At 70.9% G+C, this 55,580-nt stretch carries 53 protein-coding genes (1 of these 53 only partly in view); 24 read left to right on the top strand and 29 right to left on the bottom strand.

Annotated elements, in window-relative coordinates:
• Nucleotides 1–1,597, bottom strand: the 5' portion of a protein-coding gene (locus AB0K28_RS10080) for a glycoside hydrolase family 9 protein (RefSeq protein WP_364368020.1). The gene continues 1,157 nt to the left of window position 1, outside the view; the window shows 1,597 of its 2,754 coding nt (coding positions 1–1,597); it begins with the start codon at nt 1,595–1,597; its stop codon lies beyond the left edge, outside the window.
• Between the two features lie 29 nt (nt 1,598–1,626).
• Entirely contained in the window at nt 1,627–4,569 is a 2,943-nt protein-coding gene (locus tag AB0K28_RS10085; protein WP_364367490.1) for a glycoside hydrolase family 48 protein, read from the bottom strand.
• Between the two features lie 306 nt (nt 4,570–4,875).
• On the opposite strand from AB0K28_RS10085, the gene AB0K28_RS10090 reads away from it, so the two are divergent.
• Nucleotides 4,876–7,188 carry a glycoside hydrolase family 6 protein gene (locus AB0K28_RS10090; RefSeq protein ID WP_364367493.1) on the top strand — a complete coding sequence of 771 codons (2,313 nt, stop codon included), beginning with the start codon at nt 4,876–4,878 and terminating at the stop codon, nt 7,186–7,188.
• A 203-nt stretch (nt 7,189–7,391) separates the two neighbouring features.
• Here the strand turns inward: AB0K28_RS10090 and AB0K28_RS10095 are convergent, their stop codons facing one another.
• From AB0K28_RS10095 to AB0K28_RS10115, 5 genes are all read right to left on the bottom strand, one after another.
• The gene (locus tag AB0K28_RS10095) at nt 7,392–7,793 is read right to left on the bottom strand and encodes a DUF1992 domain-containing protein (protein WP_364367496.1); all 402 of its coding nucleotides are present in this window, start codon (nt 7,791–7,793) and stop codon (nt 7,392–7,394) included.
• 13 nt (nt 7,794–7,806) lie between these two features.
• Nucleotides 7,807–8,706, bottom strand: coding sequence for a dihydropteroate synthase (gene folP, locus AB0K28_RS10100; protein WP_364367499.1), 900 nt, complete (start codon nt 8,704–8,706; stop codon nt 7,807–7,809).
• Nucleotides 8,707–8,778: 72 nt separating this feature from the next.
• Nucleotides 8,779–9,252: an ATP-binding protein gene (locus AB0K28_RS10105; RefSeq protein WP_345392220.1), complete on the bottom strand. Its 474-nt coding sequence runs from the start codon at nt 9,250–9,252 to the stop codon at nt 8,779–8,781.
• Between the two features lie 93 nt (nt 9,253–9,345).
• Nucleotides 9,346–10,395: an NAD-dependent epimerase/dehydratase family protein gene (locus tag AB0K28_RS10110; RefSeq protein WP_364367502.1), complete on the bottom strand. Its 1,050-nt coding sequence runs from the start codon at nt 10,393–10,395 to the stop codon at nt 9,346–9,348.
• Between the two features lie 41 nt (nt 10,396–10,436).
• Entirely contained in the window at nt 10,437–11,618 is a 1,182-nt protein-coding gene (locus AB0K28_RS10115) for a zinc-dependent alcohol dehydrogenase (protein WP_345392226.1), read from the bottom strand.
• A gap of 96 nt (nt 11,619–11,714) precedes the next feature.
• On the opposite strand from AB0K28_RS10115, the gene AB0K28_RS10120 reads away from it, so the two are divergent.
• Complete coding sequence (locus AB0K28_RS10120) at nt 11,715–12,044, top strand: hypothetical protein (protein WP_345392229.1); 330 nt, start codon at nt 11,715–11,717, stop codon at nt 12,042–12,044.
• A gap of 7 nt (nt 12,045–12,051) precedes the next feature.
• On the opposite strand, the gene AB0K28_RS10125 is transcribed toward AB0K28_RS10120, so the two are convergent.
• Nucleotides 12,052–13,803, bottom strand: a complete 1,752-nt coding sequence (locus AB0K28_RS10125; RefSeq protein ID WP_364367507.1) for a 1-deoxy-D-xylulose-5-phosphate synthase — start codon at nt 13,801–13,803, stop codon at nt 12,052–12,054.
• A gap of 119 nt (nt 13,804–13,922) precedes the next feature.
• Here AB0K28_RS10125 and AB0K28_RS10130 point away from each other — a divergent pair, with 119 nt between their 5' ends.
• From AB0K28_RS10130 to AB0K28_RS10145, 4 genes are all read left to right on the top strand, one after another.
• Nucleotides 13,923–14,972 (top strand): polyprenyl synthetase family protein, encoded by a 1,050-nt coding sequence (locus AB0K28_RS10130; RefSeq protein WP_345392235.1) that lies wholly within the window; start codon nt 13,923–13,925, stop codon nt 14,970–14,972.
• Nucleotides 14,973–14,985: 13 nt separating this feature from the next.
• Entirely contained in the window at nt 14,986–15,927 is a 942-nt protein-coding gene (locus AB0K28_RS10135; RefSeq protein WP_345392238.1) for a 4-hydroxy-3-methylbut-2-enyl diphosphate reductase, read from the top strand.
• Between the two features lie 27 nt (nt 15,928–15,954).
• Nucleotides 15,955–17,376, top strand: a complete 1,422-nt coding sequence (locus tag AB0K28_RS10140) for a family 2B encapsulin nanocompartment shell protein (protein ID WP_364367511.1) — start codon at nt 15,955–15,957, stop codon at nt 17,374–17,376.
• 82 nt (nt 17,377–17,458) lie between these two features.
• On the top strand, nt 17,459–19,675 hold the full coding sequence (locus tag AB0K28_RS10145) for a terpene synthase family protein (RefSeq protein ID WP_364367514.1): 2,217 nt from the start codon (nt 17,459–17,461) through the stop codon (nt 19,673–19,675).
• Here AB0K28_RS10145 and AB0K28_RS10150 read toward each other — a convergent pair.
• A complete protein-coding gene (locus tag AB0K28_RS10150) occupies nt 19,650–20,009 on the bottom strand; it encodes an STAS domain-containing protein (protein ID WP_345392247.1) in 360 nt (119 codons plus the stop codon). The genes AB0K28_RS10145 and AB0K28_RS10150 overlap by 26 nt on opposite strands.
• A gap of 510 nt (nt 20,010–20,519) precedes the next feature.
• On the opposite strand from AB0K28_RS10150, the gene AB0K28_RS10155 reads away from it, so the two are divergent.
• Complete coding sequence (locus AB0K28_RS10155; RefSeq protein WP_364367518.1) at nt 20,520–21,017, top strand: C40 family peptidase; 498 nt, start codon at nt 20,520–20,522, stop codon at nt 21,015–21,017.
• A 219-nt stretch (nt 21,018–21,236) separates the two neighbouring features.
• Here AB0K28_RS10155 and AB0K28_RS10160 read toward each other — a convergent pair whose 3' ends face one another.
• From AB0K28_RS10160 to AB0K28_RS10170, 3 genes are all read right to left on the bottom strand, one after another.
• On the bottom strand, nt 21,237–21,539 hold the full coding sequence (locus tag AB0K28_RS10160) for a hypothetical protein (RefSeq protein ID WP_345392253.1): 303 nt from the start codon (nt 21,537–21,539) through the stop codon (nt 21,237–21,239).
• Between the two features lie 355 nt (nt 21,540–21,894).
• A complete protein-coding gene (locus AB0K28_RS10165; protein WP_345392256.1) occupies nt 21,895–22,197 on the bottom strand; it encodes a hypothetical protein in 303 nt (100 codons plus the stop codon).
• Between the two features lie 309 nt (nt 22,198–22,506).
• Complete coding sequence (locus AB0K28_RS10170; protein ID WP_345392259.1) at nt 22,507–22,809, bottom strand: hypothetical protein; 303 nt, start codon at nt 22,807–22,809, stop codon at nt 22,507–22,509.
• A gap of 446 nt (nt 22,810–23,255) precedes the next feature.
• On the opposite strand from AB0K28_RS10170, the gene AB0K28_RS10175 reads away from it, so the two are divergent.
• On the top strand, nt 23,256–24,620 hold the full coding sequence (locus AB0K28_RS10175) for an NERD domain-containing protein kinase family protein (protein WP_345392263.1): 1,365 nt from the start codon (nt 23,256–23,258) through the stop codon (nt 24,618–24,620).
• A 38-nt stretch (nt 24,621–24,658) separates the two neighbouring features.
• Here AB0K28_RS10175 and AB0K28_RS10180 read toward each other — a convergent pair whose 3' ends face one another.
• Nucleotides 24,659–27,322: a BTAD domain-containing putative transcriptional regulator gene (locus tag AB0K28_RS10180; protein ID WP_364367523.1), complete on the bottom strand. Its 2,664-nt coding sequence runs from the start codon at nt 27,320–27,322 to the stop codon at nt 24,659–24,661.
• A 112-nt stretch (nt 27,323–27,434) separates the two neighbouring features.
• Here AB0K28_RS10180 and AB0K28_RS10185 point away from each other — a divergent pair, with 112 nt between their 5' ends.
• The gene (locus AB0K28_RS10185) at nt 27,435–28,343 is read left to right on the top strand and encodes a M23 family metallopeptidase (RefSeq protein ID WP_364367526.1); all 909 of its coding nucleotides are present in this window, start codon (nt 27,435–27,437) and stop codon (nt 28,341–28,343) included.
• A gap of 46 nt (nt 28,344–28,389) precedes the next feature.
• Here the strand turns inward: AB0K28_RS10185 and AB0K28_RS10190 are convergent, their stop codons facing one another.
• Nucleotides 28,390–29,193, bottom strand: a complete 804-nt coding sequence (locus tag AB0K28_RS10190; RefSeq protein WP_345392269.1) for an FKBP-type peptidyl-prolyl cis-trans isomerase — start codon at nt 29,191–29,193, stop codon at nt 28,390–28,392.
• Nucleotides 29,194–29,288: 95 nt separating this feature from the next.
• Between AB0K28_RS10190 and AB0K28_RS10195 the strand changes: the two genes are divergently transcribed.
• Nucleotides 29,289–30,332, top strand: coding sequence for a DUF2293 domain-containing protein (locus AB0K28_RS10195; RefSeq protein ID WP_345392272.1), 1,044 nt, complete (start codon nt 29,289–29,291; stop codon nt 30,330–30,332).
• An 11-nt stretch (nt 30,333–30,343) separates the two neighbouring features.
• Nucleotides 30,344–30,715 (top strand): MmcQ/YjbR family DNA-binding protein, encoded by a 372-nt coding sequence (locus AB0K28_RS10200; protein ID WP_364367530.1) that lies wholly within the window; start codon nt 30,344–30,346, stop codon nt 30,713–30,715.
• Between the two features lie 86 nt (nt 30,716–30,801).
• On the opposite strand, the gene kynU is transcribed toward AB0K28_RS10200, so the two are convergent.
• Genes kynU through AB0K28_RS10225 form a run of 5 tightly spaced genes read right to left on the bottom strand, consistent with a single transcriptional unit; the run spans nt 30,802 to nt 35,777 of the window.
• Nucleotides 30,802–31,995, bottom strand: coding sequence for a kynureninase (gene kynU / locus AB0K28_RS10205; RefSeq protein WP_364367533.1), 1,194 nt, complete (start codon nt 31,993–31,995; stop codon nt 30,802–30,804).
• A 14-nt stretch (nt 31,996–32,009) separates the two neighbouring features.
• Nucleotides 32,010–33,131, bottom strand: a complete 1,122-nt coding sequence (locus AB0K28_RS10210; protein ID WP_364367536.1) for an ABC transporter substrate-binding protein — start codon at nt 33,129–33,131, stop codon at nt 32,010–32,012.
• An 18-nt stretch (nt 33,132–33,149) separates the two neighbouring features.
• On the bottom strand, nt 33,150–33,581 hold the full coding sequence (locus AB0K28_RS10215) for a RidA family protein (RefSeq protein WP_345392278.1): 432 nt from the start codon (nt 33,579–33,581) through the stop codon (nt 33,150–33,152).
• Complete coding sequence (locus AB0K28_RS10220) at nt 33,578–34,375, bottom strand: fumarylacetoacetate hydrolase family protein (protein WP_364367539.1); 798 nt, start codon at nt 34,373–34,375, stop codon at nt 33,578–33,580. Before AB0K28_RS10220 ends, AB0K28_RS10215 begins: the two co-directional genes overlap by 4 nt.
• Nucleotides 34,368–35,777 carry an aldehyde dehydrogenase family protein gene (locus tag AB0K28_RS10225; RefSeq protein ID WP_364367542.1) on the bottom strand — a complete coding sequence of 470 codons (1,410 nt, stop codon included), beginning with the start codon at nt 35,775–35,777 and terminating at the stop codon, nt 34,368–34,370. The genes AB0K28_RS10220 and AB0K28_RS10225 overlap by 8 nt, the downstream gene beginning before the upstream one ends.
• 119 nt (nt 35,778–35,896) lie before the next feature.
• Between AB0K28_RS10225 and AB0K28_RS10230 the strand changes: the two genes are divergently transcribed.
• The 4 genes from AB0K28_RS10230 to AB0K28_RS10245 all read left to right on the top strand — a co-directional run bounded on the left by AB0K28_RS10230 (nt 35,897) and on the right by AB0K28_RS10245 (nt 38,468).
• A complete protein-coding gene (locus AB0K28_RS10230; RefSeq protein WP_364367545.1) occupies nt 35,897–36,601 on the top strand; it encodes a dienelactone hydrolase family protein in 705 nt (234 codons plus the stop codon).
• A gap of 55 nt (nt 36,602–36,656) precedes the next feature.
• A complete protein-coding gene (locus AB0K28_RS10235; RefSeq protein ID WP_364367548.1) occupies nt 36,657–37,199 on the top strand; it encodes a VanZ family protein in 543 nt (180 codons plus the stop codon).
• Between the two features lie 152 nt (nt 37,200–37,351).
• Nucleotides 37,352–38,104, top strand: a complete 753-nt coding sequence (locus tag AB0K28_RS10240; protein ID WP_364367551.1) for a GntR family transcriptional regulator — start codon at nt 37,352–37,354, stop codon at nt 38,102–38,104.
• 121 nt (nt 38,105–38,225) lie between these two features.
• Entirely contained in the window at nt 38,226–38,468 is a 243-nt protein-coding gene (locus tag AB0K28_RS10245) for a hypothetical protein (protein ID WP_364367554.1), read from the top strand.
• A 159-nt stretch (nt 38,469–38,627) separates the two neighbouring features.
• Here the strand turns inward: AB0K28_RS10245 and AB0K28_RS10250 are convergent, their stop codons facing one another.
• Nucleotides 38,628–39,722 (bottom strand): hypothetical protein, encoded by a 1,095-nt coding sequence (locus tag AB0K28_RS10250; RefSeq protein WP_364367557.1) that lies wholly within the window; start codon nt 39,720–39,722, stop codon nt 38,628–38,630.
• A 138-nt stretch (nt 39,723–39,860) separates the two neighbouring features.
• Here AB0K28_RS10250 and AB0K28_RS10255 point away from each other — a divergent pair, with 138 nt between their 5' ends.
• Nucleotides 39,861–40,391: a gamma carbonic anhydrase family protein gene (locus AB0K28_RS10255; protein WP_364367560.1), complete on the top strand. Its 531-nt coding sequence runs from the start codon at nt 39,861–39,863 to the stop codon at nt 40,389–40,391.
• Here the strand turns inward: AB0K28_RS10255 and AB0K28_RS10260 are convergent.
• Entirely contained in the window at nt 40,363–41,265 is a 903-nt protein-coding gene (locus AB0K28_RS10260) for a hypothetical protein (RefSeq protein WP_364367563.1), read from the bottom strand. The two genes, AB0K28_RS10255 and AB0K28_RS10260, sit on opposite strands and share 29 nt — an antisense overlap.
• 53 nt (nt 41,266–41,318) lie before the next feature.
• On the opposite strand from AB0K28_RS10260, the gene AB0K28_RS10265 reads away from it, so the two are divergent.
• Together AB0K28_RS10265 and AB0K28_RS10270 are read left to right on the top strand one after the other, a co-directional pair.
• Nucleotides 41,319–42,647 carry a hypothetical protein gene (locus tag AB0K28_RS10265; protein ID WP_364367566.1) on the top strand — a complete coding sequence of 443 codons (1,329 nt, stop codon included), beginning with the start codon at nt 41,319–41,321 and terminating at the stop codon, nt 42,645–42,647.
• 214 nt (nt 42,648–42,861) lie between these two features.
• Nucleotides 42,862–43,023 carry a hypothetical protein gene (locus AB0K28_RS10270; protein WP_020540796.1) on the top strand — a complete coding sequence of 54 codons (162 nt, stop codon included), beginning with the start codon at nt 42,862–42,864 and terminating at the stop codon, nt 43,021–43,023.
• 195 nt (nt 43,024–43,218) lie between these two features.
• On the opposite strand, the gene AB0K28_RS10275 is transcribed toward AB0K28_RS10270, so the two are convergent.
• The 7 genes from AB0K28_RS10275 to AB0K28_RS10305 form a co-directional block, all read right to left on the bottom strand.
• Nucleotides 43,219–43,500 (bottom strand): metal-sensitive transcriptional regulator, encoded by a 282-nt coding sequence (locus AB0K28_RS10275; RefSeq protein WP_080044376.1) that lies wholly within the window; start codon nt 43,498–43,500, stop codon nt 43,219–43,221.
• Between the two features lie 38 nt (nt 43,501–43,538).
• Nucleotides 43,539–44,600, bottom strand: coding sequence for a glycosyltransferase (locus tag AB0K28_RS10280; protein WP_364367569.1), 1,062 nt, complete (start codon nt 44,598–44,600; stop codon nt 43,539–43,541).
• Nucleotides 44,597–45,400, bottom strand: coding sequence for a hypothetical protein (locus AB0K28_RS10285; RefSeq protein ID WP_345392305.1), 804 nt, complete (start codon nt 45,398–45,400; stop codon nt 44,597–44,599). The genes AB0K28_RS10280 and AB0K28_RS10285 overlap by 4 nt, the downstream gene beginning before the upstream one ends.
• Before the next feature lie 146 nt (nt 45,401–45,546).
• Nucleotides 45,547–47,652, bottom strand: coding sequence for a (Fe-S)-binding protein (locus AB0K28_RS10290; protein WP_364367572.1), 2,106 nt, complete (start codon nt 47,650–47,652; stop codon nt 45,547–45,549).
• 137 nt (nt 47,653–47,789) lie between these two features.
• Nucleotides 47,790–48,374 carry a TetR family transcriptional regulator gene (locus AB0K28_RS10295; protein WP_364367575.1) on the bottom strand — a complete coding sequence of 195 codons (585 nt, stop codon included), beginning with the start codon at nt 48,372–48,374 and terminating at the stop codon, nt 47,790–47,792.
• Nucleotides 48,375–48,402: 28 nt separating this feature from the next.
• Nucleotides 48,403–49,251, bottom strand: a complete 849-nt coding sequence (locus AB0K28_RS10300; RefSeq protein ID WP_364367578.1) for a class I SAM-dependent methyltransferase — start codon at nt 49,249–49,251, stop codon at nt 48,403–48,405.
• The gene (locus tag AB0K28_RS10305) at nt 49,248–50,057 is read right to left on the bottom strand and encodes a sugar phosphate isomerase/epimerase (protein WP_364367581.1); all 810 of its coding nucleotides are present in this window, start codon (nt 50,055–50,057) and stop codon (nt 49,248–49,250) included. Before AB0K28_RS10305 ends, AB0K28_RS10300 begins: the two co-directional genes overlap by 4 nt.
• Nucleotides 50,058–50,148: 91 nt before the next feature.
• Between AB0K28_RS10305 and AB0K28_RS10310 the strand changes: the two genes are divergently transcribed.
• The 6 genes from AB0K28_RS10310 (at nt 50,149) to AB0K28_RS10335 (ending at nt 54,824) form a co-directional block, all read left to right on the top strand.
• A complete protein-coding gene (locus AB0K28_RS10310) occupies nt 50,149–50,847 on the top strand; it encodes a class I SAM-dependent methyltransferase (RefSeq protein WP_345392311.1) in 699 nt (232 codons plus the stop codon).
• A 42-nt stretch (nt 50,848–50,889) separates the two neighbouring features.
• Nucleotides 50,890–51,258 carry a MerR family transcriptional regulator gene (locus AB0K28_RS10315; protein WP_355412580.1) on the top strand — a complete coding sequence of 123 codons (369 nt, stop codon included), beginning with the start codon at nt 50,890–50,892 and terminating at the stop codon, nt 51,256–51,258.
• Nucleotides 51,255–51,566: a thioredoxin gene (trxA, locus tag AB0K28_RS10320; RefSeq protein WP_364367585.1), complete on the top strand. Its 312-nt coding sequence runs from the start codon at nt 51,255–51,257 to the stop codon at nt 51,564–51,566. The genes AB0K28_RS10315 and trxA overlap by 4 nt, the downstream gene beginning before the upstream one ends.
• Before the next feature lie 45 nt (nt 51,567–51,611).
• Nucleotides 51,612–53,015 (top strand): DNA repair protein RadA, encoded by a 1,404-nt coding sequence (gene radA / locus AB0K28_RS10325; protein WP_364367588.1) that lies wholly within the window; start codon nt 51,612–51,614, stop codon nt 53,013–53,015.
• Nucleotides 53,016–53,055: 40 nt separating this feature from the next.
• Nucleotides 53,056–54,132 carry a DNA integrity scanning diadenylate cyclase DisA gene (disA, locus tag AB0K28_RS10330; RefSeq protein ID WP_345392320.1) on the top strand — a complete coding sequence of 359 codons (1,077 nt, stop codon included), beginning with the start codon at nt 53,056–53,058 and terminating at the stop codon, nt 54,130–54,132.
• Between the two features lie 131 nt (nt 54,133–54,263).
• Nucleotides 54,264–54,824: a dihydrofolate reductase family protein gene (locus tag AB0K28_RS10335; RefSeq protein WP_364367591.1), complete on the top strand. Its 561-nt coding sequence runs from the start codon at nt 54,264–54,266 to the stop codon at nt 54,822–54,824.
• Between the two features lie 7 nt (nt 54,825–54,831).
• On the opposite strand, the gene AB0K28_RS10340 is transcribed toward AB0K28_RS10335, so the two are convergent.
• Nucleotides 54,832–55,518 (bottom strand): hypothetical protein, encoded by a 687-nt coding sequence (locus AB0K28_RS10340; protein ID WP_364367594.1) that lies wholly within the window; start codon nt 55,516–55,518, stop codon nt 54,832–54,834.
• Between the last annotated feature and the right edge of the window lie 62 nt (nt 55,519–55,580).

Raw genomic sequence — 55,580 nt, forward strand, 5'->3', positions numbered from 1 at the left:
AGGCCGTCGTGTCGCCGTCGAGCGTGAAGTAGTAGCGGAACTTCCCGTCCGACAGCACCCGCGCCGGCCACGCCGACTGGTTGCGCACGATGGCCTTGATCTCGGTGAACGTCGAGCCGGAGGCGTTCACGCCGGCCTCGACGAAGATCTCGGGGCCGTCGGGGGTCTCCTCGGCGGGGAAGTTCGCCGCGGGCTCGCCGCCGTACTCCTTGTAGAGCCGGGCCACCGCGCTGGTGAAGCCGGCGTTGTAGTCGGTGGCGACCTCGTTCATCACGTAGTCGTCGCGCTTGTCGGTGTAGGCGTCGTTCGGGTCGGGCGGGCCGCCGACGAGGGCGCCGTACAGCGTGTGGCGGGTCTGCTCGGGATTGGTGAGCTGGTCGGTCCACGAGCCGTGCGCCGTACGGTGGTGCGGGTTCTTCGGCGGGTTGGCGCCGAAGCCGATCACGTACGAGGAGTTGCGCGGGTTGTCGCCGAGCGCGTAGTCGATCTGCCCCACCGCGAAGTCGTGGTAGCGGGCCTTGCGCGTGGCGTCGGTGATCGTGTCGCTGTGCACCAGCGCCGCGAACGCGGTGTTGGCCGCGTAGCGCAGCGAGCCCCACCGGTCGAGCACGGCCTGGCCGCCCGGCGAGTAGGGCACCTTCTGCCCGTTCACCCCGACCGTCCAGTAGTCGAGCCACCGGTTGGCGTCGTCCAGGTATTGCTGCTTGCCGGTCAGCTTGTGCAGCAGCACGTACGCCCCGTACGACTTGTCGTCCCAGGCGATCGTCCACTTGTACGACTTGGTGCTGGTCTGCGGCTCGGTGCCGAGGTTCGCGTAGCCGGCCTCGGCCTTGGCCAGGTAGGAGGCGTCGTTCGTGGCCCGGTAGAGCCAGATCGCGCCCCACACCAGCTCGTCGTTGTAGCCGCTCCACGAGTTGTAGAAGCTGGAGGCGTCGGTGATGCACTCGGTGTACTTCTTCCTGACCGTGTCGGCGAAGGAGTACAGCTGCTTGGCGTGCGTCACCAGCGTGTCGGCGTAGGAGGGGTTAGTCGGGCGGAAGACGATCGAGGAGGCCGCCATCGCCGCCGCCGTCTCCCCCGCGAGGTCCGACCCGCCGCACGACGCGTCGATCTTGTACGCCGGTCGGTTCATCGCCATCGCCTCGGCCGGCCCCCACCAGGCGTGGTCGGTGCCGCCGTTGCCGACCTGCCCGTAGAGCACGTTCGCCGACGGGTGGGCCTTGATGAAGTAGTCGTTGACGAACTTGAGGTTGTTGAGCAGGTGAGTGAGCTGGCCGGAGGAGGCGTAGGCGTCGCGGTACTCGACCGCTCCCCAGGCCAGCATGGTGGCGGAGAAGGCCATCGGGAAGCCGAACTTGACGTGGTCGCCCGCGTCGTACCAGCCGCCCGTCAGGTCCACCCCGACGTCGTCGCCGTCGTCCAGGCCCGAGTCGCCGCGCCAGGAGACGCGGTTCCAGTCGGGCAGCGCGCCCGACTGCTGGGCCTCGTAGAACCACAGCGACTTCTGCAGCGCCTCACCGTAGGCGAAGGCGGGCGCCGCCTGCGCGGTCTCAGCGGCGTGGGCCGCCGGCCCCGCCCCCAGAAGGGGCAGGACCAGCGACGCCGCAGCGATCAGTGCTGCTTTTCTCACGGGAAGAGCCGCCCGTACTCGGCGAGGGCGACGGCGACGTCCACCTGCGCCCAGAACCGGTGGTAGTTGAAGACGGGGGCGGGGCCGGTGCCGTCGAGGTACGCCTCGACCTTCGGCCAGTCCTGGTCGTCCTCGTAGAACGACCTGATCGACAGGAACGTGGAGTTCGAGTTGATCGGGTCGCCGTTCGGCATGGTGCCGCTCCAGCCCGGCGGGACGTAGACGGGGTCGTTCAGGCGCCGGTAGTCGGCCTTGGTCTCCGGCACCGAGACGCCCTTGTCGTCACGGTTCTCCCAGACGCCGTCGAGCAGCGCCTTGGCCGTGTCGCGCGCCTCGGCGTGGTTGGCCTTGGCCGCGTAGTACATGAGCACCTTGGCGTACGCGCCGACCACGCCGACGTCCTGCGTGTAGTCCTTGACGGTCACGTGCAGGCCGGGGTTGGCCGGCGGCATGCCGGTCGTCGCGTTGAAGTTGCCGGCCGGCTGGCCGGACCACTCCAGTGTGGAGGGCACCTCGTAGGTGCCGTCGGCGTTGACGGTGGTGTGGTCGAGTGCCCACGCCACCCACTTGTCGAGCAGCGCCTTGGCGTCGGTGTTGCCGGTGGCGTAGTAGAGCTGCGCCACGCGGTCCATCGTCCACGCCTGGAAGCCGAACCACTGGTTCGACGGCGGGTCGTGGTAGACGGGCTGCCAGTCGTAGGCCATGCCGTGGAACTTCGGCAGGTTCGACGGCGGCGTGCCGTAGCCGCCCTCCCAGCTGTTGGTCGCGCCACCCGCGATCGCGCCCTCATCCGACTGCAGCCAGGTGTAGAACTGCAGCTGCCGGGTGAGGCTGGTGCTCCAGTCGGTGGCGCCGGTGGCGCTCTTCGGCTTGAGCTCGTTGACGTTCGACAGCGCCCAGGCCGCGAACGGGTTCTGGTAGCCCGCGTGGTTGTGGCTGGAGCCGATGCGCCAGGCCCAACCGGCGTTGGCGTCGGTCGCGCCACCCCACGCGTAGTACCAGCTCAGCAGGTAGTTGGAGGCGTTCTTGCCGGTGCCGGCCGGGCACGAGGGGCTCGTGCAGCCGGGCTGCTTGAAGTACTTGTCGTACATCGCGTAGCGCAGGTAGTCGCCCATCTTGGCGGCCTTCGCCACGGTGGCGGAGATGTCGCCGGCCTTGTTCTGCTCCTTGGCCCAGGTCAGCGCCCAGTAGGCGGCCTGCACGGCGCGGGCGTCCGCGTCGGGGGCGTTGGTGTACTTCCACTGCTTGGCGTACGAGGCGTCCTTGGTGAACAGGTCCAGGAAGCCGTTCGGGCCGCCGTGCTCGAAGGTGTCGCAGGACGGCTGCGGGATCGTCTCGAAGACCGACTCCTCGGCGCCGCGCTGGTAGGTGTTGATGTAGGCGGGCTTGGTGGTGCCGTCGCCGCAGCGGCCGAAGCCGTAGGTGTTGTCGACGTCCAGCAGCCAGTGCATGCCGTAGACGTCGCGGGTGCCGTACGCGCTCTGCAGCTCGTTCGCGATCGGGTCGGTGCCGACGCTGACGCCGGTCTCCAGTTCCGTCGGGTACTGGGTGATGTCGTTGTGCTCCGACGCGTACGTGGCCGGCTTCGACGGGTCGTAGAAGGAGTTCGTCGGCTGGTCGGCCGTGGACGGGATGATGTACTTCTCCATCGACGCCCACGCGGTGTTGAACTTCGACCAGTCGCCGGTCACCCGCCCGTAGGCCGCCTCCAGCCACAGGTAGTAGCTGTAGGCCTCGGACGTGGTCTCGTGCCCGTGGTCGGGCGCCTCGACCATGAACGTCTCGATCGAGTGGTACGGCACGCCCTCGGGCGAGAAGTAGCCGTTGGCCGGGTCGTGGATCTCGTTGTAGAGCTCCACGAAGCGCTGCACGTACTCGTTGTCGCCGCCGACGTCGTCGTCCGCCTCGTTGGCGGTCACGTCGACGGCGGTGTAGCCGGTGGCGCTGACCCGGAAGACGGCCGAGCCGGCGGTCGTGTCGTCGTCGTCGGCCGCGCTGATCGTGAAGTTCTGCGCGGTGTTCCAGTTCGACGTGGTGAACGTCCTGGACGACGGCGAGACCGTGAGGTCGGCGTCACCGCTGGCGCGGGCGACGGAGACGGTCACGCTCGACGAGGGCGCCTGCGACAGCCGCACGCCGAAGGTCGCCTCGCCCGTCTCGGGCACGGACACCGTCGTCGGGCTGACGACCAGCGCGGGGCCGCTGTTGGGCGAGACCGTGATGCCGACCGGCGACGAGGTGGTCACCTGGCCGGAGTTGTCGGTGGCACGGGCGGTGATGGAGTAGCTGCCGGCCGCCACGTTCGCCCAGCTGTAGCTGTAGGGCGAGGAGGTGTCGGTGCCGAGCAGGGTGGAGCCCTGGTAGAAGTCGACCTTGGTGACCGTGCCGTCGGAGTCGGAGGCGGTCGCCGCGATCGGCACGGTGGCCGGGGCGGTGAACGTCTGGCCCGCGGTCGGCGAGGTCAGCGCGACGCTGGGCGCACTGCCCGTGCCGCCACAGGTCACGCCGTTCACGCTGAACGTCTCCGGGCTCGGGTTGCTGCCCGTCCAGGTGCCGTTGAAGCCGATGCTGGTGCTGGCGCCGGTGGCCAGGTTGCCGTTCCACGGCATGTTGGTGGCCGTGACGCGGGTGCCCGACTGGCTCCAGTTCGCGCCCCAGCCGCTCGGCGTGTAGCGCTGGCCGGTGGTCGGGAAGTCGAAGGCCAGCGTCCACGACGTGATGGGGTCGCCGGTGTTCTTCAACGTGATGTTCGCGGTGAAACCGCCCTGGCCCTGGCCGCTGGTCCACTGGTTGGCGGCGTACGTCACGTCGCACGCCACGGCCGCCTGGGCGGGGGCCGCCGTGATGGCCGAGGTCAGCCCGGCCGCGAGGACCAGGGAGGTGGCCACGGCGAGCCGCCTCGATAAGCGGGTCAAGAGGATCGGAGGTCTGTGCTTCACGGGGTCTCCATGGGAGTAGGGATGTGGGAGCGCTCCCAAACGGGATTGTGGGTGACCTCGCTCGTATGTCAACGGAATGGCGTCGCGGTAACCCTCGCGTTTCCTCTCACCAGGCTGCCCGGGATGAAAGTTTCATCCACGTTCCGGGGCATTAGACGAGCATGCGGGGCGGCGGCGGCCCTCCAGAGAACCGCGCTCTGTACACCGTCGCGAGGGCGGCAGACCATGGGAGCGCTCCCAGCCACCTAGTACTGGAGATGATCGCAAGTGAGACTCCACCGCGGCCTCCGCAAATGGGCCGTGACCATGACCGCCGCGAGTGTCGCGGCCTTAGGGCTCGTCGCAGGCCAGAGCACGGCCGCGAACGCCGCCGTCGCCTGCGACGTGACCTACACAGCCAACTCGTGGACGAGCAGCCCTGGTCAGGGCGGTTTCACCGCGAACATCACGTTGAAGAACACCGGCGACCCGATCTCCTCATGGACGCTGGCCTTCGACTATCCGACCACGAACCAGAAGTACACCCCCAGCGGCTGGGGCGCGAACTGGAGCCAGTCGGGCGCCCGCGTCACCGGCACCAACATGCCGTACAACGGCAGCCTGGCCACCGGCGCGTCGGTCTCCGTCGGCTTCAACGGCACCTGGACGGGCACGAACCCCAGCCCGGAGACGTTCTCCGTCAACGGCACCACCTGCGGTGACACCACGCCCACCACCCCGTCGGTGATCCTGTCGGCCAGCTCCGTGGCCGTCAACGAGGGCGGCACGGCCACGTTCACCGCGCGCCTGTCGGCCGCGCCCAGCTCGAACGTCACCGTCGCCACCGCCCGCACCAGCGGCGACACCGACCTGACGGTCAGCTCGGGCTCCTCGCTCACCTTCACCCCGAGCAACTGGAGCACCGCGCAGACGGTCACCCTGGCCGCCGCGCAGGACTCCGACACCACCGCGGGCACCGCCGCCTTCAGTGTCGGCGGCAGCGGCGTCACCGGCGCCACGCTCACCGCGACCGAGGTGGACGACGACGCCACGGTGGAGCAGGCCATCGTCGTGACGCCGACCTCGGTGACCGTCCCCGAGGGCTCGACCGGCACGTTCACCGCGCGCCTGGCCGCGCAGCCGTCCTCCAGCGTGACCGTCACCACGACGGCCGGCAGCGGCGACTCCGACCTGACCGTCGGGTCCGGCGGCTCGCTCACCTTCAGCACGTCGAACTGGAACACCCCGCAGACGGTCACCCTGGCCGCCGCGCAGGACTCCGACTCGGCGAACGGCTCCCGCACCTTCACCGTCGCCTCGACCGGCCTGACCTCGCGTACGGTCACCGCCACCGAGGCCGACGACGACGGCGGCCCCACGCCCACCCACGTGGAGAACCCGTACTCCGGCGCCACCGGCTACGTGAACCCCACCTGGAGCGCCAGGGCCGCGGCCGAGCCGGGCGGCGACGCCGTCGCCGACACCTCCACCGCCGTGTGGATGGACCGCACCGCCGCCATCGAGGGCCCGGGCGACGCGCTGAGCCTGCGCGAGCACATGGACGAGGCCGTCAGGCAGGACGCCGCCAACGGCTCCGCGCCGCTGACCATCCAGGTCGTCATCTACAACCTGCCGAACCGCGACTGCTCGGCGCTGGCCTCCAACGGCGAGCTGCGCATCTCGGAGAACGGCTTCAACCGCTACAAGACGGAGTACATCGACCCGATCGCCGACATCCTCGGCGACTCCGCCTACGCGAACCTGCGCATCGTCACCATCATCGAGCCCGACTCGCTGCCGAACCTGGTCACGAACCTCGACAGGTTCGCCGACTGCCGCGAGGCCAACGGCGCCGGCGGCTACCGTGACGGCGTCCGGTACGCGCTCGACCAGCTCCACGCGATCCCCAACGTCTACACCTACGTGGACGCCGCCCACCACGCCTGGCTCGGCTGGGACTCGAACTTCCAGCCCTCCGTCAACCTCTTCTACGAGACGGTGGCCGGCACCGCCGACGGCGTGGACAGCGTGGACGGCTTCATCGTCAACACCGCCAACTACTCCGCCACGGTCGAGCCGCACTTCACCGTCAACACCACGGTGAACGGCACCTCGGTCCGCCAGTCCAAGTGGGTCGACTGGAACTACTACATCGACGAGCAGTCCTTCGCCGTCGCCCTGCGCAACGCCCTGGTGGCCAAGGGCTTCCGCTCCGGGCTCGGCATGCTGATCGACACCTCGCGCAACGGCTGGGGCGGCAGCGCCCGCCCGGGCGGCCCGAGCACCGCGACCAACGTGGACCAGTTCGTCGACCAGTCCCGCGTCGACCGGCGCATCCACGCCGGTAACTGGTGCAACCAGAGCGGTGCCGGCATGGGCGCCCGCCCGACCGCCGCGCCCGCCAGCGGCATCGACGCCTACGTCTGGGTCAAGCCTCCGGGCGAGTCCGACGGCGCCAGCGAGGAGATCGACAACGACGAGGGCAAGCGCTTCGACCGGATGTGCGACCCGACGTACGAGGGCAACGACCTCAACGGCAACAACATGTCGGGCGCCCTGGCCGACGCGCCGATCTCCGGCCAGTGGTTCTCGGCGCAGTTCCGCCAGCTGCTGCAGAACGCCTACCCGCCGATCAACTAGACCCGGCCGACCGGCGTCCCGCCTGACCCGGGGCGCCGGCCGGCCAGAGGGACCCGCCTGACCCGGGTCCCTCAGCAACCGGACCGGGGTCCGGGCCGCCGCGCCCGGACCCCGGTCCCACGCGTGGGACCGGCCCGGCGGCACGCGGCGCCTTCAGGGAGCCGTGCGGGCATGACCTGGCGCCTACGCGCCTTCAAGGAGGGTCAGCGGTGGGTGCGGCGCCACTCGGCGGCGACGTCGTCCACGTCGAACGGCATCAGGTTGAGCGGCGGCCCCGACAGCCCCGTGCGGATCGCCTCGCGGATGCGCTCGTTGATCTCCTCGACGATCCGCCGCGCCTCGGCCTCGGACCGAGCGTCACGCGCCGCGGCCAGCGCTTTCTCGGCGTCCTTGCGCAGCGCCAGCGTCGGGGGCAGCGGCATCGACAGCCCCTCGCGCTCGATCTTCTGCTTCACCCACCACATCTCGTCGAGCGGCTTGCCCTCACCGGGCAGCGGCCTGCCCTTGCCGGGCAGGTCGTCGAACTCGCCGCGCTCCTCCGCCTCGCGGATCTGCCGGTCGATCCAGCTCTCGAAGGGCATCCCGATGGGCTTGCGCTGAGTCACGTGGCGAACCTCCTCATGCCAGGTTGTGACGGGGGGCGAGCGGGCCGCGCCAGCCGAGCACGGCCTCGATCATGCGGATGGAGGCGACGGTGGCCGCGACGTCGTGGACCCGCAGGATGCGCGCCCCCTTGAGGACGGCGACCACGTTGGCCGCGATCGTGCCCTCTTTGCGCTCGCCCTGCGGCCGGTCGAGCGTCTCGCCGATGAAGTCCTTGTTGGACAGCGCGACCAGCGTCGGATAGCCGATCGCGGTGATCTCCTCGAGGCGGCGGGTCAGCTCAAGGGAGTGAAAGGTGTTCTTGTTGAGGTCGTGGCCGGGGTCGATGATGATCTTCTCGGGCGCGATGCCGGCCTTCAGCGCGTACGCCACCCGCTCCCGCAGATAGTCGGCCACCTCGGTGACGACGTCGGCGTAGCTGGGCCGCAGCACCCGCCGGCCCGGCCCGCCCAGGCTGTGGGTGACGACCACGGCCGCGCCGGTGGCCGCCGCGACCTCGGCGATGCCCGGCTCGCGCAGGCCGTTGGTGTCGTTGATGACGTCGGCGCCGGCCGCGACGGCGGCCTCGGCCACCTCGGGCCGGTGGGTGTCGACCGAGATCACGGCGTCGGTGGCGGCCCTGACCCTGGCGATGACGGGCGCCACCCGGTCGATCTCCTCGGCCACGCTGATCGGAGCCTGGGCGGCGCTGAAAGCGAACCCGCCGATGTCGACCCAGTCGGCCCCTTCGGACACGGCCTTCGTGGCCGCCGCGACCGCCTGGTCGAGCTCGAAGGTGCGGCCCTGGTCGTGGAAGGAGTTGGGCGTCCTGTTGACGATGGCCATGATCGCGACCTGGCGCTCGAAATCGAACTCTCGCCGGCCGAGACGCCGGACGGGAGCGATGATCTCGGGGGATGGCATGTCGCCGCTCACGTGGTGATCCTCTCCGTCCCTACGAGACTACCCGGCGCTGCGCTGGTCAGCCGCGCGCGGGACGGTGAATGATCAGGCGGTGAAGTGGCCGGAGTGCCCGTCTCCGGGGGCGACGACCCTGATCCGCCGCATGCCCCTGCGCACGGGCAGGTCGGCGCCGCGCGGTAACCGCATGGTGAGCAGCACCCGGGTGCCCTCCGGCCCGGTGAGCAGGTCGGCCGCGTCGCACAATCGGCGGATCAGGTAGAGGCCGCGCCCTGTGCACGCCTGTCCTGACGCCTGCTTGTCGCCGTCCACGTACGGCTCCGGGATGCCCGCGCCCCGGTCGCTCGTCTCGGCCCTGATGACGCCGTCGACCGTCCACAGCCGCAACCGGCCGTGCCCGCCCGCGTGCTCGACGGCGTTGACCACGCTCTCGTGCACGGCGAGCACGAAGTCGTCGAGTCTCACCCCGTGGAGCCCGCAACTCCCGGCGCGCTCGGCGACCTCGTGGCGCAGCCTGCCGACGTCGTGGAAGGTGAAGGTCTGGCTGAACAACACGCGCATGCGCTCCTCCGTGCCAATTCCGACACAGGCCGCGCTTCCGGACCTCATGTGATCCTTTTCCCCGACCCCCGGAATTTACACAAAGTCAGAGTGTCAAGGACGTCTGCCCACGCCCGAGGCCAGCTCGCGGACCCGCCCGGCCGGGCCGCCGTCGGGGGCCAGCGGCGCGGTGTCCATGCCCGCGCCCTCCCGCAGCCCTTCGAACAACGCCTGCATCGCCTCGCGCGACGAATGCTCGGGCATCCAGCCCAGCACGTCTCTGGCCCGGTCGGTCCGCATGAGCGGGATCCGCAGCGCCATCTCCAGCAGCCCGGGCGAGGCCGGCACGAGCCGCAGGTTCCAGGCGGCGGAGACCGCCGCCATGGCCAGCTTGGGCGGCACCCGCACCGTGCGCGTGCCCAGCAGCTCGGCGAGGTCGCCCGGGTCCAGCACGGGCTCGGCGGCCAGGTTGAACGCGCCGTGCACGGGCCTGGTCACGGCCAGCCGGTACGCCTGCGCCGCGTCCGCGGCGTGCAGCACCTGCAGCCGCAGCCCGGGGATGTCCGGCACGAACGGCACCCGGCCCGCCTTGATCATCCGCCGCGGCACGAGCGGCCCGCCGAACAGCCTGCGCTGCTCGGTCGCCGCCGCCCGCTGGAAGATGAAGCCGGGCCGCATGCGGACGACCCTGATGTTCGGGTGATCGTGCTCGAAGACGTCGAGCACCCGCTCGACGTACGCCTTCTCCCGCCCGTACGCCGCCCCGGGCCAGCCGTGCGTGGGCCAGCTCTCGTCCACCGGCCGGTCCTTGGGCCCCGGCGAGTAGGCCCCCACCGACGAGGCGTGCACCAGCGCCGGCACCCCGGCCTCCGCCGCGGCGCGGAAGACGCGCATGCTGCCGAGCACGTTCGCCCGCCAGGTGATCGCCGGGTCCCTGGTCGGCTGGAACAGCCACGCCAGGTGCACCACGGCGTCCGCGCCGTCGAAGATCCTGGTCAGGTCGGCGGTCGCCACGTCGGCCTGGTGCCATTCGGTGCGCTCCGCCCGCCAGCCCGGCAGCCGGCGGGCGACGCCGACGATCGAGGTGACGTCGTCGTCCGCGGCCAGCGCACGCACCACACTGGTGCCCACGTTCCCCGTGGCTCCCACCACTACGACTCTCATGGCAGCACCGCTGCCCGAGCCCGCGGCGGCGAAACCAGCGGTCAGGGCTTGAGCAGGATCTTCACCGCGCCGTCCGCCTTCTTCTGGAACATCTCGTACGCCTGCGGCGCCTGGTCCAGCGGCATCCGGTGGGTGGCGAGGTCCATCACGCCCAGCGGGTCGCTGTCGTCGGTGACCAGCGGCATGATCGGGCTCACCCAGCGCTTGACGTGCGCCTGCCCCATGCGCAGCGTGACGCCCTTGTCGAACAGGCGCAGCATGGGCAGCGGGTCCGCCATGCCGCCGTAGACGCCGGTGATGGAGATGACGCCGCCGCGCCTGACGGTCTCGATGGCCTGGTTGAGCGCGTTCAGCCGGTCGACGCCCGCGTTCGCCATGAGCGGCGCGGCCACGGCGTCGGGCAGCAGGCCGGTGAGTGTCTGGGCGAGCTTGGCGGCGGGCGAGCCGTGCGCCTCCATGCCGACCGCGTCGATGACGGAGTCGGTGCCGCGCCCCGACGTGCGCTCCCTGACCTCGCCTGGCACGTCGGTGACCTCGCTGGCGTCGATGACCTCGATGCCGTGGCGACGGGCCAGCTCCAGGCGGGCGGTGATGCCGTCCACGGCGAGCACGCGGTGGCCGAGGTGACGGGCGATGCGGGCGCACATCTGGCCGATCGGGCCGAGGCCGAACACGGTGACGCTGCCGCCCTCGGGGATGTCGGCGTACGCGACGGCCTGCCAGGCGGTGGGCAGCACGTCCGACAGGTAGACGAACCGCTCGTCCGGCGGCCCGTCCGGGACCTTGATGGGGCCGAACTGGGCCTCGGGCACCCGCAGGTACTCGGCCTGGCCGCCGGGGACCTGGCCGTACAGTTTGGTGTAGCCGAACAGCGCGGCGCCCATGCCCTGCTCGCGCACTTGGGTGGTCTCGCACTGCGCGTACATCTCCAGGCCGCACATGTGGCAGTGGCCGCAGGAGATGTTGAACGGGATGACGACGCGGTCGCCGGGCTTGAGCGTGGTGATGGCGGAGCCGACCTCCTCGACGACGCCCATGGGCTCGTGACCGAGGATGTCGCCCTCGGTCATGAAGGGGCCGAGGACCTCGTACAGGTGCAGGTCGGAGCCGCAGATCCCGCTGCTGGTGACCCTGATGACCGCGTCGTTGGGCTCCTTGATGGCGGGGTCGGGCACTTCCTCGACCCGTACGTCGCGCTTGCCGTGCCAGGTGACTGCCTTCATGCTCGGCTCCTCGATGCCGGGGACAAATGCCGCATACCCCCACGCAGAGCGTCAAACGGCGCCGCCAACCCGGCTCGCCGCCCTAGACTGCGCCGCATGGAGAACCCCCTGGAGCCCCGTGCCGGCGAATCCGTCCTGGAGCCGCACGTCGTGCACCGTCCCGCGCCCGAGACCGGCCGCGTGCGGCCGGCCCCGCTCGACGCCGACGAGGAGGCGCGCTTCTACACCTCCATGGGGCAGTGGCTGGCCCAGGAGCTCGCGCAGAAGGGCTCCGTCCGCCTGGCGTCCGCCGACACCCCCGAGCGGCAGCGCCAGTTCCAGGAGGTGGCGCACCGCGCGAGCGAACTGCTCCGCCGCCCGGTGACCACGACGGCGAGCAGCCACGGCATGACCTTCGAGCTGGGCCGTCCACCGCACACCGCTTGAGGCGGGGTCAGGTGCGGTCGAGGGCGCGCAGGGCGTCGCCGGCCGCCCGCGCGATGCCCTGGCCGGTCAGCCCCGCCTCGGCCAGCAGCTCAGAGCGCCCGCCGTGGCCGATGAACGCGCACGGCAGGCCCAGGTTGAGCACCCCCTGGCCGGGCGCGCACCCCTGGCGGACGAGCGCGCCGACCCCCGAGGAGGCGATGCCGTCCTCGACGGTCACCACCAGCCGGCTGCCGCCGACCGCCTTGCGCAGGTCGGGTGAGACCGGGATGACCCACCGCGGATCGACCACGCTCACCCCGATGCCCGACCCGGCCAGCAGCGCCGCCGCGCTCAGGCACGGCCCGGCCATCGCGCCGACCGCGACCAGCAGCACGTCTTGACCGCCCGATGCCAGCACGTCCACCTCGCCCACGCTGCCGACGGGCGGGATCTCCGCCTCGACCGCCGCCTTGGGGAAGCGCAGCGCCGTGGGCCCGTCGCAGGCGACCGCCTCGTCCAGCAACTCCCCCAGCCGTACGGCGTCGCGCGGCGCGGCCACCCGCAGCCCCGGCACGACCGCCAGCGTCGCGAGATCCCACATGCCGTGGTGGCTCGGCCCGTCGGGCCCGGTGATCCCGGCCCTGTCGAGCACGAGCGTCACGGGTAGCCGGTGCAGCGCGATGTCCATCAGCACCTGGTCGACGGCCCGGTTGAGGAACGTGGCGTAGATCGCGATTACCGGATGCAGCCCGCTCATCGCCATGCCGGCCGCCGAGGCCATGGCGTGCTGCTCGGCGATGCCGACGTCGAACATCCGCCCGGGAAAGCGCCGCCCGAACGCCGCGACCCCGGTGGGCCCCGGCATCGCGGCGGTGACGGCGACCACGTCACGGCGGCGCTCGCCGAGCGCGCACAGGTGGTGGGAGAAGGCGTGCGTCCAGGTGCCGCGCGGCGGTGACAGCGGCTGTCCGGTGGCCGGGTCGGAAGCCGGGATGGCGTGCAGGTGCTCGTCGAGGTCCTGCACGGCGGGGCCGTAGCCGCGGCCCTTGCGGGTGACGCAGTGGACCACGACCGGCGTGCGCAGCTCGCGAGCCGTGCGCAGCGCCTGCTCAAGGGCGGCGATGTCGTGGCCGTCGACCGGGCCGAGGTAGCGCAGGCCGAGGCTCTCGAAGACGCTGAACCCGGGCGCGGCCCGCAGCCGGTCGAGGTGCTCGGCCCACCCGCCGACCGTGGGGGCGTAGGAGCGGCCGTTGTCATTGAGCACGACCACGACCGGCAGGCCGCGGTCGGCGCCGAGGTTGTTGAGCGCCTCCCATGCCACGCCGCCGGTGAGCGCGCCGTCGCCGACCACCGCGACCACGGAACGGCCGCCCTCGCCGGCCAGCCGGCGCGCCTTGGCCATGCCGTCGGCGTAGGCGAGCGCGGTGGAGGCGTGGGAGCTGTCGACGTGGTCGTGCGGCGACTCGTCCCTGCTGGGGTAGCCGCTCAGCCCCCCGCGCACGCGCAGCCCGTCGAAGGCGTCGCGGCGGCCGGTGAGGATCTTGTGGACGTACGCCTGGTGCCCGGTGTCGAACACGATCGCGTCGTCCGGCGAGTCGAAGACCCGGTGCAGCGCGATCGTCAGCTCGACGATGCCGAGGTTCGAGCCGAGGTGGCCGCCCGCCGCGCTCACCTTCTCGATGAGGAAGTCGCGGATCTCGCGGGCCAGCCCCGGCAGCAGCTCGGCCGGAAGGGCGCGCAGGTCGTCGGGGGTGGACACGTGAGTCAGCAGCGTCTTCATGACATCCCCAGGCCGTGTGACTGCTGTGGCAAAAGAAAGCTTGGGCCGCAAAAGCTACTTTACACACTCTGTATTCAGTGAGTAACTAGGGGTAGTGACGGACGACAGAAGGGCCGCGTATGCCGGTGAGCTTCCCGCAGCACTCCCTTGGTGCCCGCATCGACCAGCGGCTCTGCGGCTTTCTCGAAGACTGGGGCAACCCGGTTTCCGACCCCGGGGTCGAGGCCGCGTACGGGCTGCTGGCGGACTTCATCCTCGGCGGCGGCAAGCGTGTGCGGCCCCAGCTGTGCTACTGGGGCTGGCGCGGCGCCGGCGGCGACGACTGCGAGGAGATCATCAGCGCCGCCGCCGCACTGGAGCTGTGTCACGCGGGGCTGCTGATCCACGACGACATCATGGACGGCAGCGACCTGCGCCGCGGGCAGGCCACCGTGCACCGCAGCCTGTCCGAGCTGCACCGTGGTCCGGGCGCCGAGGCGTTCGGCCGGGCCGGCGGCATCCTGCTCGGCACGCTCAGCCTGGCCTGGTCCGACGCGCTGCTGTCGTCCTGCGGCATCGACCCGGCGCGGCTGCGTGCCGCGCACCACCTGTTCGACGCCATGCGCACCGAGGTCATCAGCGGCCAATACCTCGACGTCCTCGCCCAGTTGCGCTCTGGCGCGACCGAGGCGCAGGCGCTGACCGTGATCCGCTACAAGAGCGCGAAGTACACCGTCGAGCGGCCGCTGCAGATCGGCGGCGCGCTCGCCGGGGCGCCGCCCGACCTGCTCGACGCCTACTCCAGGTTCGGGGTGCCGCTCGGGGAGGCGTTCCAGCTCCGCGACGACGTGCTCGGCACGTTCGGCTCGGCCTCGGAGACCGGCAAGTCGGCGCTGGACGACCTGCGCGAGGGCAAGCAGACCGTGATGTACGCGCACGCCGTGCAGCACGCCTCCCCCGCCCAGCTCGCCCACCTGCGCACCTGGCACGGCAACCCGGAGCTGACCGAGGAGCGCGCCGAGGAGGTGCGCCGCATCCTCATCGACACCGGGGCGCTGGCCCGGGTCGAGGACATGATCGAGGACCGCGTCCGCCAGGCCATGTCGGCACTGAACGAGGCGCAGGTCAAGCCAGAGGCGGCCGGCGTGCTCGCCGAGATGGCCGACCAGCTCGCACATCGCAGCAAGTGAGGGGATCCCCAACATGGGACGGGTACTTCTCGCCGCCCCGCGCGGCTACTGCGCGGGCGTCGAACGCGCGATCGTCACGGTGGAGGAGGCGCTGCGGCGCTTCGGAGCGCCGGTCTACGTGCGTAAGCAGATCGTGCACAACACGTTCGTGGTGGACGACCTGACCAGGCGCGGCGCGGTCTTCGTCGAGGAGCTGGACGAGGTGCCCGACGGGGCGCTGGTCGTCTTCTCGGCGCACGGCGTCGCCCCGGCGGTGAAGGAGGCGGCGGGCCTGCGGGGCCTGCGGACGATCGACGCCACCTGCCCGCTCGTCACCAAGGTGCACAAGGAGGCGGCCAGGATGGCCGAGTCCGGGCACCGGATCGTGCTCATCGGGCACGCCGAGCACGAGGAGGTCGAGGGCACGCTGGGCGAGGCCCCCGAGCGCATCCACGTCATGGACCCGGCGCGGCCGGAGGAGCTGGAGCTGGACGGCTCCGAGCCGGTGAGCTGGCTGTCGCAGACCACGCTGGCCGTGGACGAGACCATGCGGGCGGTCGAAGGGCTGCGCGAGCGGTTCCCCGGCCTGGTCGACCCGCCCAGCGACGACATCTGCTACGCCAGCCAGAACCGTCAGGAGGCGGTCGCGCGCATCGCGCCCGAGTGCGAGCTGGTGGTCGTGGTCGGCTCGGCCAACTCCTCCAACTCGCGGCGGCTGGTCGAGGTCGCGGTGAACGCGGGAGCGGACGCGGCCCACCTGGTCGACCGGGCCTCCGACGCCGACGAGCGCTGGCTCGACGGCGTGCGCACGGTCGGGGTCAGCTCCGGCGCGTCCGTGCCGGAGCCGCTGGTCACGGAGTTACTCGACTGGCTCTCGGCCCGCGGGTTCGCCGACGTCCAGCCGGTGACCCTGACCGAGGAGACCCTGACGTTCTCCCTTCCGCTCGAACTCCGAACCTCCCGCAACCGCGGCTAGCCCGCACATCCAGATTGGTGGTGCACGATGACAGAAACGACCCACTCGACCGCGCCGAGCAACGGCAGCGCCAACGGCAACGGTCAGCTCAGCCTCAGCACCGATGCCGCCAAACAGCTGGCGACGACGACCAAGACGCCGCCGCAGATGCAGGAGATCACCTCCCGCTGGCTGCTGCGGCTGCTGCCGTGGGTCCAGTGCTCGGGCGGTGTGTTCCGGGTGAACCGGCGACTGACGTACACACTGGGTGATGGCCGGATCACCTTCAGCACCACGGGCGCCGACGTGCGGGTGATCCCGGCCGAGCTGACCGAGCTGCCCATGTTGCGCGGCTTCGACGACATGGAGGTGCTGGAGGCGCTGGCCGACCGGTTCACCCAGCGCGAGGTCGCGGCCGGCGAGGAGATCGTCGCCGAGGGCGCAGAGGTGGACCGGCTGGTGCTGATCGCCCACGGGCGGGTGGCCAAGGTCGGGCGGGGCGCGTACGGGGACGACCAGAACCTCGGCGTGCTGGCCGACGGTGACCACCTCGGCGAGCAGGTGCTCATCCAGGGCGGCCAGTACGAGTTCACCGCCCGCGCCAAGACCGCCACCACCGTGCTGACGCTGTCCAGGCAGGACTACGAGCAGGTCGCCGACCGCTCGCCCGCCCTGCGCGAGCACGTCGAGACCTGGCGCACCAGCGGGAACCACGCCCAGAACGACTACGGCGAGGCCGCGATCAACATGTCCGCCGGCCACACGGGCGAGGCCGAGCTGCCCGGCACGTTCGTGGACTACGAGCAGACGCCCCGCGAGTACGAGCTGAGCGTCGCCCAGACCGTCCTGCGCGTGCACAGCCGGGTCTCCGACCTGTACAACCAGCCGATGAGCCAGCTCGACCAGCAGCTCCGCCTCACCATCGAGGCCCTGCGCGAGCGGCAGGAGGACGAGCTGGTCAACAACCGCGACTTCGGCCTGCTGCACAACGCCGACTTCAGCCAGCGCATCCGCACCCGCTCCGGCCCGCCCACCCCCGACGACCTCGACGACCTGCTGTCCACGGTGTGGAAGGAGCCCTCGTTCTTCCTCGCCCACCCGCAGGCCATCGCCGCCTTCGGCCGCGAGTGCAGCAAGCGCGGCGTCTACCCGCAGCAGAGCGAGGTCAACGGGCACCGGGTGCCGGCCTGGCGGGGCGTGCCGATCTTCCCGTGCAACAAGATCCCCGTCTCCGCCGCGCGCACCACGTCGTTCCTGCTGATGCGGACGGGACAGGAGAACCAGGGCGTCGTCGGGCTGCACCAGACCGGCATCCCCGACGAGTACCAGCCGAGCCTGTCGGTGCGGTTCATGGGCATCAACGAGAAGGCGGTCATCTCCTACCTGGTCAGCGTCTACTACTCGGCCGCCGTCCTGGTGCCCGACGCGCTGGGCGTGCTGGAGGACGTCGAGCTCGGCCGCAACGGCTAGACCGTCCCACGGCCCCGTCCGCCACCTGTGGCGGGCGGGGCCGCTTGCCGCCCGAACCGTTGACGACGCGAAGGAGACGACCATGACGCAGCCGTTCGAACTGCCGGACTTCTATCTGCCGTATCCGGCCCGGCTCAACCGGCACCTGGACGAGGCCCGCGTGCATTCCCAACAGTGGGCGCGCGACATGGGCATGCTCGAAGGCTCGGGCGTCTGGGAGGAGGCCGACCTCGACGCCCACGACTATCCGCTGATGTGCGCCTATACGCATCCCGACTGCGACGCGGAGGAGCTGGGCCTGATCACCGACTGGTACGTGTGGGTCTTCTTCTTCGACGACCACTTCCTGGAGTTCTTCAAACGGACCGGCGACCTCAAGGGCGGCAAGAAGTATCTCGCGCGGCTGGCCCGCTTCATGCCCATGGGGCTCGACCTGACCGTCCCCGAGCCGGAGAACCCGGTGGAGGCGGGCCTCGCCGACCTGTGGCCGCGTACGGTGCCGAGCATGTCGCTCGACTGGCGGGCCCGCTTCGCCGAGAGCACCCGCAACCTGCTGGACGAGTCGCTCTGGGAGCTGGCCAACATCAACAGGGGCCGCGTCGCCAACCCCGTCGAGTACATCGAGATGCGCCGCAAGGTCGGCGGCGCGCCCTGGTCGGCCGGGCTGGTCGAGCACGCGGTGGGCGCCGAGGTGCCGGCGGTGATCGCGGGCTCCCGGCCGCTGCGGGTGCTCAAGGACGCCTTCTCCGACGCCGTGCACCTGCGCAACGACCTGTTCTCCTACCAGCGGGAGGTCACCGACGAGGGCGAGCTGAGCAACGGGGTGCTGGTGCTGGAGAAGTTCCTCGGCTGCTCCACGCAGGAGGCCGCGAACGCGGTCAACGACCTGCTGACCTCGCGGCTGCAGCAGTTCGAGCACACCGCGGTCTTCGAGCTGGGGCCGCTGTTCGTGGAGCACGGCATCGACCCGCTCAGCGCGGCCGGCGTCGCGGCGTACGTGAAGGGGCTGCAGGACTGGCAGGCGGGCGGGCACGAGTGGCACATGCGCTCCAGCCGCTACATGAACGAGCGGGCGGGGGCGAGCCGGCCGCTCGGCATGTCGTCCGTGATCGACCTGCTGGGGGCCAAGCGGGTGCGCTCGTTCACGCACGTGCCGTACCAGCGGGTGGGTCCTTCGCGGATCCCCGACCTGTACGTGCCGTTCGAGCTGCGCCTGTCACCCCACCTGGACGGCGCCAGGCGCGAGCTGGTCTCCTGGTGCCGCGAGATGGGGATCCTGGAGCCGCCGCACGGCGTCGCCGGGCCCGCCGTCTGGGACGAGGCCAAGCTCGTCGACTACGACCTGCCGCTGTGCGCGGCGGGGCTGCATCCCGGCGCGACGCCCGAGGAGCTCGACCTGGCCTCCGCCTGGCTGGCCTGGGGGACGTACGGCGACGACTACTTCCCGGTCGTCTTCGGCCGCCCGCGCAACCTGGCCGCCGCCAAGGTGGCGGTCGCCAGGTTCGGCGACTTCATGCCCCTCGACGGCACGCCCGCCCCCGCACCCGCCAACGCGCTGGAGCGGTCGCTGGCCGACATCTGGGCGCGTACGGCGGGGCCGATGCCGCAGGAGGACCGGCGCAAGCTGCGGGCGGCCGTGGAGGAGATGTGCGAGGCGTGGCTGTGGGAGCTGGCCGGCGAGATCGCCCACCACATCCCCGACCCGGTGGACTACATCGAGATGCGGCGGCACACGTTCGGCTCGGAGCTCACGATGAGCCTGAGCCGGCTGCGCCACTCCACGTCGATCCCTGAGGAGTTCTACGCCAGCGGGCCGATGGTGGCGCTGGAGAACGCCATGATGGACGCCGGCATGCTGATCAACGACGTGTTCTCGTACCAGAAGGAGATCGAGTACGAGGGCGAGGTGCACAACGCGATCCTCGTCGTCCAGAACTTCTTCGGCTGCGACCACCCGACCGCGCTCGGCATCGTGGCCGACCTGATGGCCTCGCGGGTGCGGCAGTTCGAGCACATCGCGGCGAACGAGCTGCCGATCGTGTGCGACGACTTCGGCCTCGGTGAGGAGGCGCGGCGCGACCTCGACGGCTTCCTGACCGAGCTGGGCGACTGGCTGGCCGGCATTCTCAACTGGCACCAGGGCTGCTTCCGCTACGACGAGCCGTCGCTGCAGCGGCACCACCAGGCGCCGCTGCCGCGCTTCCACGGTCCGACCGGGCTCGGCACCTCGGCCGCGGTCATCAGGCCGCCGGGCGCCGTCAGCCCTGTCGCCGTCAGCCCTGTTGCAGCGGGACGTTGACGTCCTTCGGCTGGTAGAACCAGCCCAGCATGCGCAGCAGGCGCCGCTGGTACGGCGTGACGTTGTGCAGGCGGATCCACCGCTCGGCGGGCGGCAGTGCGGGCATCGCCAGCACGCGCAGCCCCGAGACGTCGATGAAGGTCAGCTCTCCTGTGTCGACCACGATGTAGGTGCCCTGGCGGCAGCTCGCCAGGGTGCTGGCCACCGCGCGGCTGTTGGTCGCGTCGATCTCGCCGATCAGCGCGACCGCCGGCACGGCGGGCAGGCCCGGCGCCACCGCCGTACTGATCGTCAGTTGTCGGTCTTGGTACAGCAGCCGTTCTTGGACGCTCACGCTCCCCGCACCCCCCAACACGCTGGCTCTTGGGGGTTGTCGCCGTGGTCGCACCTGCGGATGTGTCGCACGCGCTTTCCGGCGATTAATCCGAAACCTAGGCTACACGAAGTATGCCGGGGTATGGATTTTTCGTCGGAATATGACCGGTTTTTCGGATAATCCTGAAGTTGGCGGTCGGGTGTGCTTCGCGGTGACTCGCCGGGCCTGGGCGGCAGGGCTCTCGAGTCGTTTGCCGAGGATCTAGGGAGGCCCTGGCGCGGGCGGAGAAGGACCCCCAATTGGTGGAAATTTCATCTTTTAGCGGGCTGCCATCGATGGCGTTTTGTCGCCATAGAAGGCGAGAAAAGCCACAGAGGAGACAACTGCGGGCAGGGCGGCGACGGCGGCGCCTGGCGCGGCTCGGATCGGGAGCGTCGATGTGCCATGGACCAGAGACGGAGACAGCGAGGACAGCGGAGCCGGCGTAGGCGGGGCCTGCGGGGACCGGCAGGGCCGTCGGCGCGGCGCGTGGTGGCGGTCTGCCTGGTCGCGCTCGTGGTCCACGCCGCGGGGGCCACGTCGTCCGTGAGCGCCAGGTCGGTGGCGGGGAGCATCGCGCTGCGGGCGGCGCTGGAGATGATCGGGGTGCCGTACTCGTGGGGCGGCGGCGGGGTCCACGGGCCCGGGTACGGCATCGGGCGCGGCGCCACCACCAAGGGCTTCGACTGCTCCGGCCTCGCCGAGTACGCCTACGCCCGGGCCGGCGCGCTCATCGGGACCACCACGTACGAGCAGTGGCGCGCGGGCATCAAGATTCCGAAAGAGCTGCTGGAGCCGGGTGACCTGGTCTTCTTCGACAGCGACAAGGCGACCCCGGGCCCCGAGCACGTGGGGCTGGCGGTGGACGCCGAGCGGATGGTGCACGCGCCGCACACCGGCGCCCAGGTCCGCATCGACCCGCTGAACCGCGCGGACCTGCTCGGCATCGTCCGGGTGGAGGCCGGCCGCGGCGACCAGGACCTCTGAGCCATGAGAATGCCGTACGCCTCCGGGCGGGCCCTGATGGGGTCCCGCGCCGGAGGCGTACGGCGTACCGAACATTCGGTCACCGGAGAGGCGGCGCCGTGGCCTCGCGAGTCTCCACGGCCGGCCTCACCGGCTCACCCAGGTCGAGGGAGGACCGTTGGCCACGCGGCCCGTCCGGTAGGGGGCCGCCGCGCCCTCCCCGCCTGCTACGTCCAGGTCCTACCTGGCCTGCGCGCGGCCGTTGTCGATGTCGGTGTTGATGTTGCCGTCACCGACCTGCGGCTGGTTGTTGTTCAGCAGCGCGACGTTGGTCTCGTCCAGGATCTGGAGGATGCCGACCTCGATGTCGTTGGCCGAGTGGTTGAGCAGGTTGTTGAGGACGTCGTCGGCTATCTGCCACTGCGTCAGCAGGGCCTGACCCTTGTTGCTCGGGTTGGGGCCGACGTCGGCGGACGCGGCGGAGGTGGCGAAACCGAAGGCGGCGGCCGCCACGGCGGCGCCGGCCAGAATACGACGGATCATTGTGTGCTTTCCTCCATGAATCGGCGCGGAATTACCGGCGCCAGCTTCTTTCGTACAGGGCTGTGCGGTGCCGCTGACGGTGATCGTGGCAGACCTCGGAGATGGCGACTCGTTATGGAGGTCAAGGAGCGCTTGAATGCTGTGGTGCTGATTCCCGGCTTACCGCTGGAAAAGCTCCGATGTACGATCGGTGGTCTTTTTCGGCTTATTTCCGGTGAGCGTTCGCCGACGGCGCCGGCCGTACGGTCCTGGGCGATGTCGCTCGCCGCGACGGCGTACGGCCGTCGAACGCTCCGGTGTTCCAGGGAACCGCTCCGTGGCCTCGCGGATCGCCACGATCGTTCAGGTCTGAGTCCTACCTGGCCTGGGCCTGGCCGTTCTGGATCTTGGTGTCCTTGTTGTGGTTGCCGACCTCGGGCTGGTTGTTGTTCAGCGCGCTCACGTTCACCTCGTCGAGGACCTTGATGATGTTGACCTCGAGGTCGTTGAGCGAGTGGTTGGCGACGTTGTTGAGGACGTCGTCCAGGATCTGGAACTGGCTGAGGACGGCCTGGCCCCCGTTGTACGGGTTGGGCCCGACGTCCGCGGACGCGCCGGACGCGGAGAAGCCCAGAGCGACGGCCGCGATTGCGGCACCGGCCAGAATGCGACGGATCATGTTTGCTTTCCTCCATGGAACGGCCCGGAATTCCCCGGCGCCATAGTCGTTCGTGCAGGGCTGTGAGGTGCCGCGAATAACAATCGCGGCAGGCGGCTGGGCCCGCAACCCGGAAAGACCTTATGGAGGTCAAGAAGCCGCCTCGATTCCTTGACATCAGGTTTCGCCGGCACGGCGCTGGAAACCGGCGTCCGCATATCGCGGGCGGGCACCCGATGGATCGGCGGCGTCATTGCTGTCGCGGGCCCTCAGCTTTTACACGCGCACCGGCGGCGGGGCGTCGGTCGCCGCCCCTTCCGCCTGCCCGGCCTACTGGGCGCGGGCGTCGCCGTTGTCGATACGCGTGTTCCTGTTGGCGTCGCCGACCTGCGGCTGGTTGTTGTTCAGCAGCGCCACGTTGACCTCGTCGAGCGCGGTCAGGATGCTGACCTCGAGGTTGTTCAGCGAGTGGTTGCCGACGTCGTTGAGCACGTCGTCCAGGATCTGGAACTGGCTCGCGATGGCCGCGCCCTTGTTGTAGGGGTTGGGGCCCACGTCAGCGGACGCGGCCGACGCGGAGAAGCCGAAGGCCGCGGCCGCGACTGCGGCACCGGCCAGAATGCGACGGATCATGTTTGCTTTCCTCCATGGAACGGCGTGAATTTCTGGCGCCGTGGTCGTTCGTTGCAGGGCTGCTAGGTGCCGCGAATAACCATCACGGGAACCCTGGAAAAGCGCAACTGGAAAATCTCTCGGCAAGGTCAAAGAGCCATCTGGATTTTTTGAGTCGGTTTTCCTGCGCTGCACCGGCGGCGCATGGGCGACACCGCGCGGGACCGCCATTGAACCGGTAGCGCCGATCGGCCGCGCCGCTTATGGGGGGTCCGTTCACCGGTCTTTGGGCAATGATCGACCGCTGCTTGGCGCTGGTACTCCGGCAGCAGGAAAACGCTTTTGGAATGGCCGCCGTATCACCGTGGTGAGACCGGGGACACCCGCGATGACGTGCGGGAACCATCGGCCGGCCGGGACGGCTCCCAGCGGGAGTCCGGGCCAGATCCCGTGCGAGGATAGTGGTCATGGCAGAGATCGTCGGCGGAGGACGTCCGGTCAACGACGCCGAGCGGCGCGTGATCGCATATCTGCGAGACCACGCGCCCGCCGACTGGTTGCTGCTGCACAACGTCGAGGTGCCGCGCGGGCACGACGTGTTCGAGGTCGACGTGCTCGTCCTGACCGGTCACTCGCTCGTGGTGGTCGACGTCAAGGGCACAAGGGGCCGCATCGAGGTGTCGGGCACGCGCTGGTTCCCGCCGCGCAGAGAGGCGTTCGGCTCGCCGGTGACGAAGCTGCGGGGCACCGCCAAGGCGCTCAAGGGCCTGCTGGTCTCGCGGGCCACCCAGCTCGAGCGGGTCTATGTCGACAGCCTGGTCGTGCTCACCTCACCCGACGCCGAGCTGGTCGATCCCGTCGGGCGCGACGCGGTCAACGTCACCGACCTGCCCGGCCTGGTGGCCACGCTGAGCGACGTCTCGCGGGTGCGCCGCGGCTGCAGCCCCGACATGCGCCCCTACGTCACGGCGATCCTCGACGCGCTCAACCAGACCGTCCGCCGCAGCACCGCGCCGCCCAGGTTCGGCAACTGGGAGGTCGAGGAGCAGCTCGGCGGCGACGCCAAGGTCACCGAATACCGCGCGTTCAACGCCACGCTGCCCGGCAGCGAGACCGTGCTGCTGCGCGTCTACCAGGCCGACCCGCTGGCCGACCAGGAGTCGCGGGCGGCCGAGCGGCAGCGCATCGCCAACGCCTACCAGACGCTGGCCCGCATCCCGCCCCACCCGTGCGTGGTGCGCTCGCGCGACTTCTTCGCCATCGACGACGAGAGCCGGTTCGTGCTGGTGCTCGACGACGTGCACGGCGAGGCGCTGCACCTGGCGATGGGCAAGGCCGCCCCGATGGGCGTGATCCAGGACCTGCTGCGCGGCCTGGCGCACGCCCACCTGCACGGGGTGGTGCACCGCGCGCTCACCCCCGCCTCCGTGCTGGTCACCGACGACGGCCACGCGGTGCTCACCGGCTTCGACTACGCCAAGCCGGGCCCGCGCAACTACACCGTGGCCCACGAGCTGGGCAACGTGCTCGACGCCCACTACGTGGCGCCCGAGTGCCAGGAGCGGCCCGACCTCATGACCACCTCCTCCGACGTCTACGCCGCCGGCGCCATCGCCTACCAGCTGCTCACCGGCCAGCTCCCGACCAGCTCCGACGCGCAGGGCCCCGACGTGCCCGAGGTGGTCCGCATGATGCTCGACCACTCCCCCGCCAAGCGGCCCACGGCGGCGCAGGCCCTGCAGGCGCTGCGCGACGCCCCGCCGCCGGCCAGGCAGCAGCAGCAGAAGTCGCGGCTCACCAGGTTCGTCCGCCGCATCGTGTCCCGTCCTTAGGCGCCTCACAGGCCGCCGCATCGTGTCCTTTAGGCGCCTCACAGGTCGGCGCGCAGCGCGTCGGCGTGCCTGAGGTAGTCGAGCGCGAGCCCGGTACGCCCCGCCGAGCGGTGCAGCTCGCCGAGGAGCTGCGTGCTCGACGCCTCCCCGCTGCGGTCGCCCAGCTCCTGGAAGATCTCCCGCGAGCGTTCGAGCCCGGTGGAGGCGAGCGTGAGGTCGCCGCTGGCCGCCTGTAAGCCGGCCAGGCTCTGCAGCGCGTACGCCCCGCAGTGCCGGTCGCCCAGCGACTCGAAGATGTCCAGCGCGTGCCGGTGGAACGAGATCGCCCGGTGCAGGTGCCCCATCTGCACGCACACGCAGCCCTCCCGGTGGGCGTCGCCCAGCTCCTGGGCCAGCCGCATGGCCCGGCTCAGCGACTCCGACGCCTGCGCGAGGTCGCCCGACTTCAGGCACACCCGGCCGATGGCCTGCCTGGCGTACGCCTCACCCGGCCTGTCGCCGGTCGCCTCGAAGATCGTCAGGGCGTCCCTGAAGTGGCCGAGCGACTGCGCGTACCGGCCGCGGAACTGGCTGACCGCGCCGAGGCCGCAGATCGAGGTGGCCTCCGCCCTGCGGTCGCCCAGCTCGCGGAAGATGCGGCGGGAGCGGGTGAAGGCGTCGGCGGCCTCGTCGTAGCGATCCTGGTAGAGGGCGACCTGGGCGAGGCCCCTGAGCATGGCGGCCTCGCCGTACCTGTCGCCGGCCGCGCGGGCGGCGGCCAGGGCGGTGGTGTGGGTGCTCCGCCAGGTGTCGAGGTGGCAGCGCAGGTCCAGGTACGGCACCATCGCGGCGGCCAGCCCCCACGCCGACTCGGCGGCCCCGTTGCCCGCCGCCGTCTCCACGGCCGCGCTCAGCGTCTCGTGCTCCGCCTCGAACCAGGTCACCGGGTCGGAGGTGAGCCGGTCGAGCGTGGCGCCGGGCAGCCGCCAGCGCGGCGCGCCCGCCGCCGTCAGGCTGAACACCGTGGTCGGCAGCCGGGCCATCGCGTGCTCCGCGGTCGCCGTCCACGCCGCGAGCACCCGTCCCACGGCCGCCGGGTCGCCGCGCTGGGAGCCGGCGTGCCGGGCGATCAGGTCGGGCACCCGGTAGCGCGGCTGGCCCATCTCGTCGGTGCCGACCGGATCCAGCAGGTTGACGTCCACCAGCAGGTCGGTGACGTCGCCCGCGCCGTGGCGGCCGAGCGCGGCGTCGATCACCCAGCCGGGCTGCGCGGCGGGGCCGAGCAGGCCCAGCGTGGCCAGCGTGCGGGCGGCGTCGGCGGGCAGGCGCGCGTACCCGCGGTCGAGGCCCGTCCGCACCTCGCGCAGCTCGCCCAGCCAGTCGTCGTCCAGCCGCTGCCGCAGCACCGACAGCGACCAGCCGGGGCGGGCGGCCAGGCGGGTGCCCGCGTTCCTGACGGCGAGCGGCAGGTGACCGCAGGCCGCGACGATGGCCTGCGCGGCCTCGCGCTCCCTGGCCACCCGGTCCGCGCCGGCCACCCTGGCGAGCAGGGACAGCGCCTCGTCGGGCGCGAGCGGGCCGAGCTGGACGAGCGCGGCGCCGGGCAGCTCGGTGATCCTGCGCCGGCTGGTGACGATCACCGCGCTGTCGTTGCCGGGCAGCAGGGGGCGTACCTGGTCGGCGTCGCGGGCGTCGTCGAGCAGCATCAGCATGGGACGCTCGGCCAGCAGCGAGCGCAGCAGCGCGGAGCGCTCGGCGGTCGTCGGCGGCGGCGCCGCGACGCCGAGCGCCCTGAGTGCCTCGGCGAGCAGGTCGTCCGGCTCGCGGTCGCCCAGCTCCAGGTAGAGCTGCCCGGCAGGGTACGCCGTGCGTAACGCGTGTCCCGCCTGCACGGCCAGCGCCGACTTGCCGCAGCCCGGCGGCCCCGAGACGACCGCCACGGGATGCGGCAGGGCGAGCACGGCGACGGCCTCGGCCCTGCCGGTGAAGTCGGGCAGGTCGGGCGGGAGCTGCCGGGGCACGACGGGCGCGCTCTCGTCGGCGAGGATCAGCTCGTACGCGCCGCGCAGCTCCGCGCCCGGCTCGACGCCCAGCTCGTCCACCAGCCGGCCGCGCACGGTCGCGTACGCCCGCAGCGCCTCGGCCTTCCTGCCGCCCCTGTGCAGGGTCAGCACCAGCCGCCCCCACAGGTCCTCACGGTACGGCTGCTCCGCCAGCAGGCCGCGCAGCTCCGAGACCGCGCCGTCGTGGTCGCCGGCCGCGATGCGCCGCTCGATCAGCGCCTCGGTGGCCCGCGCGCGCAGCTCACGGAGCGGTTCGAGCCTGCGGTCCCAGACCGGGCTGCCGGGCAGGTCGCACAAGGGCGCGCCGCGCCACAGGGCGAGCGCCGCGTCGTACTCGCCCCGGTCGACCAGCTCCTCGAAGGCCAGCAGGTCCAGCTCGGACGCGGTCACGTCGACGGCGTAGCCGCCGCCGTCGGAACGCAGGACGTCCCCGCCGAGGTCGGTGCGGAGCGAGCTGGCGTAGGTCCGCAGGTTGGCCTGGGCCGAGCGCGGCGGCCGGTGCGCCCAGAGCACCTCGGCCAGCAGGTCGGCGCCCACCAGCCGCCCCGCGTCCAGCAGCAGCGTGGCGAGCAGCAGGCGGGGCTTCCTGCCGGAGATCCGGACGGGGTGCCCGTCGCGGCGGACCTCCAGCGGCCCGAGCACGTGGAAGGTGACCGTCATCCGCATCAGCTCCTCTACAGAGGCCTGACAGCCGTTTGTATCGGTTGTGGACAGTTTCTGTGCGGCTCGTGCGGACCCTGGGTCTCAGAGATCCCACGGAAAGGATCACCCGATGAAGCTCTACGGAGCAATGGTCGCGAGCCTCGTGCTGCTCGCCGGCCTCGGCACGGCCAGCCCCGCGGCGGCCGATCCGGCGCCGGAATCGGCGGAGGCCCAGATACTCGCGACGAACTTCCAGCTCCCCTTCCCCTGTGGCCAGTCGTGGACGGGCAACTCCAGCGCCAGCAGCGCGCACCGGTCGTACGAGATCGACTTCAACCGGGGCAGCACCGCGGACGCCGACCTCGGCGACACCGTGGTCGCCGCCGCCTCCGGCACGGTCGCGATCTCGGCGCACCAGGGCTCTGCCAACGGCTTCGGCAACCTCGTCAAGATCGACCACGGGGGCGGGTGGTCGACGTACTACGCGCACCTGAACGCCCGCTCGGTCAGCGCGGGGCAGTCCGTCTCCCAGGGCCAGAAGATCGGCACCGTCGGCAACACCAGCAAACCGGGCAACAACATCTCGCCGCACCTCCACTACGAGGTACGGCTGGGCAGCAGCTATCCGTCCAACATTCAGCGGGCCGTCTTCAACGGCACCACGTTCGGGTACCCGAACCAGACCGTGACCTCGCGCAACTGCGGCGGCTCATCGAACCCGTACACGCCGCAGGAGGTGTGCGGCTCCGGCTTCAGCGTGATCGACTCGGCCGCGCTCGGCAGCGACGGCACCGTCTACCTGCTCTACAACTCCAGCAACGCCAACAACTGCGTGGTGACGCTGAAGGCGAAGTCGCTCGGCACGGCCACCGCGACCAGCGCCTACCTGGAAGTGCAGGGCAGCACCCGCAAGACCGACTCCGGCAACTTCGCCTACTACGCGGGACCGGTCAAGGCGGCGGCGCGGGCGACCTGCGTCAAGTGGGGCGGCAAGGCCGGCTCCACGGCGTACAACAGCCCATGGGAGCACTGCAGCTGAGCCAGAAGCGTGAACCGGAGGCCGGGCGGCGAGAGGGCCGCCCGGCCTACGCGCTCGTGATCGTGTCGAGGATGTCGATCACGTAGAGCTTGGGCCGCTCGCCGGGCGACGGCACCGCGATCCTGCTGCCGACCCGCTGCCCGGCCAGCGCGCCGACCCAGGCGGCCGGCACCGCGCCCGCCTCCAGCGTGAACGCGCTGGGCCCGCCCCGCCGGTACGAGGAGTCCACGACCTCACGGGACGGCCAGGACGCGGCGACGTACTGGATGACGACCTTGGAACCGGCGACGACCTGCCTGCCCGAGCCGTCGATGAGCACTCGCGGCGGGTCGGCGGGCCGCAGGTCGGCGGGGACGACCGGCAGCGTGCGGCCGACGAGCCTGGCGTCCGGCGGGTAGCCGCCGAGGATGTCGAAGACGAGCACCAGCGTGTCGTGCGGTGAGACGCCGGTCAGCGGCACGTTGGGGCCGAGCGCCTCGGCGGCCGGGCTGACCAGCATGATCCGGCTGCCGGCGGGCCGGCCGATGAGCGACTGCCGCCAGGTCTCCGACACCTGCCGGCCGTCGAAGACGACCGTGGTGGGCTGGTTGCCGTCGTACGTGCTCAGGTACGGCTGGTTGCCCTTCCAGCGCCGGATGTCCACGTCGGCGAGCACCACGTCACCAGGCACCGTACGCCGCCCGCTGCCCGTCGAGAGCACCGTGATCTGCGGCGTCCTGCCCGGCTTGCCCTTGGGGATGGTGACGATCGGCCGGCTGCCGAACGGTCCGGACACGACGGGTTGCGTGCCCTCGTCCGTCAGCCCGCACGAGGTGGCGAGCACGAGCAGGGCAGGCCAGAACAGACGCACTTCTTCTCCTTCGGGGCCCGGATCCGAAGGAGTTACTTGCCGTAACCGGCCCAAGGAAAGCTTCGTGCCGCGCCATCACACGACAAACTTGGAGGATGTCCAAGCCCAACCTGGCCCGCCGGGTCGCGCAGGCAGCCGAGATCGCGCTGACCACCCGCAAGTACGTGACGTTCCTCGACGTGGTGACGGGGCTGCGCTGGCTGCACACCCGGCACGTGGACGTCTGGCGGCAGGGCAGGGCCGGCACGCTGGCGGAGCTGGCCGCGGTGGACGAGGAGCGGCTGCTCACCACGGCGGCCCTGCTGCGCGACTGGGCGCTGGCCAAGGGCCTGCGGCCGGTCGAGACCCCCTACGTCGCGGGCACCCGTGACCGCCGCGAGCTGCGCTTCACCACAGGTCCCGACCAGAGCCCGTTCCGCGTGCACTGGTTGTCGCCCGACCTGAGCGAGGCCAGGGTGCGCCGGCTCACCGAGGCGCAGAGCAAGGCGCCCGACCTGGTGGTGGTGGCGCCGCTTGAGCCGTTCACGTGCGCGTCCTGCCGCGGCACCGGCCCTTACCTGATCATGGAGGACGACGAGCCCCACTGCCTGACCTGCGCCGACCTCGACCACCTGGTGTTCCTACCGGCCGGGAACGCGGCGCTCAGCCGCCGCGCCAAGCAGGAGAGCGGCCTGTCGGCGGTCGTCGTCCAGTACAACCGGCGGCGCAAGGTCTACCAGCGCCAGGGCCTGCTGGTGGAGGAGGCCGCGCTGGCCGCCGCCGAGGAGCGCTGCCTGGCCGACGAGGAGGTACGCCTGCGCCGCCGCGAGCGCGACCGCGTCCGCAGGGCCGAGCAGGACGTCGAGTTCCAGGCCATGATGGCGGCCGAGATCGCCCGGTTGTTTCCCGGCTGCCCCGAGCCGCGCGCCCGCGAGATCGCCGAGCACGCCGGCCAGCGCGGCAGCGGCCGGGTGGGCAGGTCGGCGGCGGCCAGGGCGCTCGACGAGGACGCCATCACGCTCGCCGTGATCGCCTCCATCCGGCATCTCGACACCGACTACGACAAGCTGCTGATGGCGGGCGTGCCCCGGATGGAGGCCCGCGACCGCATCAGGGACGCCATCGAACACAAGCTCGAAGAATTCCGCCGGGCCGGTTAGGGTCGGAGGCTATGAGCGACTGGCACGACGTGCGGGAAGAGCTGCTGGCGTTCGCGCTGGGCCTGCCGGAGGCCCGCGAGGACCACCCCTGGGGCGACACCGTCGTCAAGGTGAACAAGAAGATCTTCGTCTTCCTCGGCTCCGACGAGCCGACCGGCCGGTGGGCCCCCACGTTCACCGTCAAGCTGCTGTCCGAGGCCCATGGCCACGCGCTGAGCGTCGAGGGCGCGCAGCCGAGCGGCCACGGGCTGGGCAAGGCGGGCTGGGTGACGGTGCCGTTCCTGTCGGAGCTGCCCGCGACCGACGTGCTGCTCGACTGGGTGGAGGAGAGCTACCGCGCGGTCGCGCCCAAGCGCGCGGTCAAGGAGCTCGACGCGCGCTGAGGGCCCGCCGCCCGCCCGTTGCCCGCCAGTGCCCGCCCGTGGCCGCCCGTGGCCGCCCATGGCGCCGGTGGGCGCGTGGCGCGCGGTCAGGTGACGGCGAGGCGGACGGCGTACTTCTCGTCGCGCCACAGCTCCTTGTCCAGCACCTCCAGCAGGGTCGCCGCGGCGTCGTGGACGTCGGTGTAGCCGAGGTAGAGCGGCGCGAAGCCGAACCTGAGCGTGTCGGGCGCGCGGAAGTCCCCGTGCACGCCGCGGTCGATCAGCGCCCGCATCACCGGATAGCCCTCGGGGTGGCGCAGGCTGATCTGGCTGCCGCGGGCGGCCGGGTCGGCGGGCGAGGCCAGCTCCAGCCGGTCGCCGACGAGGTCCACGAAGAGCGAGGTGAGCGCCATGCTCTTGGCCCTGACCTGCGCCATCGGCACGCGTTCCCAGATGTCGAGCGCCGCGTCGAGTGCCGCGAGCGAGAGCACGTGCGGGGTGCTCACCACGAACCTGCGCATGCCGTCGGCCGGTCGGAAATCGGTCTCGAACGCGAACGGCGCGGCGTGCCCGTGCCAGCCGGACAGCACGTTCTCGGCCGTGGCCTGGTGGCGTGGGTTGACGTAGAGGAAGGCGGGCGCGCCGGGCCCCGCGCTCAGATACTTGTACGTGCATCCGACCGCGAAGTCCGCGTCCGAGACGTCCACCTCCATCGCGCCCACGCTGTGGCACAGGTCCCACACGATGAGCGCCCCCGCGGCGTGGGCGGCGGCGGTCACCGCGGGCACGTCCTGGCGCGCGCCCGTCCGGTAGTCCACTTCCGACAGCAGCACCACGGCCGCGTCGTCGAAGCGCCCCTCGGCGAGGTCGCGCACCTCGTAGCCGCCGAGCAGCCCGGCCAGCCCCTGCACCATGTAGTGGTCGGTGGGGAAGTTCGCGGCGTCGGAGACGATCACCCGGCGCTCGGGACGCAGCCGCAGCGCGGTCGCCACCGCCTGGAAGATCGCGATCGAGGTGGTGTTGCCCACCACGACCTGGCCGGGGCCCGCGCCGATGAGCGGGGCCAGGCGGTCGCCGACGGTGAGCGGCTGCTCGTACCAGCCGGCGTGGTTCCAGCCGCCGACGAGCTGCTCACCCCACTCCTCCTCGACCGTGCGCCGCATCCGCTCCGCCGTACGGCGCGGCAGCGCGCCCAGCGAGTTGCCGACGAGGTAGATCACGCCTTCCGGCAGGACGAACTCGTCCTTGAAGGCCCGCAGCGGGTCCTGCGCGTCGAGGGCGAGGCACTGGTCGCGATCCAACGGTCGCTCCTAATTCATGGCGGAATGGTGGCTATGACGCTGTTCACCCCATTCTGATACTTGCGGGCGTACCAGTTCTGCACCGGATCGTGCTGATCGTTCAGCCGGAACGGGCCGCGCGGCCCCGCCAGCTCGCCCAACTCCCCCAGCCGCCGCGCCAGGTCGCCGCCCCTCGCCAGCGCGGCGTCGACGACCCGCATCGCGTCCCAGCCCTGCAGCGCCACCGCCGACGGGTTCCGTCCCGTCCTGGCCCGCCAGCGGGCGACGAAGGCGGCGTTGTCCGGGTTGCCGAGGCTGGGGGCGTACATGCCGACGCTCGTGATGCCCTCGGCATCCGGGCCGATCGCGCGCAGCACGTCCTCGTCGGTCAGGTTCATGCAGGCCAGCAGCGGCACCTTGGCGTCGTACCCGAGCTGCTTGTACGCCCGCGCGAACGCCACCGCCTCGCCGCCCGCGTAGAAGGCGAACAGCAGCTCGGCCTCCGCCGGGACGCGGGCGAAGTGCTCCTCGAAGCCGGTGACCGTGCCGGGCGGCGTCATGACGCGGGCCAGCGGCTCGGCGCCGTAGCCCGCCGTGAAGCCCCTGAGTGTCTCGACGCCGGCCTGGTAGTCGGAGGCCATGAGCACCACGGCCCGGCCCGCGTACCGCTCGGCGGCGTACCGGCCGGCCGCGCGGCCGTGCTCGTGGTTGGTGTAGGAGACGCGGAAGACGTGCGGGCCGGTCAGCTCGTCGGCGCCGGCGTTCGCCACGACCACCGGCACGGGACCCGTCGCCTCACCTGCTTCGTCGGCGACCGCCACCGCGACCGGTGAGGAGACCAGGCCGGTGAGGACGTCGGCGCCGTCCTCGATCAGCCGCCTGGCCTCCTGCCTGGCCCGGTCGGGGCTGCCCGCGTCGTCGGCCACGACCAGCCGGGCGGGCCGCCCGCCCAGACGCCCGCCGTGCTCGTCCAGATAGAGGCGCATGGCGGTCTCCATCTCGTCGCCGAGCGCCGCGTACACGCCGGTCTGCGTGATGATCGCGCCGACCTCGACCGGCCGCTCGTCACCGTCGGGCGGCGGCACCGCGCCGCCGCAGCCGGCCGCCATGAGCACCAGGAAACCGGCCACCGGCAGCCCCAGCACAGGGACGCGCATGGGGAGGCTCCCTTCAGCTCACGCCCGCTCCTGGGGGTGGTAGGCCACCGCCTGCATCTCGATCAGCAGGTGGGGATGCGGGAGCTGGTGCACCGCGACCGTCGTCCTGGTGGGCCCCTCCTCGTCGAAGAACTCGGCGTAGACCTCGTTGTAGCCCTTGAAGTCGTTCATGTTGACCAAGTACGTGGTGATCTGCACCAGGTCGGCCAGCGACCCGCCCGCGGCCTTCAGGATGTCGCCGACGTTCTCGATGACCGCCCTGGTCTGGGCGCGGATGTCGAGGCTGGTGGCGCCGTACCTGTCCACCTCGACGCCGACGAAGCTGTCGTCGGGCCTGCGGCAGCTCGTACCCGACACGTACAGGAAGTCGCCGGCCCGCTTGACGTGCGGGAACCGGCCTCGTGGCATGGCCTTGCCGGGCACCCGGATGGCCTTGGGCGGCGGTCTCACTTGCCGAACACCGCCCGTACCGAGCCGAGCCCCTCGATGCTCGCCTCGAACACGTCGCCCGGCTCGACCGGCACGATCGGGCCGAGCGCGCCGGTCAGCACCACGTCGCCGGCCCGCAGCGCGAACTCGGTGCGGCCGAGCCGGGTGGCCAGCCAGACGGCGGCGTTGAGCGGGTGGCCGAGGCACAGCTCGCCGGAGCCGGTCGAGACCTCCGTGCCGCCGCGCGTCATCGTCATCCCGGCCGCCCGCAGGTCGAGCCCGCTCAGCGGGACCGGCGTGCCGCCCAGCACGAACGCACCCGCCGAGGCGTTGTCGGCGATGGTGTCGGCCAGGGTGATGTCCCAGTCGGCGATCCGGGAGTCGGCGATCTCGATCGCGGGCAGCGCGAAGTCCACCGCCCTGATCACGTCGGCCACGGTGAAAGGACCGCCGGTCAGGTCGGCGCCGAGCACCAGCGCCACCTCTGCCTCGGCGCGCGGCTGCAGGAACCGCTCGTACGGGATCGGCAGCCCGTCGCAGTAGGACGTGTCGGCGAACAACATGCCGAAGTCGGGCTGGTCGATCCCGAAGCGCTCCTGGAGCACCCGGTTGGTGACGCCGATCTTCCTGCCGACCAGCCGGCGGCCCGCGCCGAGCGCCCGCCTGGTGTGGATCTCCTGGACGGCGTACCCGTCGGCCTGCGTGCTGACCAGGTCCCTGATCGGTGCGCAGGGCTTGCCCGTACGCGCCGCCTCCGCCAGCCGGTCGGCCGCCTGGGCGTGCGCGTCCACTGCCTGGGACCATTCGTCATGCATCGGGCTGCTCCAGTTTGATGGTGATCGTGGTGGGTTCTGAGTAGAAGTCGAGTGACCGGGTGCCGCCCTCCCTGCCGATGCCCGACAGCTTCGCGCCGCCGAACGGGGTCCGCAGGTCGCGTACGTACCAGGTGTTGACCCAGACCAGCCCGGCCTCAAGGCACTGGGCGACGCGGTGCGCGCGGTCCAGGCCGTCCGTCCAGACCGTGGCGGCCAGGCCGTACTCGCTGGAGTTGGCCAGGTCGATCGCCTCGGCCTCGCTGTCGAAGGGCGCGACGTGACACACGGGACCGAAGATCTCCTCCCGGTTGAACCTCGACCATTCCGACAAGCCTGCCACTACCGTCGGTTCGACGAAATAACCGCCGTCGCGGTGGTCGCCGAACACCGGCACGCCGCCGCCCGTCAGCACCTTGGCTCCCTCCGAGCGGGCCAGGGCGTAGTAGGACAGCACTTTGTCGCGGTGCGCGGCGGAGATCATCGGCTGCGGCTCGACCTCCTGGGCGCGGGCGGCCAGGCGGGCGCAGAACTCCTCGAAGATCGAGCGCTGGACGTACACGCGCTCGGTGCACAGGCAGACCTGGCCGCCGTTGGTGAAAACCGACCTCACCGTGCCCTCGACGGCCCTGTCGAGGTCGCAGTCCTCGAAGACCAGCCCGGCGTTCTTGCCGCCCAGCTCGAACGAGATCGGCTTGACCCGCTGGGCCGCGGTCCGCATGATCGCCGAGCCGGTCCTGGTGGAGCCGGTGAACGTCACCGCGTTCACGTCCGGGTGCTCGACCAGGAGCTGGCCCGCCGGCCCGTGGCCGAAGATGATGTTCACCACGCCGGGCGGCAGGCCCGCGGCGGCGCAGATCTCCGCGAAGATCGCCGCCGAGCCCGGCGTGTGCTCCGACGGCTTGACGACCACGGTGTTGCCGGAGACGAGGGCGGGCGCGAGCTTCCAGGTCATGAGCAGGAACGGCAGGTTCCACGGGATGATCGCGGCGACCACGCCGAGCGGCCTGCGCACGGTGTAGCTGAAGGTGCCGGACAGGTGGAAGGCGTCCTCGGGGCGCTGGGCGGCCATCTCGGCGAAGGCGCGGAAGTTGGCGATGCCGCGCGGGACGTCGAGCGTACGGGTCTGGTCGAGCGGGTTGCCGGTGTCGGCGACCTCGGCCGCCACCAGGTCGTCGAAGCGCTCCTCGATGCCCTCGGCCAGGCGGCGCATCCACCCGGCCCGCTCACCGACGGGCATCGCCGCCCAGTCGCGCGAAGCCTCCCTTGCCGCGCGTACCGCCCGGTCGACCACCTCGGGGTCGGCCTCGTGGACGTGCCTGACCACGGTGCCGGTGACGGGGTCGTGGACGGGGAAGCCCAGGCCCGCGGCCACCGGTCCGCCACCGATGAAATGGGTCAGCACCACACTCTCCTCATCTCTCCCTCGCTCTCCGGTAGGGATCGGGTACGCGGACGACACGGACCCACCGATCGCATCGTCTCGCCGGATCGCGGCGGGCGCCATGCGCGATGCTGGTGAACATGCAGACCCGCACCGATCGGATCACCGCCCACGACGGCACCTTCGACGTACGGACCTGGCTGCCGGAGACCGGCAGCGGGCCCGGCATCCTGCTCATCCAGGAGATCTACGGCGTCGGCCCCTACATCGAGAAGGTCGCCGGCGAGCTGGCCTCCAGGGGTTACGTGGTGGCCGCTCCCGACCTGTTCTGGCGCATCAGGCCGCACTGGCGCGGCGAGCACACGGAGGAGGGCACGGCGGCGTCGATCGAGCTGGCCCGCGACTTCGACCTGCCGCAGGGGGTGGCCGACTGCGCGCTCACGGTGGCGCATCTGCGCGCCATGCCCGAGGTGCGCGGCGGGGTCGGCGCGCTGGGCTTCTGCCTCGGCGGCACGGTCGCGTTCATGCTGGCCACCAAGGTCGGCCTGGCGGCGGTGCTGTCCTTTTACGGCTCGGCCGTGCCGGAGTCGACCGGGCTGATGGAGCGGATCGACGCGCCACTGCTACTGGTGTTCGGCGGTGCCGATCCGTTCATCTCGCGTGACCGGGTGGCCGTGGTGGAGGAGGCGGCGCGGTCGCGCCCGAACGTGGTGATGCACATCGAGGAGGAGGCGGGGCACGCCTTCCACAACAGCGAGGCGCCGATGTTCCACCATCCCGAGGCTGCGGAGCGTGCATGGGCGGTGGCGCTCGACTTCCTCGATCGGCAGCTGCCCGTCCGGTGAGACCTGTCCGAATGGACATCTTCCGGTACCCCTAGATCATCGCCATCATGGTCAAATGGCGCGGACGTGGGAATTGTGGGGAAATGTCATTATTGCTGGCACTATTGCACTTCCCCTCGCCTTGCTAGCAATCGTGCTGCTCGCCCGCCATCGCGTCCGCGCCGGCCACCCCGCGCCCCTGCGCGTCTCGATCGCCGACGTCGGCATCGCCGTGGGGACCGCTCCATGGATAGGGATGATCCTCACCCCCGCAAGCGGCGCGAGCGGCGTGGCGCTGGTGCCGTTCAGCGACCTCGCCGACCTGGCCGGCGCGCCATGGGACGAGGTGTTCGTGCAGGTCGGGGGCAATCTGCTGGCCTTCGCCGCACTGGGCGCGCTACTGCCCGTACGCAGCCGCGCGATGTCCTCCACGGCCAGGGTTGCGGCCCTCGCGGCGACCTTTTCGGTCATGGTCGAAGTGCTCCAGTACGCGCTTCGGCTCGGCCGCTTCTCCTCCGTGGACGACGTCATCCTCAACGCGACCGGCGCCGCGATCTTCTCTTTGGTTACTCGCCGCTGGTGGGCCGATCGAATACCGGCCGGGACCGTTCCACGGTAACGGTCTGCTAAAACGCTGCGGAATTCACCACTCGGGCACGATCCGCTCAAAATCCGCCCGCGACCATCGCTTGCATCTGTGCGATCGTGGACAAGACGGGGCAAGTTCTCTGGAGACGCCACAACCTGGTTGGTGACAGAGGGTGATCAAAGTTGTCTGAATCCCCGGTACCCCACGAGCCCCCTATCTATCGACGCATCGCCGACGGTCTCCGCGCCCGGATTCTTGCCGGCGAACTGCGCGACGGGGACCGACTACCGGGCGAGAACGCACTGATGGCCGATTACGCAATCGCACGAGCCACCGCCAGGCAGGCGCTTGCCGTACTGATCAACGAAGGTCTGGCGGTGCCCAAACGAGGTTCGGGGGTTTACGTGCGGCTGTTCAAACCGATCCGCAGGCACGGCGCACGCCGCCTGTCGCGGGAGCAGTGGGGTCAGGGCCGGGCCATCTGGGACGCGGACGCACGCGGGCGACCGTTCACCGTGGACGGGGTGGAGGTGGCGTTGGAACGCGCCGCGGAGGAGGTCTCCGCCGTGCTGGACAGCGACCAGGTGTGGGTGCGCAGGCGGCGCTACTCGGTGGACGCCAGGCCCGTGCAGCTGGCCACCTCCTACTTCCCCGCCCACCTGGTCGAGGGCAGTGCGATCACCCGCGCCGACACCGGGCCCGGCGGCGTCTACGCCAGGCTCGGCGACCTCGGCCTGCCCCCCGCCCACTTCACCGAGGAGGTACGCGCCCGCATGCCCCAGCCCCGCGAGAGCGGCCTGCTCGACCTGCCGGGCGGCACGCCGGTCATCGTGATCGCGCGGACCGCGTACACGTCGGGCGGGCTGCCCATCGAGCTCAACGAGATGATCCTGGACTCGGCCGCGTATGTACTTCAGTACGACTTCGACGCCTGATTCAAGGCGATCTGTCAAGCGATAGGTTGACCTGTCCCTCGCGATCATTGAATTCTCTAGAGAGGTGGCGCATCTTCTTAAGAGATGGAACCTCGCCTGGGGCCCGGGAAGGTGGACAGCGATGTCCTTTGATCGGCATCTCGCCGAGATCGCCCGGGAGCACCCCCACTGGACCATCTGGCGGAGCGACGCGGGCCGCTGGTGGGCCACGAGACACCATCCGCTGAGCGCGGCGCAGCGCGAGGCCGGATGTGCGATGACCATCGACGCGGACGACCCGGAAGGGCTGCGCGAGCAGCTCAGGGATCAGGAGAGGCGGGCCGGCGAGCAAGAGGTCTGGGGGGCCGGCCCCGCACCTCCATGACGCGAGACGGCGGAGCGTCACGCCACCTCGCGCACACGAGCAGCCCGGTGCCGGGTCCAGCGTCTCGGCGGCCCCGGTACCGGGCCCCCAAATCAGGAGGGGCCACGAACGCGGAAGCCTCCGACCCTATCGGGGGCGGGGGCTTCCGCTCCCAGCGGCCTAGTTGCGCGCCCTGGAGTCGGGCACGCGCACGATGTGCACGTCCGTGTCGTCCGAGACGTCCTTGGGCTCTTCCTTGACGGCCGGCTCCGTCTCGTCCTCGACGATGACCCGCACGTCGTCCTGCGGGACCTCGACGTCCTGCGTGAGCTCCGGGTCCTGCTGGCTCCTGACGTCCTGCGTGAGCTCCGGGTCCCCATGCTCCTGCGCGGGCGCGGGGGCCCCGGCGGGAGCCCCAGTGGAAGCCGCTGTGGGAGCCGTTGTGGGGGCCTGGGCCTCCGGCACCAGCGGCCCGGCGTTCGACTCGGCCTGCATGAGGTCGCCGAGCACCGAGCTGATCTCGGTGAGCCGCCGCACGACCTCCGTGTGCGTGTTGCTCAGGTAGTCGACCCGGCGGCCCGCCTGCTCGTCGATCGAGGCCGCCCGCTGCTGGGCGGCGGTCAGCAACGCGTCGGCCTCGGCCCGCGCGCCCGACACGATCTGCTCGGCCTGCGCCTGGGCCGAGGCGAGAAGCTGCTCGGACTCCTCGCGGGCGGTGGTGACCAGCCGCTCGGCCTCGGCCCGCGCGCCGGTCAGCGTCTCCTCCGACTCCGTACGGGCCGCGGTCAGCTGCTCCTCGGCGTCGCTGCCCGCCTGCGCCAGCATGCGCTCGGCGGCCTGGGTCGCCTCGCTCACCCGGCGCTCCGCCTCGGCCTGGGCGGAGGTGAGGATCTTGTCGGCGGTCTCGCGTGAGGTGGTGACCAGCCGGTCGGACTCGGTCTTGGCCTCCTCGCGCACCCGGGTGGCCTCGGCCTCGGCGTCCTCCCGCTTGGCCTGGGCCTCCTCCTCTCCGAGCCGGAGGATCTGCGCGAGCCGCGGGCTCAGGTCCTCATAGCTCTGCGGGGTCTCGACCATCCGCCGCCGAGCCTCGGCCAGCTCGATCCGGCCCTGTTCCGCCTGCTCGATGGCCCGCGCCAGCCGCTCCTCGAGATCCCGTATCTGGTTACGGGTGCGCATCATGTAGTCGTGGACCTGGCGGCGGTTGTAGCCGCGCATGACGACCTCGAAGGTGTCCTCTTGCATCAGATCGGGAAAGTTCTCGTGCTGGTTCATCATGGGGGTTACCTAAGGGTTTGCGTGAGGCGGGGGAAAACTGCGGGTTGTGAGGGTCTGGCGACGAGACGTCAGGAAACGACTTTCCTGCCATCGGCCCACGTCCGCAACCCGAACGCCATACCCCGACCAGGAAATAAGATGCCTCGAATGTACATAGCAGCGTTGGATGACGGCGCGACCCCGGACATACATCCCGATGCGTACATCGCGCCCGGCGCCGTCGTGGTCGGCCGCGTACGCATCGGCCGGGCGTCCAGCATCTGGTACGGCTCCGTTCTCCGAGGGGACGACGAGCGGATCGAGATCGGCGAGGAGTGCAACGTACAGGACCTGTCGTGCCTGCATTCCGACCCCGGCGAGCCGGCGATACTCGAAGACCGGGTGAGCCTTGGCCATAAGGCCATGGTGCACGGCGCGCACGTCGAGCGCGGCGCGCTGATCGGCATCGGCGCGATCGTCCTCGGCGGCGCCAGGATCGGCGCGGGCACGCTGGTGGCGGCAGGAGCGCTGGTGGGCCCCGGCAAGAAGATCCCGTCGGGGGTGCTGGTCGCCGGCGTGCCCGGCAAGATCGTGCGCGAGCTGACCGACGACGACCGCGCCTCCTTCGCCCGTACTCCCGACAACTACCAGGCCAAGGCGATCAGGCACCGGCAGGCGTCATCACTTTGACCAGCACCTCGTCCGAGACCGACGCCTCGTTGAGCGGGTCGGCGTACTCCGGCAGCTCGGGCCGCAGGAAGCGGACGAAGTCGACGCTGAGCTTGAGGTCGGGCGTGCCCTTGACCTGCTTGGCGTTGCCCTTGGCGGGGTCCTGCTTGAGCGTGCTGTAGCTGTCCCAGTCGCTGTAGGCCGTCACCCCCCACTGCAGCACGTCGGGCAGCGCCGAGGGCCAGCGCTGACCCACCTTCCACGCGCCGCCCTCCTCCTTGTAGAGGGCGACGAACACCCGGCCGACCCGGCCGAGCACCAGCTCGACCCAGCCGTCCTTGACGGCCAGCTCCTTCGGCTTGGAGCTGCCGTCCTGGGTGTACTTCACCTCGACCTGGCCGCTCTTCTCGCCGGTGCCGGTGGTCACCGACACCCAGTTGGGCTTGGCGTACGAGCCGGGCTGCCTGGCCATCAGCCCGCCGAGCGAGAACAGCCGCTTCGGCCGCCCGCCGCTCTTGCCGCTGACCTTGACCTTGGCGTGCATGACGATGTCGCCCGCCAGCTCCTGATAGACGAAGGGGCCGCGGAAGCCGTCGAACCAGGCGGAGGTCTTGGGCTCCAGGTACATCGAGCCCTTCACGGTCTTGTTCACGTCGAGCTTGGCGATCCTGTCGACGTCCTTCTCGGCGTCGCTCAGCTTGGTCCACATGGTCAGGTCGGCCGCGTCGTCGAACTCGGCCGACGCGCCGCCCACCTCCCCGCCGGGCGCCGGCGCGGTGGCGTTCTGTAGCGTGAGAACTCCCGGCCCTGAGAGCGTCGGCTGCGCCGGCGCCTCCGTACCGCAGCTGGAGAGCACGCTGACGACCGCCACAAAACCCGCAACCTTCGCCCTCATAGCGGCCATTCTGCCGTGAAATGCCAATGGATGATCCACGTTCCCCCAGTACGATGACCGCCGTGCCACCCTGGGATGCGTTCACCGCCACGGAGGCGGAGGTCCGCGCGATGGTCGCGGACCCGCGCTGGCAGGGTCTGTCCGTCCCCGATCGCGCCCACGTCCTCGCGGCCAGGATTCTGGTGACGCCCGACGGCGACCGGTGGCTGTTCGGCGCGCACGCGCGCTGGCACCTGCACGACCCCGCCGACGGCCGCTGGCTCCTCGCGCCGCCGCCCCGGCGGCTGCGCGCCCGCAGGGTCGGCCATACCGCCGCGGTGCTGCCCGACGCCGTGGTGCCGCACGGCTACGACTTCCACGCCGAGCCCGGCTCCACGCAGTCGTTCATCGGCCCCGACGTGCCCGAGGGCCTCACCGAGCAGGTCAGGCGGCTCGTCCGCGCCTCCGGCACCAAGTCCGAGCTCGACTACCCGCTGACGGCCTTCGGCGAGATCTTCGCCTCCGACGTGCCGAGCACGGTCGCAGCCGTGTGGGGCACGGTCATGTGGTGCGCGTACGCGCCCGCCTTCGACGGCAACGAGCGGCTGATCACGGTCTTCGGCGAATACCTGTGCCGCCCGCTGCCCGGTGACGAGTGGGTGCGCTGGCTGCCCGCGCCGCCGCTGCTCGACCTCGCCACGCTGGTGGCCGAGCGGCTGCGGGCAGGACGGCCGCGCGCGGCGCTCAGGCTGGCCGCCGTCATGGCGGACGCCGCGCAGATCCTGCTGCTCGACACCCGGTTCAGGCCGCGCGCGCTGGCGCTGCTCACGATGGTGGAACCGATGCTGCGCCAGGCCGAGATCGGCGAACCGTACGACGACGACGCCGCGCTGCGGCAGGCGTGGCTGGAGCGCTGCCCGGCCCGGCTGTGCCGGGCGCTGCTGGTCGAGAACGACCTCGACGAGCACTTCTCCCACGCCCTGTACGACCTCGTGGACGCCCTTTCCTTCATGCCCGACCCCCGGGAGGCGGCGGCCGCGTTCCTGGCCGACCTGTCCGACTCAAAGGGCGCGCTGCCGGGGCGGCTGGATCACCGGCTGCGGATGGCGTACGAGGAGCTGCGCCGCGCGGGCCTGACGGGCACCTCGGCCGGCGAGGCGACCGAGCCGGAGGGCTTCCCGGTGCGCGGCGGCGTGTCGGTGGCGCCCGCGCCGGTGCTGGAGGTGGCGCCGCCCGACCGGGCGAGCGCGGCGGCGGTGCTGGGGGCCGCGTACGCGACGGGGCAGGCGTGGGAGCGGCTGACGGGGGCCAAGATGCCCGAGCGCGGGCTGGCGGGTCAGACGGCGCTGGTGCGCAGGATCGTCCATGAACGCGACGACCATCACCACACAGGTCACACGTAAACCACTAATACCGCTATTTCCACCTTACCTCGGCTCTATCGTTCTAACACTTCCGATAACAGGCATTTAGCTGAATTGTGATCTCGGGTTCGGGAAATGATCCTCCTGGGGGCCCCGAGGCGACGAAAGGAATGACTCCGATGGGCCATGTCGCCGGAAGGGCCCGCGCCGTAACCTCGTAGAGGGTGTGGGCTGCGGAAGGAAGGACGACGCGGTGGGGCACGACGACCTGGACTCTCGGGTCCACGACCGTGTCGCGTTGGACGAGATTGCGCTCTACGCCGAGGTGCTCACGGCCGTGGCTGTCAGCGAGCGGCGGCTGACCTTGGACGAACTCGACGACGCGCTCGGATTGCGGACTTCGGCGAGCCGCTGAAGAAGCAACACGATTACTAGCCCCGGGGACCTAGTTCCCGGCCCAATGGGGTCGGGAACACCGGTTTCCGGGGTTTCACATAACTAGTCAATCCATCGCTGGACTATCCACCTCACGGATGAGTCCCCGCGATCTTCTTACGACTGCGCGAGGGCTCGCGTCACGACCGCACGAGCCGTGTCCGGCGCTCCTGGGTCACGACCGGACGAGCCGCGCGATGGCCGCCGACGCCTCCTTGACCTTCGCCTCGGCCTCGGGCCCGCCGGTGTTGATGGCGTCGGCCACGCAGTGGGAGATGTGCTCCTCCAGCAGCCCCAGCGCCACCGCCTGCAGGGCCCTGGTCGCCGCGGAGACCTGGGTCAGCACGTCGATGCAGTAAGCGTCGTCGTCGACCATGCGCTGCAGGCCCCTGATCTGCCCCTCGATCCGCCGTAGGCGCGTGAGATATGCCTGCTTGTCTCCGCTGTACCCATGCATGCTTCTACGGTACCCGTAAGAGGTATCACCCCGGGGTGCTAGCGCAGTCCCGCGATGAGCTTCTCCCACTGCTCGACGACCTCGTCGGCCGAGTGCCGCAGCGCCGTGTCGCGCGCGCCCGCCGCGAGCGACCGCCGCCGGCGCTCGTCGTCGATCAGCGCCAGCAGCGCCGCCGCGAACATCGGCGGGTCGCCCTCGGGCACCAGCACCCCGTTGTAGCCCGTCGCCACGAACTCCCTGGGCCCCCTCGCGCCCTCGTAGGCCACCACGGGCACCCCGCAGCCCATCGCCTCCAGCACCGCCATGCCGAGGTCCTCGCTGCGCGCCGTGCTGGCCACGATCGACGCCTTGGCGAACTCGCCCGCGAGGTCGGGGGTGGTGCCCATGAAGTAGACGTGGTTGTGCAGGTTGAGCTCGCGCACCAGCGAGCGCAGCAGCCGCTCCTCGGGGCCCGCGCCGTAGAGCCGCAGCCGCCAGTCGGGCCGCTTGTCGGCGACGATCGCGAACGCCCGGATCAGCCGGTCGTACGCCTTCACCGGCGTCCACCGGCCCCCTGCGGCCACGATCCTGTTGTCCATCCGCGAGCGCGGCCACGGGCCGCCCGGCAGCGCGTCCAGCACGCTGTGCACGGCGGGGCCGCCGTCCAGCAGCCTCGTCCACTCCTCCTGCGCCGACTCCGTGGCCGTCACGACGGCGCTCAGTCGCGGATAGAAGCGCTTGACGGGGCCTGGGACGACCGGCCTGCCCCACTCACGGGCGATCTTGATGGTCTCGCGCGGCGCGTGCCTGGCCGCCTGCACGCCGATGCCCGGCCTGGTGGTGATCAGCACGTCGGACCTGAGGTTGCGCAGCACCCGCCAGAGCGCGACCTCCGTGCGGACCTGACCCCGTGGCAGCAGGTGACGCACTCCGGGGCGGGCGTCCACGACGCTGCGCAGGGCGACCTTGGGACTGACGGGGAAGAACGGTTTCTCCTTCTGCCGCCTGACGCTGATCACCTCGACGTCATGGCGTTCGGCCAGCGCGGTGGCCAGGTTCAGCATGGCGCGCACATCTCCCCGCATGCCGTACGCGGAGGCGAGCACCAGGCTGATCCTCATCCACCGACCTCGATCCGCAGCTCGTCGTCGGCGGTGTAGCAGGGTTTGATGAGCACCCCGTCGACCCTGGCCGACGGGTAGTGCAGGCGGCGCCGTTTGCCGTCCACGTCGTCGAGCCGCGAGCCGAGCCTCAGCGCCGTGGGCACGTCGGCGACCTGGAGCGCGGGCTCCCACGTGCCGGAGCCCGCCGCGCCCTCCGGGTCGGCGGCGAGCACGTCCACCAGCGACACGGCCGCGTGGAAGCGCACCCCCTGCACGGTCGCCGTGGCCGTCAGGCGGGCGCCGGTCTGCCTGCGGTCGAGGGTCAGCACCGCCTCGTGGCGGGAGTCGTCGTCCTCCAGGCCGGTGTAGGCCAGCAGCCCCATCACCTCGAAGCGGCCCTCCCTGAACCAGATCGAGCGCACCTCGGCCACCGGCTCGGCCTCGGAGATCTTCAGCGCCAGATAGCCGTTGCGGGTGCGGTAGGAGCGGTAGGCGAGGGTGCGGCGGCACAGCGCGTACGCGTCGAGGTGGTCGAGCGAGAAGCCGGGATCGACGCTGCGCAGCCTGCTGCGCCTGCCCTCGTGGCGCAGGTAGGCGTCCCACCGGCCGGCGGTCAGCTGCAGCGGCTCCAGCGAGACGGCCAGGGTGGCCTCACGAGCCCGCGCGCCTGGCGTGCCGAGCAGCACGTCGCGTTCCACCCCCGTGGTGCGATGCCGGAGAACGAGTTCGGTGCCTTCGCCCAGTGGCTCGTCGATGGCGAGTCGCAGGGAGAACACGTCGGCCAGGGTGACTTCGGCGTCCGTGACGACGACGCCCATCCTGAGCCCCCTCCCCGTCGAATAGAGCCATGCGACGTTGAGGTTACCGTGATTTTCCCGTTATGTGGATGCCAGATTTCTTCCTGTCACATGCGATGACATGCGACTCCTCCACATCACATGTGGAGGAGTCCGACATGTTACGGTCAGGACGCGCTCTTGACGGACTTGATCAGGAGCTGGGCGACGTCCACGACCTCCAGCGATTCCTTGGCCTCGCCGTTGTTCTTCTTCTCGTTGATCGCGTCACCGAGCATCACCATGCAGAACGGGCACGCGGTCGAGACCGTGTCGGGATTCGTGGTCAGCGCCTCGTCCACGCGCTCGGTGTTGATGCGCTTGCCGATGCGCTCCTCCATCCACATCCGCGCGCCGCCGGCGCCGCAGCAGAAGCCCCGGTCCTTGTGACGGTGCATCTCCTGGGTCTGCACGCCGGGCACCTTCGCCATGATGTCGCGCGGCTGGGAGTAGACCTTGTTGTGGCGGCCGAGGAAGCACGGGTCGTGGTAGGTGATCTTCTCCTCGATCGGGGTGATCGGGGTCAGCAGGCCCTCGTCGACCAGCTTGGCCAGCAGCTGGGTGTGGTGCACGACCTCGTACGTGCCGCCGAGCTGCGGATATTCGTTGGCCAGCGTGTTGAAGCAGTGGGGGCAGGTGGCCACGATCTTCTTGACGCCCGCCTCGTTGAGCGTCTCGATGTTCTGCTGGGCGAGCGCGTTGAACACATATTCCATGCCCAGCCGCCGCGCCGGGTCGCCGGAGCACGCCTCCATCGGGCCGAGCACCGCGAACTTGACGCCCGCGATGTGCAGCAGCTCCGCCACGGCCTTGGTGGTCTTCTTCGCCCGGTCCTCCAGCGCGCCCGCGCAGCCCACCCAGAACAGGTATTCGGCGTCCTCGGGCATCTTGTCCTCGACGACCTCGACCTCGAAGTCGAGCTCGCCGATCCAGTCGGCCCGCTTCATCTCGGACATGCCCCACGGGTTGCCCTTGTTCTCCAGGTTCTTCACCATCACCCCCGCCTCGGACGGGAACGACGACTCCACCATCACCTGGTAGCGGCGCATGTCGAGGATGTGGTCGATGTGCTCGATGTCCACCGGGCACTGCTCGACGCAGGCGCCGCAGTTGGTGCACGACCACAGCACGTCGGGGTGGATGACGCCCTCTTCGCCGACCAGCGGCTTCTCCAGCAGCGCGAGCACGTCGGTGTCCTTGTGCTCGACGCCGTTCTGGGCGGCCATCAGGTAGGGGGCCACCGCGAAGGCGTGGTCGCGCTGGTCGAGGATGAGCATCTTCGGCGACAGCGGCTTGTCGGTGTTCCACGCCGGGCACTGCGACTGGCAGCGACCGCACTCGGTGCAGGAGTAGAAGTCGAGGAAGCCCTTCCACGTGGTGTCGGCGATCTTGCCGCGGCCGAGCCGCTCGGGGTCGAGGTCCTCGTCCTCGAAGTCGACCGGCTTGCCGTCGATGCGCAGCTCGGGCGCGCCGCCCAGCCCGTCGGGGCGGCGGGAGAACAGCACGTTGAGCGGGGCGGTGAAGATGTGCAGGTGCTTGGAGTTGACCACGATGACCAGGAACACCAGCATGAAGCCGATGTGCAGGAGCAGCGCGATCTCCTCCAGCAGCGCGCTCTGCGGCAGCACGTCACCGAGCGCGAGCGAGACGAACGCGCCGGAGGAGTAGGGCAGGTTGCCGTTGGCCGCGGCGGCGCCCCTGGCCAGGAAGAGGGTCCAGATGATGTTGAAGATCATGAACAGGACCAGCCAGGCGCCGCCCAGGTGCGAGCCGGAGAAGCGCGAGCCGCGGCCGAGCTGCTTCGGCGAGTTGCGCACGCGGATGATCGCGAAGGCGACCAGGCCGAGCACGCAGGCCACCGCGATGAAGTCCTGGAGGAAGCCCAGCACCGCCCAGGTGCCGATGAGCGGGATGTGGAAGTCAGGAGTGCCGGTGATCGCGCCCTGGATGATCGCGCCGTACGCCTCGATGTAGACGGTCAGCAGGATGAAGAACGCCCACATGACGAAGAAGTGCGCGACGCCCGACGGCGTCCACTTCAGCAGCTTCTTCTGCCCGAACACCTCGACGAGCTGGGCCTTGATCTCGTCGCCCACGTGGGTCCTGGCGTACTCGGTGCGCTCGGGCGCCGGTGGGCCCACGGTCGCGAGCTTGTACAGGAACAGCACCCTCCGGCCGGCGACGGCCACCGCCGCGACGGTCATGACGAGCCCGATGACGGCTACCCAGAGCACGGGTCCTCCCACAGACGACGTTGGCTGTCAGCGTACGGTCACCCGCTGCGCAGGCATGTGCCACAATCCTACCCACGAGTAACTTTACTGGCTCACGCGACATACCCTAAGGTCATCGCCCATTCTAGAACAATGCTCTACCCGCAGAAGTAGCGCTGAACCGTCGGCCCCAGCAGCTCGACCAGCTCATCGTGACTCGCACTCGCCAGGGGCTCCAGCTTGAGCACGTAACGAGCGAGGATCACGCCGAACATCTGCGCGAAGGCCGCCTCCACCCGCAGATGCGGCACCCCCAGCCGGTCGGCCACCTGGTAGAGCAGCGCGTTCGAGATGAACTCGCGGAACATCGTGGCCGACTGCTCGTGGGTCATCGCCGAGCGCAGCAGCGCCACCATCGGCTCGCGCGTCTCCGGCTCGGACGTCACCCGCAGCAGCATGCGCACCAGCCGCGTCCCGATCTCCTCGCGCGGCCCCTCCAGCAGGAGCGGGATCACCTCCTCCGGCGTGACCGGCAGCCGCAGGGCCGCCACGAACATGCCCTCCTTCGTGGCGAAATAGTGGTGCACGAGCGCGGGATCGACGCCGGCCTCCCGCGCGATGCCGCGTACGGTCGCCTTGTCGAACCCCTTCTCCGCGAACACCTTCCGCGCCGCCGCCAGGATCTCCCCGCGCGTGTCGGCCGAGCCCGGCCTGCGCCCCGGCCGCCGCCGCTGATTGGTCATCGCGGCACCCCGCCCGGCCGGCAGCGCCTCACCGGCCCACCGCCAGATAGACCCGCATCGGCACCGACAGCACGCCCTCGGGGAACGCCGCCCGCAGCTCCGCCCGCCGCCGGCCCACCACCTCGTCGGCCCGCTCCGGCGACAGCGCCGCCATGTACGAGTGGGAGCGCAGGTCGAGCAGGAAGTGCTCGATGCCGACCAGCCGCGTCCACGGGATCCAGCGCTCCCCCACCACCTCGAACGCCGACGCGATCGGCGGCACCGACCACTCCTCGACCGCCGGGCCGTAGTAGGTGGGCACCTCCTCGGCCAGCCTGGTCTCGTAGGCGGCCAGCCAGTCGGCCTGGGCGGCGTGGTTGAAGTTCCAGCAGCCGACGATCGCGCCGCCGGGGCGCAGCACCCGCCGCGCCTCGGCGATGGAGACCGCGGGGTCGAGCCAGTGCCACGACTGCGCGTACGTCACCAGGTCGGCCACGCCGTCGGTCAGCGGCAGCGCGTTCCCGTCACCCAGCACCGCCGCGAGCGGCACCCTCGCCCCACCGCTCACGCCGGCCTGCGCCTCGGGCTTCCGCCCGCCGTCCGCCCCGGGCGCCGGGCGGGCCTCCGGCCCGGCTTCGGCCGCCGCCTTGGCGACCAGGTGGCCCAGCATCGGCTCGCCGGGATCGACCGCGATCACCCGCGAGCCGCGCGCCCGCAGCGCCCGCGTCATGATGCCGGTGCCGGCCCCCACGTCGACCGTGGTGGCGCCGTCGAGCTCGACGCCCGACACCTCCGTCATCGCGCGGTAGACCTCGTCGGGATAGCCGGGCCGCCCCTCGTCGTAGGCGTCGGCCACCCGGTCGAACGTCCGTGCCAGATCCTTGAGCGGCCCGCTCATGTTGACGCCGCCAGGTGCAGCCGGGCGAAGGCCAGGCCCTCCGCCAGGTCGTCGATGCGCTCGGTGCGGCTGGCGGCCTTCCTGGTGTTGATCTCGAGGACCACCAGCCCGGAGTAGCCGTTGCCGGCCAGCCGCTCCAGCATCGGCGCGCACGGCTGGTTGCCCCTGCCCGGCACGAGGTGCTCGTCCTTGTTGGTCACGCCGAGCCCGTCGGCGAGGTGCAGGTGCGCGAGCCGGTCGCCGAGCTTGGTCGCCATCTCCATGGCGTCGGAGCCGGACACGGCGGTGTGCGACAGGTCGAGCGTGACCTGGGGGAAGTCGTAGTCGATGGGATTCCAGTCAGGCGAGTAAGGCACCACGTCGTTGCCCCTGGCACGCAGCGGGAACATGTTCTCCACCGCGAACGTGATGTCGGTCTCGTCGCGCATCCTGGCCAGCCCGTTCTCGAAGTCGCGCGCGTAGTCGCGCTGCCAGCGGAACGGCGGGTGGACCACGACCGTCGACGCGCCGAGCCGTTCGGCCGCCTTCTGTGCCTTGACCAGCTTGGCCCAGGGGTCGCGCCCCCACACCCGCTGCGTGACCAGCAGGCAGGGCGCGTGGATGGCCAGGACGGGGATCTCGTAGTGATCGGACAGGCGCTCGATCACGTCGATGTCCTGGCTCACGGGATCGGCCCCGACCATGATCTCCACGCCGTCATAGCCCAGGCGGGCGGCGAGCTCGAACGCGTCGGGAGTGCGTTCCGGATATACCGAAGCAGTGGACAATGCGATCTTCGCATTGGGCACGCGGATGACATCAGCCACGTAGCCAGCCTAAGCCGGAGAAGCCGATCTGGCGCGTCAGGCCCTTCTGCCCCGTCCGGTGGAGTGCAAGAAAGGCCCTAGCGTGGGACGCATGCCACGGATCGCGAAGGGCGCAATCCCCAGCCCCAACATCTGGAACACGCCCCAGATCTACGAGCTGGAGAACCGCGCGGCCGACCCCGACGGCGCCGCCGACGCCGCGATGCGCGCACTGCGTCCCTGGGCCGGCGCCACCGTGCTCGACATCGGCTGCGGCACCGGCTACCACCTGCCGATCCTGGCCGCGGAAGCGGCGCGGGTGATCGGCGTCGAGCCGCACGGCGACCTCGCCGCGCTTGCCCGCCGCCGCTGCTCAGGGCTGCCCAACGTGACCGTGCACGCCGCAGCGGCCCAGGACCTGCCGCTGCCCGACGCCGGGGTGGACGTCGCCATGGCGCGGTGGGCGTACTTCTTCGGGCCGGGGTGCGAGCCGGGGCTGCGCGAGCTGTCGCGGGTGGTCCGCAGGGGCGGCGCCGCGTTCGTGGTGGACCTCGACGCGACGCGGGGGCCGTTCGGGCGGTGGTTCTCGCGTACGGTGCCGACCTACTCCGCCCGCGAGGTCGAGGCGTTCTGGGACCGTCACGGCTGGCAGCGCAGGCCGCTCGACCTCAGGATGGTCTTCCAGCGCAGGGCCGACCTGGAGGCGGTGCTGCGCATCGAGTTCGCCCCCGAGGTGGCCGAGCAGGCCATCGCCGAGACGCCCGGCCTTGAGCTGGCCTACCCCAACGTGCTGCGCTGGCGCTTCTTCTGAGCGCTTGACATTGACGCCGATGTCAACGTTTAGCCTGGCCGCATGCGCATCGGTGAGCTGGCGGAACGCACCGGAGTGAGCACCCGCTCCCTCCGCTACTACGAGAAGAACGGCCTGCTCCACGCCCGGCGGGCGTCCAACGGCTACCGGACCTACACCGAGGACGACGTCAGGCTCGTCTCCGAGATCCGCGCGCTGCTCCAGATCGGCTTCACGCTGGAGGAGACGCGGCCGTTCGTCGACTGCCTGCGCCGTGGCCACAGCTCAGGGGGCTCGTGCGCCGAGTCGGTCGAGGTCTACGAGCGCAAGCTCAGCGAGATCGACCAGGAGATCCGGGTGCTGCTCGCCCGGCGCGCCGAGGTGGCCGCCCAGCTCGCCCAGTCCTGCCCAGGTTGCTTCGTGAGGGGATGAAGATGATCAAGCTGACCACCGAGAACTACGAGGAGCAGGTGCTCAGGAACGACAAGCCGGTGCTGGTCGAGTTCTGGGCCGAGTGGTGCGGTCCGTGCCGGATGGTGGGTCCCGTACTCGAGCAGATCGAGGCCGAGCACGGGCTGACGGTCGGCAAGCTCAACACCGACGAGAACCCCGAGATCATGGTCCGCTATGGCGTGCTGGCCGTGCCGACGATGCTGCTGTTCGAGGGCGGCGAGCCGGTCAAGCAGATCGTGGGCGCCAAGCCGAAGCGCCTGCTGGAGGCCGAGCTCGGCCTGTCCTGATCCGTACGGGCGGGATTGTCGCCCCCGGGCGCTAGCCTGCTCCTCATGGCCAAGACAGCCCAGAAGCCCGGATACCGCTGTGCCGAGTGCGGCTGGCGCACCCCCAAGTGGGTGGGCAGGTGCGGCGAGTGCCAGGCGTGGGGCACGGTCGACGAAGAGGGCGCCCGCGGCGCCACCGTCGTGCAGGCCGGCGCCACCAGCGCTCCCGCCCTGCCGATCGGCCAGGTCAAGGCCGAGGTGGCGGCGGCGCGCACCACGGGCGTGGGCGAGCTCGACCGGGTGCTCGGCGGCGGCCTGGTGCCCGGCGCGGTCGTGCTGCTGGCGGGCGAGCCCGGCATCGGCAAGTCCACGCTGCTGCTCGAAGCCGCCGCCCGCATCGCCGAGCGCACCACCGTCCTCTATGTCACGGGCGAGGAGTCCGCCGCCCAGGTGCGGCTGCGCGCCGACCGCATCGGCGCGATCCAGGACCAGCTCTATCTCGCCGCCGAGACCGAGCTGGCGGCCCTGGTCACCCACGTCGACAAGGTGCAGCCGCAGCTGCTCGTGGTCGACTCCGTCCAGACGATCGGCACCACCCAGACCACGGGCGTGCCGGGCGGCGTCACGCAGGTGCGCGAGGTGGCCGCCAACCTCGTGCGGCTGGCCAAAGAGCGCAACATGGCCACGCTCATCGTCGGCCACGTCACCAAAGAGGGCTCCATCGCCGGCCCCCGCACCCTTGAGCACCTGGTCGACGTGGTGCTCAGCTTCGAGGGCGACCGCCACTCCCGGCTGCGCATGGTCCGCGCGATCAAAAACCGGTTCGGCCCCACCGACGAGGTCGGCTGCTTCGACCTGCACGAGCGCGGCATCGAGGGCATCACCGACCCGAGCGGGCTGTTCGTCTCCCGGCGCAGCGAGCCGGTGCCCGGCACCTGCGTCACCGTCACCGTCGAGGGCACCCGCCCGCTGCCCGCCGAGGTGCAGGCGCTGGTCGCGCGCACCGACGCCCAGCAGCCCCGCCGCACGTCCTCCGGCCTCGACACCTACCGCGTGCAGATGATCCTCGCCGTGCTGGAGCGGCGGCTCAACGCCAGGCTCGGCGGCTGCGACGTCTTCACCGCCACGGTCGGCGGCATCCGGCTGGCCGATCCGGCCGTCGATCTGTCCGTCATGCTGGCCGTCGCGAGCGCGGCAGGCGACAAGCCGCTGCCCGCCGGTCTGGTGGCGCTCGGCGAGGTCGGTCTCGCGGGCGAGCTGCGTCCGGTCAAAGACGTCCGCAGGCGGCTCACCGAGGCCGCCAGGCTGGGCTTCAAGCGGGCCCTCGTGCCCGCCGGATCGCTCGAAGAGGGCGGCCGCAGGCGCGGCGGCCAGCGCGCGCTGGTGCCGGTCGGGCCGGTCGCGTTCGCTCCCGGGTTCGAGGTGGTGCAGGCGGAGAACGTCTGGGACGCACTCACACACGTCACCTGAGCGCGGCTAAGCTGAGGTGACCGATCGACACGGGGGTCAGGTGGATAGGAGTCTTGACGACCGCCGTCGCGAAGCGCTGGCCGCTGTTGCGCCGGGCACACCTCTGCGCGACGGCCTCGAACGCATCCTGCGCGGGCAGACCGGCGGGCTGATCGTGCTCGGCTACAACCGTGTCGTCGAAGAGCTGTGCAGCGGCGGTTTCGAGCTCGACGTCGACTTCTCGGCCACCCGGCTGCGCGAGCTGGCGAAGATGGACGGCGCCATCGTGGTGAGCGACGACGACAAGATCGTCCGGGCCGCGGTCCACCTCGTCCCCGACCCCTCGATCCCCACCGACGAGTCGGGCACCCGCCACCGCACCGCGCAGCGCGTCGCCCGGCAGACCGGCCTGCCGATCATCGCGATCAGCAAGTCGATGCGGATCATCGCCCTTTACCTCGACGGCATCCGCTACGTCCTCGAAGAGTCGGCGGCCATCCTGTCCAAGGCCAACCAGGCGCTGGCCACCCTTGAGCGCTACAAACACCGCCTCGACGAGGTCTCCGGCACCCTGTCGGCGCTGGAGATCGAAGACCTGGTGACCGTGCGCGACGTCGCCGCCGTGGCGCAGCGCCTGGAGATGGTCAGGCGCATCTCCGACGAGATCAAGGGCTACGTCGTCGAGCTCGGCACGGACGGCCGCCTGCTCTCGCTCCAGCTCGACGAGCTGGTGGCCGGCGTCGACTCCGAGCGCGAGCTGGTCATCCGCGACTACCTCCCGGCCCCGGCCGGCCGCCGCCAGCGCCGCCTGCTGGAGGCCGTGCACGACCTCGACCACCTGTCGGCCGGCGAGCTGCTCGACCTGTCGGCGGTGGCGCGCGTGCTCGGCCACAGCGGCGCCGACCAGCTCGAAAGCCCGGTCAGCCCGCGCGGCTTCCGCCTGCTCGCCAAGGTGCCCAGGCTGCCCGCCACGGTCGTCGACCGGCTGGTCAACCACTTCGGCAGCCTGCAGAAGCTGCTCGCGGCCAGCATCGACGACCTCCAGGCGGTGGGCGGGGTCGGCGAGTCCCGCGCCCGCAGCGTCCGCGAGGGCCTCTCCCGCCTCGCCGAGTCCTCCATCCTCGAACGCTACGTCTGACCCCGTCGCCCCCGCGTTTCCGCAGGCCGGAACGCCTCCCTCCGGCCGGAACATTTTTCCCGCCGCATGTCGAGAACAGCCGATCCGCTCCGACCCCTTCACGACAGCGACCACTGAAGGGACCGGACACCATGCGCAAGCTCATCTTCTGGGTGCACACCTCCATCGACGGCCACATCGACGGCCCCGCCGGCGAGTTCGACTGGCCCATGATGGGCGAGGAGCTTTCGGCCTACTCCGAGGCGCTCTGCGAGCGCAGCGACACCTTCCTGTACGGCCGGGGCGTCTGGGAGGGCATGGTCGCCTTCTGGCCGAACGCCGAGAAGATGTCCGACCACCCCCACGTCCTCAAGTTCGCCCCCCTGTGGCGCAGCACCCCGAAGATCGTCGCCTCGACCACCATCGAGCACGACGACTGGGCCACCGAAGTGATCGGCACCGACCTGGCGGAACGCATCACCGACCTCAAGCGGCAGCCAGGCGCCGACCTGCTGCTGACAGGCGGCTCGGGCCTGGCCGGAGAGCTGACGCGGCTGGGGCTCATCGACGAGTACCACATCGCCGTGCACCCGGTGGTGCTGGGCGGCGGCCGGCCGCTGTTCCCGCGCGGCGGCGACCGGCTGGGGCTGCGGTTCGCGGAGTCGCGGGTCTGCGATGAGGGCGTGGTGGTGACGCGCTACGACCGCGCGTGAGCCAGGGTCAGCGCAGGTGGAAGACGCCCTTCGGGCTGCGGAGCTTGCCCATCCGCACCATGGCCACGTACGTGCCGGGCAGCGCGGACGGCGGGGTGGCGCGGCAGTCGGAGCTGGAGCGCCGCCGGTCCCACTCCAGCGAGCGCACGTACGGCACGCCGCGCTGCAGTTGCTCGACGTCGGTGCCCTCGCCGCTCACACAGTCGGCCGTGGACCAGATGCGGTCGGAGCCCGAGGTGATGCGGACCTCCATGGCCCGCGGCCCCACGTCGGCCGTGCACATCACCGGACCCGTGTTGACCAGCGTCACCAGGAACGACGGCCGCGCGCCGCCCGCGTAGATCGGCTCCTTGCCGCCGCCCTGCAGGTGGAGGACGAGGTCCTCGTCCGCGCACGGCTCACCCGGTCGCTTGGGTCGGGCGGACGGCGACGGCTTGGGGCTGGCCGTCGGCGTGGGCGACGGGCTCGCGGTGCCCATGGCCAGCGTACGCAGGCCCGAGAGCAGCGGATCGACGGCTGGCGTGGCACTGACGCTCGGTGACGACTGGGCACGGGACTCCCGCTCCGGCCCGCTGCCGCCACTGGAGCACGCCCAGGCCACCACGGCCACCACGACGAGCACTGCCACCAGTACGCTCATCCGGCGCCGCCAGTAGATGTCACCGCCGTCGCCACGCACAGTATCCGGGTCCATACGCCAAGGATGGTGAGAGAGCGACCACGTAGGGTGACGACACGCCGACGGCCTTAATCTAC

Source organism: Nonomuraea sp. NPDC049504, from assembly GCF_040676845.1.
Taxonomy (GTDB): domain Bacteria; phylum Actinomycetota; class Actinomycetes; order Streptosporangiales; family Streptosporangiaceae; genus Nonomuraea; species Nonomuraea salmonea.

What these genes read in the sequence shown, in the direction of transcription:
- AB0K28_RS10090 (WP_364367493.1), top strand. Translation starts at nt 4,876, where the DNA reads ATGACCGCCGCGAGTGTCGCGGCCTTAGGGCTCGTCGCAGGCCAGAGC.
- AB0K28_RS10105 (WP_345392220.1), bottom strand. Translation starts at nt 9,252, where the DNA reads ATGCGCGTGTTGTTCAGCCAGACCTTCACCTTCCACGACGTCGGCAGG.
- AB0K28_RS10110 (WP_364367502.1), bottom strand. Translation starts at nt 10,395, where the DNA reads ATGAGAGTCGTAGTGGTGGGAGCCACGGGGAACGTGGGCACCAGTGTG.
- AB0K28_RS10115 (WP_345392226.1), bottom strand. Translation starts at nt 11,618, where the DNA reads ATGAAGGCAGTCACCTGGCACGGCAAGCGCGACGTACGGGTCGAGGAA.
- AB0K28_RS10120 (WP_345392229.1), top strand. Translation starts at nt 11,715, where the DNA reads ATGGAGAACCCCCTGGAGCCCCGTGCCGGCGAATCCGTCCTGGAGCCG.
- AB0K28_RS10125 (WP_364367507.1), bottom strand. Translation starts at nt 13,803, where the DNA reads ATGAAGACGCTGCTGACTCACGTGTCCACCCCCGACGACCTGCGCGCC.
- AB0K28_RS10130 (WP_345392235.1), top strand. Translation starts at nt 13,923, where the DNA reads ATGCCGGTGAGCTTCCCGCAGCACTCCCTTGGTGCCCGCATCGACCAG.
- AB0K28_RS10135 (WP_345392238.1), top strand. Translation starts at nt 14,986, where the DNA reads ATGGGACGGGTACTTCTCGCCGCCCCGCGCGGCTACTGCGCGGGCGTC.
- AB0K28_RS10140 (WP_364367511.1), top strand. Translation starts at nt 15,955, where the DNA reads ATGACAGAAACGACCCACTCGACCGCGCCGAGCAACGGCAGCGCCAAC.
- AB0K28_RS10145 (WP_364367514.1), top strand. Translation starts at nt 17,459, where the DNA reads ATGACGCAGCCGTTCGAACTGCCGGACTTCTATCTGCCGTATCCGGCC.
- AB0K28_RS10160 (WP_345392253.1), bottom strand. Translation starts at nt 21,539, where the DNA reads ATGATCCGTCGTATTCTGGCCGGCGCCGCCGTGGCGGCCGCCGCCTTC.
- AB0K28_RS10165 (WP_345392256.1), bottom strand. Translation starts at nt 22,197, where the DNA reads ATGATCCGTCGCATTCTGGCCGGTGCCGCAATCGCGGCCGTCGCTCTG.
- AB0K28_RS10170 (WP_345392259.1), bottom strand. Translation starts at nt 22,809, where the DNA reads ATGATCCGTCGCATTCTGGCCGGTGCCGCAGTCGCGGCCGCGGCCTTC.
- AB0K28_RS10175 (WP_345392263.1), top strand. Translation starts at nt 23,256, where the DNA reads ATGGCAGAGATCGTCGGCGGAGGACGTCCGGTCAACGACGCCGAGCGG.
- AB0K28_RS10180 (WP_364367523.1), bottom strand. Translation starts at nt 27,322, where the DNA reads ATGACGGTCACCTTCCACGTGCTCGGGCCGCTGGAGGTCCGCCGCGAC.
- AB0K28_RS10185 (WP_364367526.1), top strand. Translation starts at nt 27,435, where the DNA reads ATGAAGCTCTACGGAGCAATGGTCGCGAGCCTCGTGCTGCTCGCCGGC.
- AB0K28_RS10195 (WP_345392272.1), top strand. Translation starts at nt 29,289, where the DNA reads ATGTCCAAGCCCAACCTGGCCCGCCGGGTCGCGCAGGCAGCCGAGATC.
- AB0K28_RS10200 (WP_364367530.1), top strand. Translation starts at nt 30,344, where the DNA reads ATGAGCGACTGGCACGACGTGCGGGAAGAGCTGCTGGCGTTCGCGCTG.
- AB0K28_RS10210 (WP_364367536.1), bottom strand. Translation starts at nt 33,131, where the DNA reads ATGCGCGTCCCTGTGCTGGGGCTGCCGGTGGCCGGTTTCCTGGTGCTC.
- AB0K28_RS10220 (WP_364367539.1), bottom strand. Translation starts at nt 34,375, where the DNA reads ATGCATGACGAATGGTCCCAGGCAGTGGACGCGCACGCCCAGGCGGCC.
- AB0K28_RS10230 (WP_364367545.1), top strand. Translation starts at nt 35,897, where the DNA reads ATGCAGACCCGCACCGATCGGATCACCGCCCACGACGGCACCTTCGAC.
- AB0K28_RS10235 (WP_364367548.1), top strand. Translation starts at nt 36,657, where the DNA reads ATGGCGCGGACGTGGGAATTGTGGGGAAATGTCATTATTGCTGGCACT.
- AB0K28_RS10245 (WP_364367554.1), top strand. Translation starts at nt 38,226, where the DNA reads ATGTCCTTTGATCGGCATCTCGCCGAGATCGCCCGGGAGCACCCCCAC.
- AB0K28_RS10250 (WP_364367557.1), bottom strand. Translation starts at nt 39,722, where the DNA reads ATGATGAACCAGCACGAGAACTTTCCCGATCTGATGCAAGAGGACACC.
- AB0K28_RS10255 (WP_364367560.1), top strand. Translation starts at nt 39,861, where the DNA reads ATGCCTCGAATGTACATAGCAGCGTTGGATGACGGCGCGACCCCGGAC.
- AB0K28_RS10260 (WP_364367563.1), bottom strand. Translation starts at nt 41,265, where the DNA reads ATGAGGGCGAAGGTTGCGGGTTTTGTGGCGGTCGTCAGCGTGCTCTCC.
- AB0K28_RS10265 (WP_364367566.1), top strand. Translation starts at nt 41,319, where the DNA reads ATGACCGCCGTGCCACCCTGGGATGCGTTCACCGCCACGGAGGCGGAG.
- AB0K28_RS10275 (WP_080044376.1), bottom strand. Translation starts at nt 43,500, where the DNA reads ATGCATGGGTACAGCGGAGACAAGCAGGCATATCTCACGCGCCTACGG.
- AB0K28_RS10280 (WP_364367569.1), bottom strand. Translation starts at nt 44,600, where the DNA reads ATGAGGATCAGCCTGGTGCTCGCCTCCGCGTACGGCATGCGGGGAGAT.
- AB0K28_RS10285 (WP_345392305.1), bottom strand. Translation starts at nt 45,400, where the DNA reads ATGGGCGTCGTCGTCACGGACGCCGAAGTCACCCTGGCCGACGTGTTC.
- AB0K28_RS10295 (WP_364367575.1), bottom strand. Translation starts at nt 48,374, where the DNA reads ATGACCAATCAGCGGCGGCGGCCGGGGCGCAGGCCGGGCTCGGCCGAC.
- AB0K28_RS10300 (WP_364367578.1), bottom strand. Translation starts at nt 49,251, where the DNA reads ATGAGCGGGCCGCTCAAGGATCTGGCACGGACGTTCGACCGGGTGGCC.
- AB0K28_RS10310 (WP_345392311.1), top strand. Translation starts at nt 50,149, where the DNA reads ATGCCACGGATCGCGAAGGGCGCAATCCCCAGCCCCAACATCTGGAAC.
- AB0K28_RS10315 (WP_355412580.1), top strand. Translation starts at nt 50,890, where the DNA reads ATGCGCATCGGTGAGCTGGCGGAACGCACCGGAGTGAGCACCCGCTCC.
- trxA (WP_364367585.1), top strand. Translation starts at nt 51,255, where the DNA reads ATGAAGATGATCAAGCTGACCACCGAGAACTACGAGGAGCAGGTGCTC.
- radA (WP_364367588.1), top strand. Translation starts at nt 51,612, where the DNA reads ATGGCCAAGACAGCCCAGAAGCCCGGATACCGCTGTGCCGAGTGCGGC.
- AB0K28_RS10335 (WP_364367591.1), top strand. Translation starts at nt 54,264, where the DNA reads ATGCGCAAGCTCATCTTCTGGGTGCACACCTCCATCGACGGCCACATC.
- AB0K28_RS10340 (WP_364367594.1), bottom strand. Translation starts at nt 55,518, where the DNA reads ATGGACCCGGATACTGTGCGTGGCGACGGCGGTGACATCTACTGGCGG.